The 41,837-nt window shown below is 40.5% G+C and carries 46 protein-coding genes and 2 pseudogenes (1 of these 48 running past the window's edge); 18 read left to right on the top strand and 30 right to left on the bottom strand.

Annotation, left to right across the window (positions count from 1 at the left end):
- Positions 1-124, bottom strand: partial view of a hypothetical protein gene (locus F931_RS10355; RefSeq protein ID WP_016141317.1) — the beginning only. The gene continues 695 nt to the left of window position 1, outside the view; 124 of the gene's 819 nt are visible here — the first part of the coding sequence; the start codon lies at positions 122-124; its stop codon lies off the left edge, out of view.
- A gap of 643 nt (positions 125-767) precedes the next feature.
- On the opposite strand from F931_RS10355, the gene cioA reads away from it, so the two are divergent.
- The 5 genes from cioA to mdcR all read left to right on the top strand — a co-directional run bounded on the left by cioA (position 768) and on the right by mdcR (position 5,897).
- Positions 768-2,213 (top strand): cytochrome ubiquinol oxidase subunit I, encoded by a 1,446-nt coding sequence (cioA, locus tag F931_RS10360; RefSeq protein WP_016141318.1) that lies wholly within the window; start codon positions 768-770, stop codon positions 2,211-2,213.
- On the top strand, positions 2,206-3,213 hold the full coding sequence (cydB, locus tag F931_RS10365; protein WP_016141319.1) for a cytochrome d ubiquinol oxidase subunit II: 1,008 nt from the start codon (positions 2,206-2,208) through the stop codon (positions 3,211-3,213). The genes cioA and cydB overlap by 8 nt, the downstream gene beginning before the upstream one ends.
- A 14-nt stretch (positions 3,214-3,227) precedes the next feature.
- Entirely contained in the window at positions 3,228-3,362 is a 135-nt protein-coding gene (locus F931_RS10370; protein WP_000749813.1) for a hypothetical protein, read from the top strand.
- A gap of 98 nt (positions 3,363-3,460) precedes the next feature.
- On the top strand, positions 3,461-4,879 hold the full coding sequence (locus F931_RS10375; protein WP_016141320.1) for an aminotransferase-like domain-containing protein: 1,419 nt from the start codon (positions 3,461-3,463) through the stop codon (positions 4,877-4,879).
- A 100-nt stretch (positions 4,880-4,979) separates the two neighbouring features.
- Positions 4,980-5,897: a LysR family transcriptional regulator gene (gene mdcR / locus F931_RS10380; RefSeq protein WP_016141321.1), complete on the top strand. Its 918-nt coding sequence runs from the start codon at positions 4,980-4,982 to the stop codon at positions 5,895-5,897.
- Between the two features lie 54 nt (positions 5,898-5,951).
- Here mdcR and madM read toward each other — a convergent pair whose 3' ends face one another.
- The 10 genes from madM to gcvA form a co-directional block, all read right to left on the bottom strand.
- Positions 5,952-6,713 carry a malonate transporter subunit MadM gene (madM, locus tag F931_RS10385; protein WP_031945515.1) on the bottom strand — a complete coding sequence of 254 codons (762 nt, stop codon included), beginning with the start codon at positions 6,711-6,713 and terminating at the stop codon, positions 5,952-5,954.
- Between the two features lie 44 nt (positions 6,714-6,757).
- Positions 6,758-7,159: a malonate transporter subunit MadL gene (gene madL / locus F931_RS10390; RefSeq protein ID WP_005069782.1), complete on the bottom strand. Its 402-nt coding sequence runs from the start codon at positions 7,157-7,159 to the stop codon at positions 6,758-6,760.
- Positions 7,160-7,212: 53 nt separating this feature from the next.
- Entirely contained in the window at positions 7,213-8,145 is a 933-nt protein-coding gene (mdcH, locus tag F931_RS10395; RefSeq protein WP_016141323.1) for a malonate decarboxylase subunit epsilon, read from the bottom strand.
- 13 nt (positions 8,146-8,158) lie between these two features.
- A complete protein-coding gene (mdcG, locus tag F931_RS10400; RefSeq protein WP_080649478.1) occupies positions 8,159-8,767 on the bottom strand; it encodes a malonate decarboxylase holo-ACP synthase in 609 nt (202 codons plus the stop codon).
- Positions 8,758-9,585: a biotin-independent malonate decarboxylase subunit gamma gene (gene mdcE / locus F931_RS10405; RefSeq protein ID WP_016141325.1), complete on the bottom strand. Its 828-nt coding sequence runs from the start codon at positions 9,583-9,585 to the stop codon at positions 8,758-8,760. Before mdcE ends, mdcG begins: the two co-directional genes overlap by 10 nt.
- Positions 9,582-10,433 carry a biotin-independent malonate decarboxylase subunit beta gene (gene mdcD / locus F931_RS10410; protein ID WP_016141326.1) on the bottom strand — a complete coding sequence of 284 codons (852 nt, stop codon included), beginning with the start codon at positions 10,431-10,433 and terminating at the stop codon, positions 9,582-9,584. The genes mdcE and mdcD overlap by 4 nt, the downstream gene beginning before the upstream one ends.
- Positions 10,426-10,725 (bottom strand): malonate decarboxylase subunit delta, encoded by a 300-nt coding sequence (mdcC, locus tag F931_RS10415; RefSeq protein ID WP_025470324.1) that lies wholly within the window; start codon positions 10,723-10,725, stop codon positions 10,426-10,428. The genes mdcD and mdcC overlap by 8 nt, the downstream gene beginning before the upstream one ends.
- A 2-nt stretch (positions 10,726-10,727) precedes the next feature.
- Positions 10,728-11,612, bottom strand: a complete 885-nt coding sequence (gene mdcB, locus F931_RS10420) for a triphosphoribosyl-dephospho-CoA synthase (RefSeq protein WP_016141328.1) — start codon at positions 11,610-11,612, stop codon at positions 10,728-10,730.
- Positions 11,612-13,291, bottom strand: coding sequence for a malonate decarboxylase subunit alpha (mdcA, locus tag F931_RS10425; RefSeq protein WP_016141329.1), 1,680 nt, complete (start codon positions 13,289-13,291; stop codon positions 11,612-11,614). The genes mdcB and mdcA overlap by 1 nt, the downstream gene beginning before the upstream one ends.
- Positions 13,292-13,400: 109 nt before the next feature.
- Positions 13,401-14,315: a transcriptional regulator GcvA gene (gene gcvA / locus F931_RS10430; protein ID WP_016141330.1), complete on the bottom strand. Its 915-nt coding sequence runs from the start codon at positions 14,313-14,315 to the stop codon at positions 13,401-13,403.
- A gap of 184 nt (positions 14,316-14,499) precedes the next feature.
- On the opposite strand from gcvA, the gene F931_RS10435 reads away from it, so the two are divergent.
- Both F931_RS10435 and F931_RS10440 read left to right on the top strand, forming a co-directional pair.
- Positions 14,500-15,174 (top strand): cupin domain-containing protein, encoded by a 675-nt coding sequence (locus F931_RS10435; RefSeq protein WP_016141331.1) that lies wholly within the window; start codon positions 14,500-14,502, stop codon positions 15,172-15,174.
- 9 nt (positions 15,175-15,183) lie between these two features.
- The gene (locus tag F931_RS10440; RefSeq protein WP_016141332.1) at positions 15,184-16,371 is read left to right on the top strand and encodes an MFS transporter; all 1,188 of its coding nucleotides are present in this window, start codon (positions 15,184-15,186) and stop codon (positions 16,369-16,371) included.
- A gap of 7 nt (positions 16,372-16,378) precedes the next feature.
- Here the strand turns inward: F931_RS10440 and F931_RS10445 are convergent, their stop codons facing one another.
- Positions 16,379-16,972 carry a GNAT family N-acetyltransferase gene (locus F931_RS10445; RefSeq protein ID WP_016141333.1) on the bottom strand — a complete coding sequence of 198 codons (594 nt, stop codon included), beginning with the start codon at positions 16,970-16,972 and terminating at the stop codon, positions 16,379-16,381.
- 42 nt (positions 16,973-17,014) lie between these two features.
- Positions 17,015-17,650: an FMN-binding negative transcriptional regulator gene (locus F931_RS10450; protein ID WP_016141334.1), complete on the bottom strand. Its 636-nt coding sequence runs from the start codon at positions 17,648-17,650 to the stop codon at positions 17,015-17,017.
- A 115-nt stretch (positions 17,651-17,765) separates the two neighbouring features.
- On the opposite strand from F931_RS10450, the gene F931_RS10455 reads away from it, so the two are divergent.
- On the top strand, positions 17,766-19,274 hold the full coding sequence (locus tag F931_RS10455) for a MocR-like pyridoxine biosynthesis transcription factor PdxR (RefSeq protein ID WP_016141335.1): 1,509 nt from the start codon (positions 17,766-17,768) through the stop codon (positions 19,272-19,274).
- Here the strand turns inward: F931_RS10455 and ywbG are convergent.
- Together ywbG and F931_RS10465 are read right to left on the bottom strand one after the other, a co-directional pair.
- Complete coding sequence (gene ywbG, locus F931_RS10460; protein WP_016141336.1) at positions 19,263-19,952, bottom strand: LrgB family protein; 690 nt, start codon at positions 19,950-19,952, stop codon at positions 19,263-19,265. The two genes, F931_RS10455 and ywbG, sit on opposite strands and share 12 nt — an antisense overlap.
- A gap of 13 nt (positions 19,953-19,965) precedes the next feature.
- Positions 19,966-20,397, bottom strand: coding sequence for a CidA/LrgA family protein (locus F931_RS10465; protein WP_016141337.1), 432 nt, complete (start codon positions 20,395-20,397; stop codon positions 19,966-19,968).
- 110 nt (positions 20,398-20,507) lie between these two features.
- Between F931_RS10465 and F931_RS10470 the strand changes: the two genes are divergently transcribed.
- The 3 genes from F931_RS10470 (at position 20,508) to yghU (ending at position 23,020) form a co-directional block, all read left to right on the top strand.
- Positions 20,508-21,413, top strand: coding sequence for a LysR family transcriptional regulator (locus F931_RS10470; protein ID WP_016141338.1), 906 nt, complete (start codon positions 20,508-20,510; stop codon positions 21,411-21,413).
- Between the two features lie 98 nt (positions 21,414-21,511).
- Entirely contained in the window at positions 21,512-22,138 is a 627-nt protein-coding gene (gene yfcF, locus F931_RS10475; RefSeq protein WP_016141339.1) for a glutathione transferase, read from the top strand.
- A 33-nt stretch (positions 22,139-22,171) separates the two neighbouring features.
- On the top strand, positions 22,172-23,020 hold the full coding sequence (gene yghU, locus F931_RS10480; protein WP_016141340.1) for a glutathione-dependent disulfide-bond oxidoreductase: 849 nt from the start codon (positions 22,172-22,174) through the stop codon (positions 23,018-23,020).
- Positions 23,021-23,095: 75 nt separating this feature from the next.
- On the opposite strand, the gene F931_RS10485 is transcribed toward yghU, so the two are convergent.
- Positions 23,096-23,503: a DUF2000 domain-containing protein gene (locus F931_RS10485; protein WP_016141341.1), complete on the bottom strand. Its 408-nt coding sequence runs from the start codon at positions 23,501-23,503 to the stop codon at positions 23,096-23,098.
- A 154-nt stretch (positions 23,504-23,657) separates the two neighbouring features.
- Here F931_RS10485 and F931_RS10490 point away from each other — a divergent pair, with 154 nt between their 5' ends.
- Positions 23,658-24,260: a LysE family translocator gene (locus F931_RS10490; protein WP_025470325.1), complete on the top strand. Its 603-nt coding sequence runs from the start codon at positions 23,658-23,660 to the stop codon at positions 24,258-24,260.
- A gap of 49 nt (positions 24,261-24,309) precedes the next feature.
- Here F931_RS10490 and F931_RS22380 read toward each other — a convergent pair.
- Both F931_RS22380 and F931_RS10495 read right to left on the bottom strand, forming a co-directional pair.
- Positions 24,310-24,411: pseudogene (locus F931_RS22380) on the bottom strand (AraC family transcriptional regulator); the annotation flags it as partial.
- Positions 24,412-24,439: 28 nt separating this feature from the next.
- The gene (locus tag F931_RS10495) at positions 24,440-25,342 is read right to left on the bottom strand and encodes a LysR family transcriptional regulator (protein ID WP_016141343.1); all 903 of its coding nucleotides are present in this window, start codon (positions 25,340-25,342) and stop codon (positions 24,440-24,442) included.
- Between the two features lie 126 nt (positions 25,343-25,468).
- Between F931_RS10495 and F931_RS10500 the strand changes: the two genes are divergently transcribed.
- On the top strand, positions 25,469-26,206 hold the full coding sequence (locus tag F931_RS10500; protein WP_016141344.1) for an SDR family oxidoreductase: 738 nt from the start codon (positions 25,469-25,471) through the stop codon (positions 26,204-26,206).
- Between the two features lie 90 nt (positions 26,207-26,296).
- Here F931_RS10500 and F931_RS10505 read toward each other — a convergent pair whose 3' ends face one another.
- Positions 26,297-26,935: a LysE family translocator gene (locus F931_RS10505; protein WP_016141345.1), complete on the bottom strand. Its 639-nt coding sequence runs from the start codon at positions 26,933-26,935 to the stop codon at positions 26,297-26,299.
- Positions 26,936-27,026: 91 nt separating this feature from the next.
- On the opposite strand from F931_RS10505, the gene F931_RS10510 reads away from it, so the two are divergent.
- Positions 27,027-27,956: a LysR family transcriptional regulator gene (locus tag F931_RS10510; protein WP_016141346.1), complete on the top strand. Its 930-nt coding sequence runs from the start codon at positions 27,027-27,029 to the stop codon at positions 27,954-27,956.
- Positions 27,957-28,004: 48 nt separating this feature from the next.
- Here the strand turns inward: F931_RS10510 and F931_RS10515 are convergent, their stop codons facing one another.
- From F931_RS10515 to artM, 5 genes are all read right to left on the bottom strand, one after another.
- Positions 28,005-28,871: a cysteine ABC transporter substrate-binding protein gene (locus F931_RS10515; RefSeq protein ID WP_000209982.1), complete on the bottom strand. Its 867-nt coding sequence runs from the start codon at positions 28,869-28,871 to the stop codon at positions 28,005-28,007.
- 83 nt (positions 28,872-28,954) lie between these two features.
- The gene (locus F931_RS10520; RefSeq protein ID WP_016141347.1) at positions 28,955-29,815 is read right to left on the bottom strand and encodes a transporter substrate-binding domain-containing protein; all 861 of its coding nucleotides are present in this window, start codon (positions 29,813-29,815) and stop codon (positions 28,955-28,957) included.
- A gap of 30 nt (positions 29,816-29,845) precedes the next feature.
- Complete coding sequence (glnQ, locus tag F931_RS10525; protein ID WP_016141348.1) at positions 29,846-30,577, bottom strand: amino acid ABC transporter ATP-binding protein; 732 nt, start codon at positions 30,575-30,577, stop codon at positions 29,846-29,848.
- 2 nt (positions 30,578-30,579) lie between these two features.
- Positions 30,580-31,245 carry an amino acid ABC transporter permease gene (gene yckA / locus F931_RS10530; protein WP_016141349.1) on the bottom strand — a complete coding sequence of 222 codons (666 nt, stop codon included), beginning with the start codon at positions 31,243-31,245 and terminating at the stop codon, positions 30,580-30,582.
- A complete protein-coding gene (gene artM / locus F931_RS10535) occupies positions 31,235-31,894 on the bottom strand; it encodes an amino acid ABC transporter permease (RefSeq protein WP_016141350.1) in 660 nt (219 codons plus the stop codon). Before artM ends, yckA begins: the two co-directional genes overlap by 11 nt.
- Positions 31,895-31,958: 64 nt before the next feature.
- Between artM and F931_RS21990 the strand changes: the two genes are divergently transcribed.
- The gene (locus F931_RS21990; protein ID WP_078225548.1) at positions 31,959-32,072 is read left to right on the top strand and encodes a hypothetical protein; all 114 of its coding nucleotides are present in this window, start codon (positions 31,959-31,961) and stop codon (positions 32,070-32,072) included.
- Positions 32,073-32,179: 107 nt separating this feature from the next.
- On the opposite strand, the gene F931_RS10540 is transcribed toward F931_RS21990, so the two are convergent.
- From F931_RS10540 to F931_RS10550, 3 genes are all read right to left on the bottom strand, one after another.
- Positions 32,180-32,464 carry a GNAT family N-acetyltransferase gene (locus F931_RS10540; protein ID WP_016141351.1) on the bottom strand — a complete coding sequence of 95 codons (285 nt, stop codon included), beginning with the start codon at positions 32,462-32,464 and terminating at the stop codon, positions 32,180-32,182.
- A 143-nt stretch (positions 32,465-32,607) separates the two neighbouring features.
- The gene (locus tag F931_RS10545; protein WP_016141352.1) at positions 32,608-33,567 is read right to left on the bottom strand and encodes a response regulator transcription factor; all 960 of its coding nucleotides are present in this window, start codon (positions 33,565-33,567) and stop codon (positions 32,608-32,610) included.
- Positions 33,564-37,028: a hybrid sensor histidine kinase/response regulator gene (locus F931_RS10550; protein WP_016141353.1), complete on the bottom strand. Its 3,465-nt coding sequence runs from the start codon at positions 37,026-37,028 to the stop codon at positions 33,564-33,566. Before F931_RS10550 ends, F931_RS10545 begins: the two co-directional genes overlap by 4 nt.
- 195 nt (positions 37,029-37,223) lie before the next feature.
- On the opposite strand from F931_RS10550, the gene F931_RS10555 reads away from it, so the two are divergent.
- Positions 37,224-38,840, top strand: a complete 1,617-nt coding sequence (locus tag F931_RS10555; protein WP_016141354.1) for a purine-cytosine permease family protein — start codon at positions 37,224-37,226, stop codon at positions 38,838-38,840.
- 57 nt (positions 38,841-38,897) lie between these two features.
- On the opposite strand, the gene putR is transcribed toward F931_RS10555, so the two are convergent.
- Positions 38,898-39,353 (bottom strand): Lrp/AsnC family transcriptional regulator, encoded by a 456-nt coding sequence (gene putR / locus F931_RS10560; protein ID WP_000376211.1) that lies wholly within the window; start codon positions 39,351-39,353, stop codon positions 38,898-38,900.
- Positions 39,354-39,510: 157 nt separating this feature from the next.
- On the opposite strand from putR, the gene F931_RS10565 reads away from it, so the two are divergent.
- On the top strand, positions 39,511-40,122 hold the full coding sequence (locus F931_RS10565; RefSeq protein ID WP_016141355.1) for a LysE family translocator: 612 nt from the start codon (positions 39,511-39,513) through the stop codon (positions 40,120-40,122).
- A gap of 71 nt (positions 40,123-40,193) precedes the next feature.
- Here F931_RS10565 and umuD read toward each other — a convergent pair whose 3' ends face one another.
- Positions 40,194-40,805: a LexA family protein gene (umuD, locus tag F931_RS10570; protein WP_016141356.1), complete on the bottom strand. Its 612-nt coding sequence runs from the start codon at positions 40,803-40,805 to the stop codon at positions 40,194-40,196.
- Positions 40,806-41,091: 286 nt separating this feature from the next.
- On the opposite strand from umuD, the gene F931_RS10575 reads away from it, so the two are divergent.
- On the top strand, positions 41,092-41,325 hold the full coding sequence (locus F931_RS10575) for a hypothetical protein (RefSeq protein ID WP_002114518.1): 234 nt from the start codon (positions 41,092-41,094) through the stop codon (positions 41,323-41,325).
- Positions 41,326-41,387: 62 nt separating this feature from the next.
- On the opposite strand, the pseudogene F931_RS10580 reads toward F931_RS10575, so the two are convergent.
- Positions 41,388-41,837: pseudogene (locus tag F931_RS10580) on the bottom strand (stress-induced protein); the annotation flags it as partial.

A 41,837-nucleotide genomic window follows, 5' to 3' on the forward strand; every position in this document is an offset into this window, starting at 1 on the left:
TCGCTCTTAATAAAGTAGCTTCAAAATTAACGTAAGTTTGCTCTAACTGAGCCAATATAGATGCAGGAATAGGCTGATTTTTAATAATTTTATGCAGGACATTGAGTTGAGAAGTAATAAACATTTTTTAACATCCAAGCTATTTTAGAAGAGCTACACTTAAATCAGGTCTTTAATAACCTACGTAACAACCAGACCTCACGCAAAACAACAAAGGAATAAAAGAGAAGAAACTATTCTGCGCCTATTACCCAAAGTCGCATTCACTTTGTTTTGGAAAGTGATTTTGGCCATTCGTAAATCTTGTTCATTTATTTTGAACTTTTGAAGAATGGATACATAGCTACAGATAATTGAAAAAAAACTATAGCACACCTCATGACAGCTCCAGACTGTTATAGTTTTATAAAAAATTTCTGTATCTACATATACAAAGATAGTAAGTGCATGATTAAGGAAACTTCTTAAGGTAGGTAGTTTTCATGAGACGATCTATTGCATATCGCCAGATATTTCATCAATGTTTCAATGCAACATGCTTTTTTACAAATGCAACATCAAGCATAAACTTTGTTAACAGATTGAGAACAATCAATCAGTCTATTCTCTTGAAATATCAAGCAATTATATTGCTTTACCCTGTTGGCATTTTACTTGCTAAGAACATTTATCACAGATGCAAGTTTAATCGTCAAAATACTTTGTTGCCTGAAAATAAGTATTTAACTCATTCAACCATCATCAGCTAGTTCACAGGGGGAAAGTTTATGAGCCTCGGTCTAACCGCTTTAGAATTAGCACGAATACAATTTGCTTTTACAGTATCGTTCCATATTATTTTTCCGGCCACCTCTATCGGTCTTGCCTGCTTTTTAGCAGTGTTAGAGTGGAAGTGGTTAAGAACCCAAAACCCGATTTATAAAGATCTATTTAAATACTGGATTAAGATCTTTGCCGTTGCCTTTGGTATGGGTGTGGTCTCGGGCGTGGTCATGAGTTACCAGTTTGGTACCAACTGGAGTGAATTTTCACGCGTCGCCGGAAGTATTACTGGTCCTTTACTTACCTATGAAGTCTTGAGTGCCTTCTTCTTAGAAGCAGGTTTCTTAGGCATTATGTTATTTGGTTGGGGACGTGTTGGTCCTCGGGCCCATTTCTTTGCAACACTTATGGTTGCCATCGGAACATGTATTTCCATGTTCTGGATTTTATCTTCCAATAGTTGGATGCAGACACCTCAAGGCTTTGCCATTGAAAATGGCATTATTGTGCCAAAAGACTGGTTTGCTATTGTCTTTAACCCATCCTTCCCTTACCGCTTTGCCCACATGGGTGCTGCCGCTTTCTTGGTTTCATCATTATTGGTGGTCGGAACATCTGCATGGCATTTAGTAAAAGGCCGTCGTGATGAATTAGTAAAAAAATCGTTCTCGATGGGTCTTTGGATGGTACTTGTGACTTCATGTTTACAAGTGGTGATTGGCGATAACCACGGTTTAAATACTCGTGAACATCAACCTGCCAAACTTGCTGCAATGGAAGGTCACTGGGAAACCAATCACAATGAGCCGATGCCATTATTGTTATTTGCCATTCCGGATATGAAAGAAGAGCGTAACCACTTTGAAGTGGGCGTTCCATATTTGGGTAGTTTAATTTTAACGCACAGTTTAGATGGTCAAGTGACTGGTTTAAAAGAGTTTGCACCTGAAGATCGTCCAAACTCAACCATTATTTTCTGGAGCTTCCGTGTGATGGTGGGTCTTGGTGTACTCATGGTCACCCTGTCACTCATTGCGCTTTGGTTACGTAAGCGTGGAAAACTCTATGAAACTTCATGGTTCCATAAATTCGCTTTGTTAATGGGGCCTGCGGGCTATGTGGCAATGCTTGCAGGTTGGATTACCACTGAGGTCGGCCGTCAACCGTGGGTTGTATACGGCATTATGCGAACCAAAGATGGGCTTTCACATACAGTTTCTGCCGATCAGGTGGGTCTAAGTCTCTTTATTTTTGTGGTGGTATACACCATCGTTTTTGGTAGCGGTATTTACTACACCTTAAAACTCATTAATAAAGGCCCTGTATTTATCGATACACCAACTATTGAATCTGGTGGCGTTGGACACTTTAAAACACCAATGCGTCCACTCAGTGCTGTCGATGAAAACATTGACGATAATCAAAAATCTGGGGAGAAACATCATGATTGATCTTTCTTTAATATGGGTCGGTATTATTGGTTTAGGTGTTTTGATTTACGTGGTCATGGATGGTTTTGACTTAGGAATCGGGATTATGTTCCCTTTCATTAAGAATAGCCAAGAACGTGACGTGATGATGAATACAGTCGCCCCTGTCTGGGATGGTAACGAAACGTGGATGGTACTCGGTGGTGCTGGGCTATATGCAGCATTTCCACTGGTTTATTCAACAGTTTTATCGGCACTCTACCTGCCTATTATTTTCATGGTCATTGCCCTGATTTTCCGTGGCGTTGCGTTTGAATTCCGTTTTAAAGCTCACCGTACCAAGCATCTGTGGGACTTAGCCTTTATTTGGGGTTCAGTTTTAACCAGCTTCCTACAAGGGATTATTTTAGGTGCCTATATCCAAGGGATTAAAACCGAAAATGGTATTTATGCTGGTGGCCCATTTGATTGGTTATCTCCATTTACAGTCTTCACAGGTATTGGCGTAGTTGCGATGTATGCCACTTTGGGTTGTGGCTGGCTTATTTTAAAAACTGAAAAAGGCTTACAGCAACGCATGTATGAGCTTATGCCAAAACTGATTATTGCACTGCTGATCATTTTTGGTGGCGTAAGTTTATATACGCCGTTGACTCATCCTGAAATTGCAGATCGCTGGTTCTCTTTACCAAATCTGTTCTATTTTAGCCCTGTACCTATTTTGGTCTTATTATTTGTTGGTCTGATTTTATCAGCATGTAAAAAGCAGGATCATGACCTTAAACCATTTGCATATACATTGGCACTGGTTTTCCTCGCATTTACTGGTTTTGTGATTAGTTTATGGCCCTATATTATTCCGCCATCCGTCACCATTTGGCAGGCAGCAGCGCCTCATTCAAGCCAGATGTTTGCTTTGGTCGGTGCGTTAATTCTGATTCCAATTATTATTGCTTACACCATTGTCTCTTATTGGGTATTCCGTGACAAAGTGCGTGTAGGTGACGAAGGTTATCATTAAGTATGGAGGATTTTATGAAAAAGTCATCCGTTAAACTCAATCAAACTCAATGGTTTATTCTGTTATGGCTGGGTGGTTTTTTAGCCTTAGCTGTGATTGCTGGTTTGTTTAAAGTTATATTGATTTATGCTGCCCCTTACTTAAAGTAAATCTATTGTTCTAAACAAATGCCGTTTGTAGATTCTGCAAACGGCATTTATTATTGATTAAGTGCATCTTTCATTTTGTTATTTCGTGCAGCTCATACATGTATAAATCAGAACAACTCGCTCATAGCATTCGCCAACTCATTGAGAGTGGCACTTTAAATGCACATGAAAAATTACCTTCATTAAGAGATCAGGTACAACGCTCTGGCTTTAGTTTAATGACCGTAATGAATGCTTATCAGGAGCTTGAATCACAAGGTCTGATCTATTCAAAAGAAAAATCTGGATACTTTGTTGCCGAGCAAATTGCACTTAAACCTTTAGAGCAATATTCAGTTGTTTCACTGAATTCTAAAATTGAAATTAACTCATTAGTTTTTAAATATCTTAAATCGATTCAACATGAGTCTGTCGTACCTTTTGGCTCAGCTTTTCCTGATAGTCAACTTCTAACAGCCCCCAAACTTATTCAAATTATGGGACAGCTTGCCCGTCAAAGACAAAGTTATGACCAGACCACCAGTTTGCCTCCCGGTAATTTAGCCTTAAGAAAATTAATTGCTCAGCGCTACTGTATGCAAGGCATACAGACCGATCCAAATGACATTGTCATTACATCAGGTGGTTTGGATGCACTAAACCTTTCGCTGCAAGCAGTTGCTCAACCCGGTGATTATATTTTATTACAGCAAACTGTGTTTTATGGCGCTTGGCAAGCTGCCGAGCGTTTAGGGCTTAAAGTGATTACCATTCCTGAACATCCTCAACATGGCTTTGATCTAGAGGCTTTTGAACAGGTTATTCAAACATATCCTATCAAGGTCTGTTGGCTCATGCTGAATGCCCATAACCCGATTGGTTTTACAGTTAGTGATGACATTAAATATAAAATTGCCAAGCTGCTTCACGAACACCAAATTTATTTGATTGAAGATGATGTCTATGAAGAGCTTTTTTATGGTGGCAAAAAACCACTTTCAATGAAGTATTTTGATCAACAAAATCTGGTGCTTCACTGCTCTTCTTTTTCTAAAACATTAGGGGCTGGTTTTCGGGTTGGTTGGGTCTATGCGGGTAAATTTTCAGACCATATTCAACACTTACAGCTCATGAGTACCATTTCAGTGAATGCACTCATTCAAAATGCATTGGTTGAGTTCTTATCTCATCATCATTATGAAAAGCACTTGCGTACACTTAGACTTTCACTTGAGCGTTATAAAAAGCAATTTTATCATTATTTAAAGCAACATCTACCTACGTCTTGCGAAGTATATTACTACCCAAGTGGCTATTTTCTATGGGTCAAACTTCCTAGTACGTTAGACAGTATGCAAGTTTATGAAGAGTTGATTCAGCAAGATATTGGCGTTGCGCCAAGCCCTCTATTTAGTGTTTTACCTGCACAACAGCATTATTTGAGAATCAATTGCTCTTTTGAATGGAACACTAAAATTCAAAGCGCATTAGATCAAGTGATTAAAACCATTCAACAAAGGGTCGAAGCAAGTATCTAAAGAAATACTTCGACCTAAGCGCAATTTTATAGTCTTTATTTTGTGGTAACTTTATAGCTCAAATCTATCGTTTTAAGGGAAACAGGTTCAAGGAATTAATATGGAAATTGATGAAGAACTTACCCTTAAAAAAATACAGATTTTTTTAGCTTTTATGCGCTGTGGAAATTTGTCTAAAACAGCCACAGAAATGCAGCTGAGTAATGTCAGTGTTCATAAAGCCTTACACTCTTTAGAAAGTGCTTTACGTTGTCCTCTTTTTAAAAATGAAGGCCGTAACCTCATTCCTTTAAAAAGTGCTTATGTCTTTGAAGAACGCGCACAAAAAATCGTACAAGACATCTTTATCACCGTAAATAAAACCAGAGAAGCCGCTGGTTTTGCAGCCAAAGTTTTACATTTAGGTTCGCTTTATTCTCTGACTGTAAACACAATTCCAAATGTGATTAGCGGTCTTAAGCTCAGACGTAGTGAGCTTGATATTCAACTGTTGCTGAGTTCAAATCAGGATTTGGTGAAAAAGCTTAAAGCAACTGAGCTTGATGCGATTATCGTGGCTTTAAATGAAACCATCCAAGATGATGACTTTGAAATTTTGCCAATGTTTTCAGACGACATTTTTTTGGCAGTCAATAAAGATTCTAAATATGCCGATTTTAACGATATTGATTTAAGCCTTTTAAAAGAAGAAACTTTTTTAACTTTAACTAAGGGTTTTGCTACTCATAACGACAGCGACATCATTTTTAAAAAAGCTGGTTTTTCACCTAAAGTTGCTTTACAGGTCAATGATATTTTTACCCTCATTAGTATGGTCAGCTCAGGTGTCGGTTTTGCTCTACTACCCGGCCGTATTTCTGCTGTTTATGAAAGTTCAGTAAAACTTATTCCTTTAAAACAGCAATATCATATGCAACAAGAAATCGGTCTGGTCTTTTTAAAAAGTAAAGAGCGCGACCCTAACTTACTTGCGCTGATTGCTGAATGTCGAATGTTTGCCACTAATTTTAAAAGATAAATATCGGCAACTTATTAAAGAATAATGAGTTGCCGTTGTGCGATTTTCAAAAATTTATCCAAAAATTGCATTAACCGTTAAGAAAAATACAGAAGGTCCAAGTAGACAGCCAAGTCCTGTATAGAAGGTTGCAACCAAAGCTCCATAAGGTACCAATCGTACATCAGTGCCAGCTAGGCCTGCAGCAGTGCCACTAGTTGTTCCTGCTAAACCACCAAATACCATGGCAGAGCGTGGACTTTTTAGATACATAAATTTCGCAAGCAGTGGAGTCCCTACCATAAAGAAAACTGACTTGATTAACCCAATTGCAATAGAAAGTGCGATCACATCAGAGCTCGCGCCGATGGCAGTTCCTGTAATTGGACCGACAATATAAGTCATTGCGCCTGCACCAATCGTTGTCATCGAAATTGGATCTCTATAGCCCATGCCCCATGCGACCAAAACCCCAATTGCAAAAGGCACAACGCAACCAAGCATTAATGCGATTAGACCAATTTTGCCTGCTTTCTTCACTTCTTTCACATCAACTTCAAATGCAGTTGAAGCAATCGCTAAATCACGAATCATGGCTCCACCCAATAACGCAAAGCCAGAAAAAATAGCGATGTCCGAAACACCTTTGGTTCCCTGCGTATAAACTCCGGCAAAGTAAGCAACAATCAAACCTAAAGTAATCGCGATTGCAGAACTTTGTAGTTTTCCTTTCGTCAAATATTTTGAAAGTAAATGGGAAACGAACATCATTAAACCCGTTACTGCAAGAGCAGTAACTAATGCATTTTTTGATAACACAGCAATTATAGCGTCCATCATTTAATTCCTTTTTGATTGAACTTTTTGTAGTTTATGTTTGCTTAGGCTATTTTTTCTTTGGTTTCTATTGTCCATTCATAAGTTTCATAGTCGCCACTAATTCTATTTAAATAACGGATGACTAAAACCGTACCAATTAACGATGCAATAGAGACAATTAGCCCTAACATGCCACCTGATAAAGCTGCAACCACATTTTGACCCGCTGACATCGCAACCACGATCGGAATATACATACCTGACCAATACAAAACGCCAAATTGTGTGACTTGAGGTAAGTAACCTTTTTTTGCCAATAATTCTTTAGATAAAATCAACAGAATCATCGAAATAGCGACTCCACCGACATTCGCTTTAACGCCTAATAGCATTCCTAGGGTATTACCAAGATAGTCACCTAATAAATGACAGATCGCTAATATTGCTGTTCCATAAATAATCATTGTAAGTCCCTCATATCCTTGGGTTATTAATCAATTTTTAATTTGTATTGTAATTACAAAGAAGCATTATTTTCGTTTTGCATTGCTAATTGAATGCTGTCTAAACGTGTTCCCTGAAATGACAATACAGTTCCTTCTTTAAACGTTCGACGTGCAAGTGTAGTAAGTACCGTTCCCGGTAAAGCTTCAATCTGCAACCTTACACCTCGCTCCCATGCAGCTTGGATGGTACTTTCCCAATCTACAGTTCGACTCATATTAAAAGCCAAGTCATCACCAATCTGTTCTGGTCTGCTCAGCGTACGAGCCGTTGTACCACTTAAATAACGTATTTTAGGCTGCTTTAAAGTGACTCCCTCCATAGATGCTGCAAGTTGCTTTGCTTGCTGACTTAATAATTCACAGTGCGATGGCACCGATACATCTAATTTTTTTGCTACCACGCCTTGTTGCTTTGCCAAAACTGCAACTTGGTTCATGGCTTCAAAGCTTCCTGAAATAACGATCTGGTTATATGCATTAATATTTGCGACAAAAACCTCTGGCGTTATTTCATAAATTTGTTTGACCCATGCTTCGACAGCTGAACGATCTGTACCAATTAGTGCCGTCATGCCATATCCAGTGGGGTATGCGTTTTGCATGAGTTCACCTCGATAGGCAACCAAACGAACGGCATCTTCAAAGGCCAAAACTCCTGCTACAACCGCAGCCGACCATGCACCAATTGATAAACCCGCTACATAATCAGGTGTTAAGTTTTCCGCTGTTAATAAAGCGGAACTCACCACACCTGAAATCAGTAAACAAAGCTGTACTGCACGTGTCGATTGCAATGCAGCCGGACTATCTAACATCAAGACATCTTCTTTGAGTGCATCCGATGCACGCTCAAGGTATTCTTTAACCAGTGCGGTTTGAGGTAAGTCGTGCAACATATTGCTTCGTTGCACACCTTGTCCCGGATATACCCAAATTGAAGCCATGATATCTATTTCCCTAATTCCATGGGTTTTCTACTAAAACAGCACCCTCAGGACGTTTTAATAGAACTTTTCCACTGTTCCCAGCCCATTCTTTTAAAGCCAAACCACCTTGTGGAAGTTGAAGCTGTATATCCACATTGAGTCCTGCTTGCTGAAAATTTTCGAGTAGCTCAATCGCCTGCTTTTTGGCAAAAGGTTGTTCAGCTCGAATCAACAAATCTATGTCACTTTGAGGAGTTACTGTTTTAATGCCTGTTGCCAGCTCATACCCGAAACTCCCTGTATATCCCCAACATCCCGAAAAGTTTTTCATAATGCTGGAAATGCTCTGTAAACGCTCTGCCAAGTGTGCAAATTGCTGCGTATCTACATAAGTCAGTGCTTCGGGTTTAAGCTGTCTGCTAATAGCAGATCTTGGCATTTGAGCTGCACATCGTTGATAGCGAAATTGCCCCCTTACACCCACAGCTACTTGATCTACAGGAGTAGTTGCCCGTCGAACCACAACAGGATCACCGCGTAGTAACACCTCTTTCACCCAATGCGGAGCATCATCGGCTAAGCAGTCGACCGTCATGCCCCACAGTAAATCATGGGCTTCAAGCTTAAGTTTCATGACCATTGCTCACGCAATAATTCACGGACCCTTTTAGACATCTGACGGTTTTGGCCGTGAAGTCTCTGTTCCAGTCCTCTCGATTGCTCAGCATTAATTTCTTTAAACGCTTGTGCAATTGCCTGCTTCGCTAACGAAAGATCATGGTCTGTCGGTTGTTCAGGGTTTTCAACAGATAACAGTTCAGATAACAAACCAAGCGTGGCATAACTTTCAATGTCATAGGCCATTGGAGGAATGCTTGAGGCCAATTGCTCTAACTCATCAACCGAGCGTTGGGTTACACGTGCAGCAGATTCCTTACCCATTGCATGCACCATAACACCTGAATCTTTTAAGGCAATAATACGATTGGCTTGGTATCCATGCGCCAAGAAAGCCCCCGACATTGACTTACCAACCAATAAACTCACAATAGGATGGCCTGCCAATCTGGCTCTGGCATAACTATCTACTGCACCCGCTAAAGCTTGATGAATACCTAATAATTCTTCGCGGCGCCCATAGGCCTGACTTGGCACATCAACCAAACATAAAATAGCGCGTTTAGTTTCAGCCCGTGCATCGGCTTGAATCACTTCATCAACCGCTTTTGCTAAGCTCCAGCCTTCTAATAATCCAACTTCTCCTTGTTTTGCCCGTGGGAACAGATTATTGGTATCTTGCACAACTGCAATCACGCGCACCGCTTGCTGGTCAATCTGACCATCAGCTACCCAAACCGAAGCTGGAAAACCTTCAACTGCCTTAAAGCCTTGCGTGAGCGCTTTAAACCAATGTGCACCACGAGTAGATGCTTTTAATGTATCAACGGCGATATTCATGCTTGCTCTCCTTGGTACAAAGCGTGAACTTGTGCTGGGGTAATCTGCTCAGCAGTATCAACTTGTTGTAGCTTTTCTAAATAAAATGAGTAATTTGAACTACGATGCTGATGAGGCACGCCTTGAGTTAAATAATCGATGACTTGCTGCCGAATTTTCTGGCGATCATCGTCTACATAAGCATCTGCCAAACCACTAGCGAAACGCTGGTTACCACCAGTAATACTCCATATAAATGGACGATCTTTGGCGTTATATTCTTGTACACCAGCTTCTTGTTCTATCACTTGTGGACCATTTAGACATAAACGTCCTTCTTGTGTCATTACAATATAGCTACATAGTCCAGCTGCAATTGACATTCCACCGAAGCACCCTACACTACCTGCAACCACTGCAATCACAGGTTGATACTGACGTAAGTTCACTATTGCAGCCTGAATTTCAGCAATTGCTGCCAAGCCCAGATTTGCTTCTTGTAAGCGAACGCCGCCCGTTTCTAGTAGTAAAATTGCAGCTGTTGGAATACCTTTTAGATTATCTTCAACCGCAAGTTCTAAGGCACTCGCAATTTTGGCACCGCCCACCTCGCCTAAACTGCCACCTTGAAATAAGCCTTCAATTGAAATTAAAACTACTGGCTGTTCTTGAATCGTTCCCTTTGCAATCACGACACCATCATCGGCTTGCGGCACAATATTCTGTTTAACGAGCCAAGGTGACATAACACGTGCAAATGGGTCGAGTAACTCTCGAAACGTCCCTTCATCCAATAATTCTTTAGCACGCTCTCTAGCACTCAGCTCAATAAAATCTTGTTTATTTAACAAGCTCTCGATATCAGTCATGAGTAATCTCCTCTAAAGCTTGTTCCAGACGTAAACGAACAACACCGGGGGTTGCACCAAAGTCATGAATATCAATATTGACGGCAGGTGGTATTTGCGCAGTAAAAATTCGTTCAAAAAGATTGTGCCAACGTGCTGCACTGCCATCTACGGAGGTGACAACATGAATAGAGGCTTTTCCCTTTTCACCAGGTTCCATCAAAATTTCTAAATCGCCCGAGCCGACACATCCTACCAATGCTTTTTTTATAGGTGGCTCTGTCGCCACAAATTCAAAATGAAGTGTTTCCATCATTAAAATCCCTCTTTATTTTTTAAAGATGACTGCTGAGCACGATCTATAAACAATGTTGCTGCCAACAAATCTGCGGCACCACCAGCGGAGGCTTTCATGCGAAGTAGATCAATCTCTAAAAGATGCAAAGCGCGGCGACCTTCTAAGCTTGAACTACCGCCCAAATCCAGTACCTGTTGAGCACCTTGTTGCATACGCTTTAAACCCGATGTTCCCGAGCGATAAAGCACACAGGTATCGGTCAAATCAGTCATCATGGCAAGTAAGGTATCTAAACGAGCGAACTCTTCTTTCATGGGTTTACTACGGCTTTGATAAAGCTGCTTTAAACCAAAGTTCACAATCGTTGGAAAACCTTGCTGAGCTTGTTCTTTTGCACCTAAGACGCCCAACTTTTTCTGTACCTGCTGACCATGACTTAAAGCCTGCTTTGGAATAAAACGATCTTCAAGCTGGGCAATCTGACCAGCTAACTGACATAGCTCAACAGCCGATAAATATTGTTGATTGCTACGTGCCAATGCCGCCGCCGTCACCATTAAGCCCAAGGCCCAAATTGCACCGCGGTGTGTGTTAACACCATCTGTCGCCAACATCATGACTTTTTCACCTTGGCGACCAATTTCACCAATATCTTCACGCAGGGCTAAACAAACTTCACCATGGTGCATGGCTGCTTGAGCCATTTCCTCAAACATAGGCCCTAAACTTTTCGCAGAACGCTCCATTAATTCCAAAGTCAGATCATCGTGTGCACCACTACCACGACGGTCGACTAAGGCTGGTTTAGGAGTCAGATTCACTTCATCAATTAAAGCCTCGACCGCTAAACTTGCCAAAAGCTGACTATCGCTGAGCGTTTGATATTGAACTTGTGCCATCATTACCAACTCCTAAATTTTGCAGGGGGTTGATATAAACCATCTGACCATGTCACCAAGTCGGCAATATTTTTCGCAGCTAAAAGCTCACGTGTTGCATCGGTACGGCGAATACCTAAATCTTCAGGGAAGACCACCAAACCCTCACGTCTTAAACGTGCTGTTGTTTTCGGGTCTTGAGTTAAACCAATACTAGTCACACCTGCCACCGCAGCAATCATGGCTTGGCGCTCTTCTTGGCTGCTTGCTTTATATAGATAAGCAATGCCTTCTTCGGTCAGTAAATGAGTCACATCATCGCCATAAATCATAATCGGCGCTAAAGGTAGGCCTGCGGTTTTAGCCACATCAATTGCATCGAGACGATCTACAAAAGTTGGCTTACCACCCTCTTGGAAGGTTTCCACCATTTGTACAACTAACTTTTTACCACGTGCCAAATAGGTTTCTGTTTCATTGGCACCTTGCAAACGCATATCTAACCATGCTGGCGTATCGTGACGACGACCGCGTGGATCATGCCCCATGTTTGGTGCACCACCAAAACCAGCCAAACGACCTTTGGTTACCGTCGAAGAATGTCCCATTCCATCGACTTGCAAAGTTGCACCAATAAATAGATCAACAGCATATTGTCCTGCGAGCTGACACATCATGCGGTTGGAGCGTAACGCGCCATCACGACCTGTAAAAAAAACGTCTGGTCGAGCTGCAACATATTTTTCCATACCGAGTTCAGTACCAAAACAATGCACGCTTTCAACCCAACCTGTCTCAATCGCTGGAATTAAGGTTGGATGCGGATTTAGTGTCCAATTTCGGCAAATTTTTCCTTTTAAACCTAAAGATTCACCATAGGTCGGTAAAATCAGTTCAATTGCCGCCGTGTTAAAACCAATACCATGATTTAACGATTGCACATTATGCTTCTCATAAATTCCGCGAATTGCCATCATCGCCATGAGTATGTGCACAGGCTTGATATGTTTCGGGTCACGGGTAAATAACGGTTCGATATAAAATGGCTGGTCTGCCACAACCACATAATCCACCCAAGAAGCAGGAATATCGACACGGGGTAACTCTGAGACGTCATCGACCAGTTCATTCACCTGTACAATCACAATACCGTCGCTAAAAGCCGCAGGTTCAATAAGTGCAGGAGAATCTTCGGTACTTGGGCCTGTATAGATATTTCCTTGACGGTCTGCCATAAAACCCGCCGAAAGCACTACATTTGGAATAAGGTCAACCACCAAACGTGAATACAACTCAATATAGGTATGAATCGCACCAATCTCTAGCAGCCCATCTTCAACTAACTGGCTAATACGCAAACTTTGTGGGCCAGCAAAAGAAAAATCGAGTTTACGTGCAATACCTTTTTCAAATAGATCAAGATGTTCCGAACGCCCAACGCTTGGCATAATCATATGTAAATCATGCAAAATATCTGGATTGGTTTGAGCTAAAGAGCGCGATAAAAAATCTGCCTGCTTTTGGTTATTCCCTTCGAGTACAACTCTGTCGCCCGGAGTAATCAGGGTTTCTAAAACTTTAATAATGTCTTGAGTTGGAATCACCACACCATCGGTATATTGGTTTGCCATCTCTAGTTTTAGTTGTTTGGCATGACGCCGCTTTGTCCATAACCGTTCTTTATTCTGAACTGAGCCTTCCATGTGTTTACCTATAGATCGCAGTTTTGTTCTGAATCTATAAAAACGCTTTATGGACTTTCAATCAATCAACCTAGATGAGTCGTTATTAACCTCAGGTTAACGATTAATTTTATATTCGATGAATTTCTTCAAAAAACCAATCTAGACAGATTTTGACTTTAGGCAAATTTGCGTATTCCGGTCGGTACACCAAATAATAAGAAAAGGGCGATGAGAAGTGAATTTGAGGAAATAATCGTACCAAACGCCCGGTTTGTATATCTTTTTGCACCATAACACTACGTGCTAATGCAACACCATGTCCTTCCATTGCAGCCTGTAAAACTGCAGATGAACTGTTGATTTGCATACCACGACTGATATTGATGTCATTCAAACCTACACTTTTTAGCCAAGATTGCCACCCCGGAAATTGTTGATGTTTTTCCATAGAAAGATCATGAATTAAAGTGATATTTCTCAGATCATTTGGGGTTAAGAGAGATGAATGTTCATTTAAAAATGCAGGTGAACATACAGGATAAACCTCTTCATCCATAAGTTTAACTGCTTCTAGACCTTGCCATTGGCCTTGACCATATCTCACCCCTACATCAACTTTTTGTTCTAAAAAATCTACGGTTTTCAAGTTAATGTCTAAACGAATATCAATATCTGGATATTGTTTTTGAAAATGATCAATTCTTGGTAATAGCCATTTTTCAGCAAATGCTGGACTTACCGCAATATTAAGCACACCTGATAGAGAATCTTGCTTTAATTTTTCCAAAGCCAAAGTCAGCTTATCAAAACCCGCCCGTATATCCGGTAAAACCGATTCAGCCAGTTCAGTGGCGACCAATCTATTTTTACCGTTAGTTTGCCGATGAAACAATGGAAAGCCTAGCCAATCTTCGAGTGTACGTACCAATTGCCCAACCGCAGCCGGAGTAACATTTAACTCTTTTGCCGCTGCAGAAAAACTTTTGTGGCGTGCGCTGGCTTCAAAAGCGCGGAGCGCATTCAAATAAATTGGTGAATTCATAACGCTAAAGATTTTCTTTACTGTAGAAATAGATTATCTCATTTGTACTTATAAATCTTTATTTCTAAAATGTTCTGTAATCTATTCATAATGATTAAATTTTTACATCTTAAGTGGGCTTGCTAATTCATTCTATTTATTTTGTTATTGAATAAAGAGAATTTAATTTACGAGGAGAGTATTCATGTTGATCCATGCCGATTTTTCACAGGCTGTGATTGTCAAACCTGAAGACTATCATTGGGTGAAATCTCCCCGTGGGGAAGTTGATCGTGTCATGCTTGATCGTGTTGGCGATGAAATAGCTCGTGCGACCAGTTTAGTGAAATATGCGCCCCACACTATCTTTCCTGAACATCGACATCATCATGGTGAAGAAATCCTCGTACTTTCAGGCATATTTACTGAAAATCAAAATCAGCACTACCCCGTTGGATGGTATTTACGGAGTCCCCATCAGTCGGTACATCAACCGTCGAGCGAAGAAGGTGCATTGATTTTTGTCAAACTTATGCAAATTCCTACGTCAGAAACGCAAACCTTACGGATCAATACCAACGATCCAACACAATGGCAAGAAATAGGTTCGCGTTTAATTTGCACATTGGTGGATGCAAGTTATGAGCACACCTATTTAGAAAAACTCAAGCCGCAGCAACTTTTTATGGAAGATGCTGAGGGTGGAATCGAAATTTTGATTACCCAAGGTCAGTTGGCCGATAAAGAAATGGTTTATGACGCTGGAACATGGATACGCCTACCACCGAAAACACATGCCCATTTTCAAGCGGGTTTGTCTGGCGCTTTTATTTATGTAAAAACCGGACACCTAGCCTCAGCTATTGCTGAATATAATTAAAGGCTCGATATGCTTCAAAATACCATGCACCGCCAAGTATTAATTCTGGTGAGTTCTCAATCACTTTTCCAAACCGTTTCCGTCATGGTCATGACCATTGGTGGCTTGGCTGGCGCTAATATTGCAAACACGCCAACACTTGCAACGTTACCCATCGCATCTATGTTTTTGGGTACAGCCTTAATGATGTTCCCTGCATCAATGCTCATGGCACGTGTAGGACGACGTAATGGTTTTCTATTCGGCGCTTTCTTAGGTGTACTCGGCGGCATTATTGCATCAATCGGTATTTTTTATAGTTCACTCATGCTTCTGGCTTTGGGTACGCTATGTGTCGGGGCCTATCAATCCTTTGCTCAGTTTTATCGTTTTGCTGCCAGTGAAGTGGCAACTGACGCGTTTCGCTCACGTGCTATTTCTTGGGTGATGGCAGGTGGAATTGTTGCAGCACTGATTGGTCCGACTTTAGCACGTTTTGGTGGCCCATTATTTCAACATTTAGAATATATCGGTTCATTTTTAATTATTAGTATTATCTCATTTGTGGCAATGGGAATTTTATCTAGCCTACATATTGCCGATACAGTTGAGCAAAAGTCTGACTTTACTGCTGGTCGCCCATGGCAACAGATTGTCTTTCAACCGACCTATTTGGTTGCGTTATTTGGCGCAGTAACAGGCTACGGCATCATGATTTTAGGTATGACCGCAACCCCCATTGCTATGCGACATTCACACCATGAACTTGGATCAATTACCACCGTCATTCAGCTACATGTGCTTGGTATGTTCCTACCTTCATTCTTTACTGGAAATTTAATTGCACGTTTTGGGGTAATTACAATCATGTTTGCAGGTCTTTTATTATTTGCCTGCTACATTGGGTTTGCTCTCTCAGGTATTCAGTTCGCATCTTTTGCTATTTCTTTAATTCTATTAGGCGTGGGTTGGAATTTTTTATTTATTGGCAGTACTTCTTTACTCACAGGAACCTATACCGTGGCTGAAAAAGCCAAGGCTCAAGCCATTAACGATATGACCGTTTTTGTTGTGGGGTTGATTTGTTCGTTTAGTGCAGGTGCTTTACTGGATTTATTTGGCTGGAAAGCAATGAATATGGCGTTAATACCATGGTTGGTGATTGCCGCAGCTTCTCTCTTCTGGCTAAGCCAAAAAAGAGAAAAGCAGTTTGTTTAAATTCTTTTTAACGCGGTTTGCTCAATAGCCATTCTAGATTTTGACGGACCGCAGGCCACTCATGTTTCAAAATGCTATAAACATGAGTGTCCCTCAAAATATCATCTTTCACAATTTGATGGCTTCTTAGCACACCATCGAGCTTTGCACCTAAACGTACAATCGCGGCTTGACTTTGAACATTTAAAGAAGAAGTACGTAATTCAACCGCAATACAGTTTAAAGTCTCAAATGCATGAGCCAACAATAACTTTTTACATTCAGTATTTACAGGCGTACGCTGTGCAGATTTTCGGTACCACGTCGAACCAATTTCTACACGGCGATGTGCTTCTTCAATATGCATGAGAGTTGTCATGCCAAGCGCTCGTCCCGTTTTTCGGTCTTCAATATAAAATGGCAGCATAGAACCAGATTTTTGCAAATCAAGACGTCTTTCAATTTCACCAGTCATCTGTTCAGGTCTTGGCACACGGGTATACCAAAGATTATAGAGTTCCCCATCACAAACGGCCTCTTTGAGCGCTTCAGCCTGAGTTACATCTAGCGGCTTTAAAATAACGTGTTCACCCACTAACTCAACAGATGTAGTCAAAGACATCTTTATCTCCTCAATTGATATTAAAATTTTATGTTTTCAAAATTATTTATTTAACTCAGCCACACTGTACATGGCATTCGCTATAGTTTGATGACCAGACGTCAATAGACCATCTGCCGCGCCTAAAATATCTCGGCGTTCTTTGTTTTGCCCAAGTTTTGATTTTCCTTGCAGCTTAGTAATTTCAATTTCTATTCCCACAATCGCCTTTAACATTGGTTCAAGATAGTCCTTTGGTGCATCTGACATTTTCCATGGTGCAGGTTGAGATGCTTCATGAGTACGGGTTAAACGAGCCACTACACCACGAACATAGCGTTCATCATCTCGAATCGTCACTTTGCCATAAGCATGCACAACCCTATAGTTCCACGTCGGGACTTGTCTGTGCTGTTCATGTTTGGATGGGTACCAGTTTGGTGAAATATAAGCATTTCCTGCCTGAAATACGACGAGTACCTCACCTCCATTTTTAATGTCCTGCCAAATAGAATTATTTCGAGACACATGGGCATGTAGCATGCCAAATTCCCCATCATTTGCTTGTAACTCGAATGGGAGATGATTTGCATCTAAACCACTATTCCCATGAGTAAAAAGCACCCCAAATGGATATTCTGCAATAAGAGAATGCAATACATCCAAGCGGTTTTCTGCAAAATCATCAGGGATATACATGGCTAAAAACCTCGCTGTAAATATCAGAGTTATTTATATTTTGTGTTGTAAATTTTCTGGTTTCTGTGGTTTATTAAAAAGAACCACTTTGTATTTTTTTAAGTAGACCAGAATTATGGCAAGAATGGCAAAAGTTGTTGAACTTCCGTCTATTGCAAAGATTGATAAAAGCCAAGGGAAGATTAGTGCTCAACTGACCCAAGCTTTACGCGAAGCTGTACAAAGTGGTGATTTACAACCCGGTGATCCATTGCCTTCTTCACGAGAATTGGCTTTAACCCTAGGTGTCGCTCGCGGAACCATTATTGAAGCTTATGATCAGCTTTTAGCTGAAGGTGTGTTTGACTCTCAACCACGAACGGGCACTTATGTGTCTCATGCTTTAACTAAAAAAACTACACCGCAACATTCTCAAAAAGAAAATAAACCTAACTCGATAACTGTGACCAAATCGGCACGTTCTTATGCCGAGGTACTCAAAGAATTTAAACCACTTCCTCATGTTCCTTTTGCAGTATCTGTCCCCGTCGGTCGTACTCAACCAAGTGATATCTGGCGTAAGTTTGGTAATAAATTTAGATCACGAGGTGCAGGAATTCCTTCAGGATATGGCGAACCGCAAGGTGTGTTATCACTCAGAGTTGCTATAGCAGATTATGTACGCCGATCCCGCTCTGTCCACTGCGAACCTGAACAAATTGTGATTACACCCGGTATTCAGCAATCACTTTATATTTGCAGCCAGATTTTATTTGAAGCAAAAGATGAAGTTTGGGTTGAAGATCCAGCTTATCGGGGGACCACAGCTATTTTTGAGCATGCCGTACAACACATTCGTATGGTTCGTGTTCCTGTCGATGAAGAAGGCATTCAGGTTGAAACTGGCATTAAGCTTGCAAAATATGCACGTGCTGCTTTTGTGACGCCATCTCATCAATACCCACTTGGTATGCCAATGAGCCTAGCAAGACGTACTGCTTTATTGGCTTGGGCAAAACAGCAAAATGCATGGATTATTGAAGATGACTACGACAGCGAACTTCGTTATAACGGCCAACCTTTCCCATCTTTACAAGGCATGGCACCCGACCAAGTGATTTATTTGGGTACTTTCAGCAAAGTGTTATTTCCATCCCTTAGACTTGGCTATGCAGTGTTGCCTAAAGAATTGGTAGCTCCTTTTTGTGGGCTTAGAGTCTTAATTGATCGGCACCCGCCTGCTGCCGACCAACATGTTTTAGCTGCTTTTATTCAAGAAGGTTATTTAGAGCGACATATTCGACGTACTCGAAATGTTTACGCAGAAGTCCGAGAATATATTATTGGTTTGATTGAACAATACATCCCTCAAGAACTGGCTTGGTTACAGCCGGGCGATCAAGGCATGCACATGGTGTTATGGCTTGCTCAGTATATTAATGATATTGACGTTGCAAGCTCGGCAGTCGATGCAGGCATTGCCATTAAAGCAATTTCACCGACATTTTCAAAAGAACAGCAACGTTCGGGTTTAATTGTTGGCTTAGGCGATTTTGAACCTGAGCTGATGAAACAAGCCATTAAAAAACTATCAAACATTATTCAACAACATGCCAAGTCCACATCGGAAAACCTACAACACTAACCATAGATGAATCGCAAATGGCCCAATTAATACCATTAAAATACCGGCAATAACCATAGTCAAACTAGCAATTACCCCTTCTTCACTATTGCGCTGCTGTGCTCTAACTGTACCAAAACCATGGGCTGCATTACCGAAGGCTGCTCCATTGGCTACATTAGAACGGATTTTAGTAATTGCTAAAATTGCATCACCACAAATCATACCGACCAAACCCGTAATGACCGTAAATAGAGAAACCAAAGCTGCCGAACCGTGAATATCTTCCGCTAAAATCATGGCAAATGGCGTGGAAATAGAACGAGCCATTAAACTGTTGGTCACTTCAGGGCTAAAATGGAACCACTGTGCCATTTCATAGGCAGACATTACACCTACACTCATACCTACAATAATTGCAATCGAAAGAACCCCAAGATTTTTACGAATCGTTTCCCGATAGCGATAAATCGGTACAGCAAAAGCAACCGTTGCAGGCCCTAATAAATTAACAATCCACTGGGTATCTTCTGCATAGGTTTGATATGAAATTCCAAAAATCGTCATCAAAATAATAGTGAGTACAGGCACACTAATCGCTGGCGACAACCAAAGTTTTGGATTTTTCTGATAGATCCGCTTTGCCACAACATAGGCTGCCAAAGTCCAGATCAGACAAAGAATTGACCAAATATTCATGTCATTTTGCCCTTTAGATATGCTTATGTTGAAGACGTTTTCGAGCCTGTAAATAAGCTTTCAAACGATTGTAATAGTGAATCGTCAGGCACGTACTGAGCATGACCGAAATGGTCCCAACTGCAATGCTCAAGACAATTTGCCACCCTTCGGTCATAAACAAGGTTTTATACTGAACTACAGCAACCACCACTGGCACGAAAAACAGCAACAGCTCACCTAAAACTACAGTTGCTCCCATTGCCACCTGATCCATTTTGATAATTTTAAAGAACAGGCATAAAAGCAATAAAAACATCCCTAAAATGCCTGCCGACACAGGTATGCCAAGTTTTTGATGTAAAAGATATCCTACCCACCAAAATCCAGCCAAAATCAAAATTTGTTTAACTAAAATTAAAAATGAAGGTTGTGTGGGTGTTCCCGAAGCAGATTCAGTACTCATTTTACGAAATTAAATGGTTAACTACACCATTATGCTATCTTGGTTAAAGCTGCTAAATATGAATTATTCATGTTAATATTATTCAAAAATGGAATAATTTATTCTTTATTATGCTTTCTCTAAAATCATTACAATGCTTCGTTACACTGGTAAAAACTAAAAGCTTTACCCGTGCTGCTGACGAGTTATATCTGACTCAGCCCACCATTAGTAAAATAATACAACAGCTTGAAGAACAGCTTCAGGTCCAACTTTTGGTCAAACCCGATCACGGCCGAAAAAGGCAAATTGAATTAACTGAAATTGGAGAGCGCATATATCAACATGCACTCGAGCTTCTTCAGACAGAACAAAACATCTTTCTTGAGATAGAAAACTATCAACAATTAAAAACAGGGACTTTAAAACTTGGCGTTCCGCCTTTAGGTTCGCAGCTTCTAACGACTGCCTTGTTTGATTATCACCAACAGTGGCCTGATATTGAATTGGCTTTTATGGAAGTGGGTTCACGCGGTATTGAACAAGCTTTGCTTAACAATGAGTTAGACGTTGGTGTTTTATTGCAGCCTTTTGATACGCAAATTTTCAATAGCATTGAGCTATGTAACTACCCTTTAATGGTCCTTTTACGTCGGGATGCCACTTGGGCAACTCGTAAAAAAATAAATCTAGAAGAGCTACAACACCAATCATTTTTGATGTTTCCAGAGAACTTCTCTTTAAACAGTATTATTCTCGATGCATGTAAGCAGCATGGTTTCTATCCGACCATTGCCTGTCGTACTAGCCAATGGCATCTTCTGGCAGACATGGTGTTACAACGTATGGGGATCGCACTTCTTCCTCAATATTATACCGATATGCTTGACCCTAGTTTATTTGCAGCAGTACCACTCGAAAAACCAAATATTCAATGGCACTTAGTCATGGCTTGGAAAAAGAATCTTCCTGCCTCACCAGCAGTTCAAGCTTGGCTGAGCATTGTTCGCCAACATTTTCAGCACATTAAACCTTAATTCAAAAACCGATAAAGCTTTTCCACAAAAAAGCTACCCAATCTTGGCTTAGCTCACTTAGACTAGATCGCATCTGTTTTATGACATGGACAATAACAATGAATAATGAACGTTTTAAGCTCTACACAGATTCACAATTTCTAAGTCCCTATGCGTTTACAGTTTTTGTAGGGCTACATGAAAAACAAATTCCATTTGAAATAGCAACCATCAACTTAGGTCAGCAAGGCCAGTTTGAAAAATCTTATGTCGAAAAGTCATTAACAGCCAAAGTGCCTGTACTTGAGCATAACGATTTTGCCTTATCAGAATCATCTGCCATTTTGGAATATCTTGAAGATCTCTATCCAGACACAACTATCTATCCAAAAGATATCCAAGCGCGTGCAAGAGCACGACAAATTCAAGCATGGCTCCGATCAGACTTAGTGGCACTAAGAACTGAACGTCCAACCGATGTTATTTTTATTCAGCCCACATCTACACCACTGTCTGAACAAGGTTTAAAAGCAGCAGAAAAATTGTTCTTTGTTGCAGAAAAACTTCTTGCGTCTGATGCTGAATTTCTTTTTGGTTCATGGAGCATTGTGGATGCTGAACTTGCCCTGATGTTGCAACGTCTTATTCAAAACGGCGATGCTGTACCAGAGCGATTAAAAGATTATGCACTGCAACAATGGCAACGGCCGAGCATACAAAAATGGCTTGCATTGCGACATAACTAAACCCTTATATTTCAACCAAACATGAGATAAAAAATGAGTGATTCAAACTATATTCCTCCACAAGTTTGGCAATGGACTGGAGAAAAAACCGATTTAAACCAACCTACTTCAGGTTCGCGTTATGAACATACACTTCCGGTAGGGAAACATCCGCTCCAGCTCTACTCTTTAGCAACGCCTAATGGTCAAAAAGTCACGATTTTGCTAGAAGAGCTTTTAGCATTAGGACATCAAGATGCCGAATATGATGCTTGGCTGATTAAAATTGGTGAAGGACAGCAATTTGGTAGCGGTTTTGTAGAAATTAATCCAAACTCTAAAATTCCAGCATTGATTGACCATAGCCAGAACCCGCCATTAAGAGTGTTTGAGTCTGGTTCAATTTTGCTTTACTTGGCTGAAAAGTTTAAAGCTTTCATTCCAACAGATATTGCTGCACGTACTGAATGTCTCAATTGGCTATTTTGGCAAATGGGTAGCGCACCATATTTAGGCGGTGGTTTTGGGCATTTTTATGCCTATGCCCCTGTTAAAATTGAATATGCGATTAATCGCTTTGCCATGGAAACAAAACGCTTACTTGATGTGTTAGATCAACATCTAGCAAAGCATGAATACTTGGCAGGTTCTGAATATACCATCGCGGATATTGCTGCATTCCCTTGGTATGGTGGGCTTGTTAAAAACTGGGTCTATAACGGCGCGGAGTTTTTAGGTGTCGATCAATATAAAAATGTTCAACGTTGGGCAGATGCGATTTTAGCGCGCCCTGCGGTTCAACGTGGTCGTATGGTCAACCGTACTTTTGGCGATTTAGCTACACAGTTACATGAACGCCATGATGCTAGCGACTTTGAAACCAAAACCCAAGATAAAGTTTAATTTTCATTGTTAAAATAAAACCCACTTTTGCTCAAACAGTGGGTTTTATAGTTCTTCCAATAAAAATCTTATTTCTTATTGATGCAAAGAAAGCCCCTTAAGTGCTTTATCGACCACTTTTTTAGGCCCTCTTAACGCCACCCCGACCAAATTTAATTGATTCGCATCTTCGGCCAAAAAGACGGCTCGATTGTCCTCATCATTGTCTGTAGAAAACATGGCGTGTACATAGGGAATAATCGTTAAATCTTGCTCAATTGCTTTCTTATGCGCTTTTTGTAGACCCGATAAGTCTCCCTCAAAAACTAACATTGGCTGACCTAGCATATTGCCATATTCATACCCATTGGCATCGATATAAGGTTTACCCAACATTTCTGGAACAGCCGAGGCAACCCCTGTTGCTAAAAAAGCTACCACATTTAATCTCTGCCACGTCGCAAGATCATTACGGACAATCAACGCAATTTTTGTGTCAAACATAAACCCCTATCCTGAGTCATAACTTTAGGTCGCTCATCATGACTCATTCAGATTTTTCTCGTCTTGTACGTTTGTGCAGGAGCCATCACAAACGTACAAGACTCTAAATTTGCGAGTCACTATGCTGGGTTGTTTTGTTTTAGTAGATGCGTTTATGGAAATCTTTTTTTATACCTTGAGTGTGATGTATAGCCCCGGTCCAGTAAATTTTATGGGTCTAAATGCTGGGCTAACAGGACAATTCAAAAAAACGATTTATTTTTTTATAGGTGTCGGTTGTGCAATGCTGATGTTATTCATGATTTTTGGATATATCGGCGCCGCGATCATTCCACAAAATGCCTTGCACTATATTGCTTTGTTCGGTGCACTTTATACGTTTTATCTTGCATATCAAATGTTAAAGACAGATATCGATATTCGTGATGAAAACACTGGAGTTCAGACTTTGTCTTTCTGGAATGGCCTTTGGATACAAGCTTTAAACCCAAAAGGGATATTAGTGATTTTGCCTGTTACAACAATTATGTACCCAACAGCACATATTACTGGCGTTCAAATCTTTTTAGTGTCATTGCTTATTTCAATGGGAGCAGCAGGTGCGCCCTGTCTTTACTCTTGGGCAGGTGCAGTGTTAGGTAAAAAAATTAAAAATAAAATCTGGTTTAATCGTATAAACAAGGCCATGGGAACAATGTTGATCATTTCTGGCATATTTATGCTTTATGATTTTTTAAAAGGCATACATTTAATTTAAAACAAAGTTGAGGTCAGTCTATACACAGGCTGGCTTTTAAATAACTTGTTTAACAAGAGAGCTTATTGATCATCCGCCATATGGCTGGAGTCAAACCAAACGCTTTTAGAAAATAACGAGTCATGTGGCTTTGGTCAAAAAAACCTGCAATTCGCTCCAGATTATTAGAGTCGGTATCGTTATTTTGAGAAATAGCCTGTATATAAGTCACTCAGCCAAGCCACAAATGCCCGCACCCGTGGCGAAAGTTGTCGATGTTGCGGGTACAATGCAGAAACCGACATGGCGGGGCTTTTCCAGTCAGACAAAACCTCAACCAATTGCCCATCTTTTAAATGTTCGGCCACATGGTAGCGTGGCACCTGAATTAAACCTGCCCCACGTAAAGCACCTAATACATAGTTTTCGGCATCATTTACCGCTATCCAGCTTTTCAAAAAATAATCTTGTTTTTTGCCATTAACCATCAATTCAAATGGATAGTTTCGTCCACCTGTAGTTGAGAAGAAATTAACACAATAATGTAATAACAACTCTTCTGGTTGCAAAGGTGTTCCATGTTTATTTAGATAGTCAGGACTCGCACAAATGACTTGCGGCATATCGACCAAATGTCTAGCAATTAAAGATGAATCATCTAAACGCCCCGCTCTTACAACGCAATCTATCCCCTCTCTAATAAGATCAACCAAACGGTCTCCTGTACTAATTACCAGTTCAATGTCGGGATATAACTCGTGAAATTGATCAATACTGGGTAAAACAATTTTAGTCGCATGTGCACCAGATAAATCAATACGTAATAAGCCGCGTGGCTGTGCCACAACATTGCGCAAAGACGATTCGGCATCATCGAGTTCCGATAATATTTGTGTGCAGCGCTCATAAAATGCCTGCCCATCGAGTGATGGTCTAACATGCCGCGTAGTTCGCTCTAGTAAACGGCACTGTAAATTATTTTCTAACTCTTTAATGGCATTACTTGCTGTAGCGCGTGGGATATTCAATTGGTCGGCTGCCTGACTAAAGCTACCCAACTCTACGATGCGGGTAAAAAGCTGTAAGGTATCAAATTTATCCATAATGCTCTCTTTTTAGCCAACCACATTATTAATGTATTTGGAATTATCTTATCCAATTATGATACTTTATCCCATATTTCTACATTATTAAAATAAACCATACTTACTCGAACAGGCTAGTTAACAATGAATATTTCGAAAAAAACAGCTCTTGTCACTGGTGCATCTCGTGGTATTGGCCGTGCTATTGCCGAACGTCTAGCTCAAGATGGTTTTTATGTTGTGATTAATTATGCTGGCAATGCAAATCATGCCCAAGCAGCTGTAGATCACATTATTGAGCAAGGTGGTCAAGCCTCTGCCATTCAAGCCGATGTTGCAAATGAACATGATGTCAGCCGTTTATTTCAGCAGGCAAAAGCCATTAATGGTCAATTAGATGTCGTGGTTCATAGCGCAGGCATTATGCCTATGGCAAAAATTACACCTGAAGCTCTGCCTGATTTCGATAAAGTGATTCATACCAATTTACGGGGTGCATTTTTAATATTGGCTCATGCGGCCGAAACAGTACCAGATGGTGGCCGAATTATTACGCTTTCAACCAGTGTAATTGCTAAATCTTTTCCGGCATATGGTCCCTATATTGCATCCAAAGCAGGTGTAGAAGGTTTGGTACATGTGTTAGCAAATGAGTTACGCGGCCGAAATATTATTGTAAATGCAGTTGCGCCCGGCCCGACAGGTACTGACCTTTTTTATAATGGAAAAACTGATGAGCAAGTGGCCACGATTGCAAAACTTGCCCCATTGGAAAGAATTGGAACACCTGAAGAAATTGCCAGTGTAGTTGCCATGCTAGCAGGCCCAGATGGGCGTTGGGTAAATTCACAAGTCATTCGAGTAAATGGTGGATTCGCTTAATTTTTAAATTAAATTTAATCTAAGTTTGGAATATGTAAAGTATATTCCAAACTTATAAATGGCTATGCTGTGAAACGTAACAAGTCTAAATTAAAGAAATAATTCCCAAATCAATCTCAATGCAATCCCAATTAATAAAACTCCCATCACCCGCTCAAAATAAACCCCAAATTCTAAAAACCGTTTACGGACAATAGGCTGTGCAAACAGCACACTCACCACCATAAACCAAATAGCATTAACCATACACATCCATACCCCATAAAAAACCTGAACTTTCATCGGTGTGGTGGTACTTACAATCGTCGTAAAAATTGCCAGAAAAAAGATGGTGGCTTTCGGGTTTAATGCATTGGTGAGAAAACCCATCGTAAAAGCTTTAAACAAACTTGGCGTGTCAATGTCTGTTTGACCATTAATCTCAAGATTTGTATTCGGTTGGCTACGTAAACACTGCCATCCCAAATAAATCAAATAAGCTGCTCCCGCTGTTCTGATCAGTGACATGAGCCATTCGCTTTGTTGAATCAAAAAGCCAATACCAACAAGTGTATAAAACACATGCACTGAAATTCCTACACCAATCCCAATTGCGGTCAGACATCCAATTAAGTAGCCATAACGCACACTTTGTCTTACGGTAATCACAAAATCTGGTCCCGGTAAAATCACCGCCAGAAAGTGAATGAGCGCTAGCGTTAAAAACTCATGTCCATACAACTGCCACATAACAATTTAATTTCCTGAAAATCACCTAAAAGATTGTATTGCGATTTTTTAGACGCGATAATCCAATCAAAATCCAAATAACTTTTGCCTCATGAGCACAAATCAAAGTCTGGTTCTTTTAAATGAAATGGCGACTTTCGTTAAGGTTGTCGAGTCGGAAAGTTTTTCTGAAACTGCAAGGCAACTTGGTACAACACCTTCTGCTGTTAGTCGTGCGATTGCCCGTTTAGAACGCGCTTTAGGCACCCGCTTACTCTATCGGACCACCCGGAAACTTCGTTTAAGTGAAAGTGGACAGCAGGTTTATCAACGTTGCCTAGATATGGTGAATGCGGCACAAGCAGTGATGGAAAGTTCAGGCCAATTTCATGTCGAACCAGAAGGTATTATTCGCATGAGTGTTCCGAAAGCTGTGGGACATTTTATGATTCATCCGCATTTACCCGAATTTTTAGAACGCTATCCGAAAATTGATATTCAAATGCTTTTAGAAGATCGCTATGTAGACTTGATAGATGATGGAGTCGATTTAGCGCTTCGGATTACAGAGCAACCACCGGGTGGACTGATGGGTCGAAAACTTATTGATATTGACCATTTAGTTTGTGCCACACCTGAGTATTTGGCAAAGCATGGCACACCGAGTCATCCTCATGATTTAAAGCAGCATGAATGTATTTACTTGGGTGAACAAGCCAGTGACTCAAAATGGAAATTTCAACAAGGAAATAAATCGATCAGTGTTGCTGTGCGTGGGCGTTATGCTGCAAACCATACGGGTGTGCGTTTGAGTGCCGCATTACAGCACTTAGGTATTGCAAGCTTGCCCTACTTCGTTGCGCGCCATGCTCTACAGCAAAGTACCTTAGTTCAGGTTTTACCCGACTGGTATTTTAAGACTTATTATAGCGGTGGGCTGTGGTTACTCTACCCACCGACAAGGCATGTCCCGCCTAAATTGAGTGTATTGATTCAATATTTGGCTGATAAATTAGCAGCAGAGCCGACTTTAAAAATTTAGACGGCTCTTAGCTCAAGCAAATACTATCTAGAGTCCTCTTTATTAGAATTACTCAACCAATAGATCTTTTGGATTAATCGTATCACCATACACTGGTTTTAAAGTCTTTTCATAGGCCTGATGAATTACCCCTTCTTTAGCCAGTTTCTCTAAATCTTGATTCAACCAGTCCAATAACTCTTTATCACCTTTTTTCACTGCTGGAGCAATTAAGTCCTGCTCACCTAAATTGGTAATGCCAACAGTGTAATTTGGATTTTCTTTAGCCCACGCTAAAACCAGCAAGTTATCATGAGCAAGCGCAGCACCACGTCCATCTTTTAAAGCATCAAAAGTTTCAGTGTTTTGCTCATATTTTTGTAGCTTAATTTCAGGATGAGTCTTGGTGAAGAATGAATCAGCCGTTGTACCTTTGTTTACCAACAAAGTTTTGTCTTTCAGTTGAGCCACATCAGTAATCGGATGACTTTTAGGAGAAACCACGCCTAGTGCCACTTTTAGGTAAGGCTTAGCAAAATCGACAACTTCTTTACGTTCTGGTGTAACAGTAAAGTTGGCAAAAATAATATCCACTTTATTGGCTTTTAAATATTCGACACGGTTAGCCGCTTCAGTTAAAACAAACTCAACTTTGTTTTCATCACCGAGCAGATCTTTCGCGACATGCTTAGCAATCTCTACGTCAAAGCCTTGGTTTTTACCTTGAGCATCTAAATATCCAAACGGCGGTTTATCACTAAATACGCCAATTCGTACCACACCATTCTTTTTAATCTGTTCAATACTTGACGTAGTTTGTGTGGTATCTGCCGTTTTTTCAGTAGACTGAGTTCCTTTGTCACATGCAACTAAACCTAAACTCAGTAAAGACGCAGCTAAAATATGCTTCACGTTTTGAAATGTTAATGTTGTCATTATTTCACCCTATCGTTTTTGTAAAAGTCTTATTTAAAAATAGCAGCGCCTACTTTTAGACACTGCTCTAGCGATATCGAAAATTATTGGCCTACATCTAAGAACACATTCGGATTGACCGAGTCACCGTAAATTGGCTTCAAGGTTTCATCATAAATTTTATTAATTTCACCACTTGTTCTGAGCTGCTTAATTTCAGTATTGAGCCAATTCAATAATTGGGTATTGCCCTTTTTAACTGCTGGTGCAATAAATTCTTGATCACCAATGGACTGAATACCTGCTACATAACTTGGGTTCTTCGCGGCCCATGCCAGAGCATAGGTACTATCTTGTGAAATCGCGTCGCCACGACCATCAGTTAAGGCTTTAAAGGCATCCGAGTTTCTTTCAAACTTGAGTAAATTCACTTTTGGATAATGCTTGGTAAAGTAGGTATCTGAACTTGTGCCTTTATTGACAATTAAAGTTTTACCTTCTAATTGGGCAATGTCGGTAATCGGCTTGGCTTTAGGAGAGACTATGCCGAAAGCACCTTTTAAATAAGGTTCAGCAAAATCGACAACCTCCTTACGTTCTGGCGTTACTGTAAATGTCGCGAATACAACATCGGCACGATTTGATTTTAGAAACTCCACCCGATTTGAAGCTTCAGTCACAATAAACTCAACTTTCTTTTCATCACCAAACAAGTCTTTGGTCACTCGTTTTGCTAGAGCCACATCAAAGCCCTGATTATTACCTGCACTATCAACGTAACCAAACGGCGGATCATCGGCAAAAACGGCAACTCGTAGCACCCCATTTTTTTTGACTTGTTCTAAAGAATGGTCTGCTTGAGCATTATTTGCCTGTTCAGTTGATGGCGTTTTACTACATGCAGTTAACAACACTCCAGCAACGGCAAGACTGCTTAATATTTTTATTGAATTACGTTTAAACATTCACTTCCTCATGATTCAAATAATAAAAATTTAGTACGACAAAATATTTAAAAAGGTTTTCGCTCGTTCTGTTTTTGGCTGTTCAAAAAATTCTTCTGGTGAAGCCTGTTCAATAATCTTGCCCTTATCCATAAAAATAATGCGATCGGCAACCTTACGGGCAAAGGACATCTCATGTGTCACAATCAGCATGGTCATTCCTTCATTCGCCAATTTAAGGACTACATCAAGCACTTCTCTGACCATTTCTGGGTCAAGCGCAGCGGTAATTTCATCAAGTAAAATGACTTTAGGTTGCATGACCAGTGAACGCACAATAGCAATACGTTGTTTTTGTCCACCTGAAAGCTGTCGTGGATAATCAAGTTTTCGCTCAAACAGTCCAACTCGCTTTAACAACTCATCTGCTACTTGTTCAGCTTCATCACGGTGGCGTTTTTGTACTTTGAGTGGCCCAAGCAAAATGTTGTCAATGACGTTCATATGCCCAAATAGCTCATAGTTCTGAAAAACCATGCCAATTTTTTGACGAGCATTAGTCCAGTCCACATCTTGACCCAAAACACCTGAGCCTGTTAAACGAATCTCGCCACCCTGAATCGGTTCTAAGCCGTTAATACAGCGCAATAAGGTACTTTTACCGCAGCCTGATGGGCCTAAAATAACAACCACTTCTCCTTGTTCTACATCCAGATCAATGCCCTGTAAAATATGACTTTGTGCAAATGATTTCTGTAATTGTTGTATCGATAACAAAGGCATAATTACTCCCAGACCTTTTCTAAATGTGCCGACAAACGCGATAAGGGATAGCAAATCAGAAAATACAAAATAAAAATAAAGCCATAAATCCAAAGAGAAGCGCTCGGCACGGTCAACAGCGAATTTTCAATAATTTGCTGACCAACTTTAATGACCTCAACCACACCAATAAGCACTGCCAAAGAGCTGGTTTTCACCATTCGGGTAAATAAGTTAATCGCGCCTGGTGTTACTCGTTTTAGGCTTTGCGGAAAAATGACGTAGATCAAAGTTTGAACATGATTAAGCCCGAGCGCATAAGCTGAATCTCGTTGATGCTGATCAATTGAAGTAATGGCTGCACGCACCAAATCGCCCATTTCAGCCGTACCCCATAAAACAAATACAACAACGCAGACCCACATTGCGGAAAACTGCCAGTTAAACCATGTCGCAAAGCCGAAATAAAACACAAACAGCAAAACTAAAATTGGAATGATTCGAATGGCTTCTAAGTACAGGCGGCACAGCGCTTTAACGACTATATTTTTAGAGGTCATAATGACGCCGAAAACTGTGCCGAAAATTGCAGAGAAAAACACCGAAATAAATGCAATTTTTGCAGTTGCCCAAAGTCCCCACATTAAACGTTCGAGGTGACTCGCTTGAAATAGATAATCAAGTTCCATGGCTCACCTTCCGACTTCTGTGCTCCAGATAGCTGGTTAAAATAGACACGGGCAATAAAATAATGAGATAAGCCATGATGAGTAAGAACAACGCTTCTGTGGTTTTATAGTCCATGCCAATTAAGTCTTTGGTGACAAAAAGCAGCTCAACCACAGCAATGGCACTGACCACAGAACTTTCTTTAATCAGAAATAGACAATTTGCCCCGATTGCCGGGATTGAAATAGCCAGTGCTTGAGGAAAAATGACATATCTAAAAATTTGACTCGGTTGTAGACCAATACTTTTTGCAGAATCAATCTGCCCTTTTGCAACAGACTGCAAACCTGCTCGGAAGGCTTCTGCCATATAGCTTCCGCCTAAAAAGGTCAGTCCGATCACACCACAAGCGAAACCATCGATTTTGATACCGAGTTTTGGCAAACCGTAATACAAAAAGAACAATTGAATTAATAAAGGGGTATTTCGAGATAACTCAATATAGAACTGGGCAATTCTATTTAGCACCCGCACGCGATATGTGATTAAAATGCTGCAAATCAGCCCTACAATAATCGCCAAAATAATACTGATAATTGAGATTTTCAGCGTGGTCAAAGTTGCAGAGAAAAATTGCGGCAACACACTATGGATATACTGCCAGTTCAAGGAAAATTCCAAAAAATAATATTAAAACGTTATAAATATTTAGCTTGATTCAGCCATTAAATATTTGTGTAACGAGTTTATTTTTTTCCCAATTGGTCTAAAACTATTTTTATTAGATAAGCTTTTCTATAAGTTTGATAAATTCGACCTGGCAATCGAAAACCTTCGAATCAGTTGAATACAACCGTTCAAAACATATTCACTAAAACAAAGATGTCTGATAAAACCAATAAAAAATCGGACACTAAGGCCCGATTTTTTATTTAATTATTTTTAATCTATTGCTTACTTTCTAAGAACATCACCAATACTTGGGTCTTTATCAAAAACCGATTTAGCATATGGGCAAAGTGGAATTACTTTTACTTCTTTTTCACGGACAAAGGCAACTAACGCATCAAGTAATTGGCGACCTACACCTTGTCCGCGATAATTTTCATTTACATCTGTGGCATCAATAATCAGCATGCCTTCGCCTGCCCATGTATAAGTCATTTCACCCGCAACGATTTCACCATCAAGTAAGCTAAAGCTGCCGTGTTTTGTATCATCTTTTTGTTGAATATTCACAATGAATTCCTCGTATTACGACTCATATTTATTTAGAAATGACTTTGTATAATCTTTATCTATAAGAACAAATTTATGTGTAAAAAAATAGCCTGTTTTTAGCAGCGAGTCTGTATGCTTTTTAAATACAATCTTCAATTAACTTAATGAAATTCTTGCACCAAACTATTAATGTGCGCCACGGCAGCAGTTCGATTTTCAACGCAAATTTTTTCAAAAACATGCTCTAAATGTTTGTTCACAGTTCTTGGGCTCAGCTCCAAAATTTCTGCAATATCTTTGTTGGTTTTCCCTAACAACAACCAATGCATGACTTCTGCCTCACGTTGAGTCAACAGCGGACAGTATTTCAAAATATCAGCCATTTCTAAGGCAGGCGTAGAAGTCTTGATCTGGATCAGATAATTTTTTGCTATGCTCGTTTCAGATTGCCACGGCGTAAGCAATAAAAGCTGTAATTGCTGAGATGGTGTCGAATAAGAACAGCTGGTTAATTTTTTGGGGTCTTTTTCATGCTCTAAGTCTGAAAACCAAGCTTTTAAGCCTGCTTCAAAACCGTCTAATTCAGGTAAATATTGATTCAGTAAATCACTGGCTTTTTGAGTTTTCCACACAATTTTACCGTGAACATCTAGCGCGAGAATAGCTGTTTCCGTTGCATCAATCACTTGTTTTTGTTGTTGCAATAGTTTGGCATGTGCCAAATGTGTTTTTACCCTCGCTAATACTTCTTCAATATTCAAAGGTTTGGTTACATAGTCCACCCCACCGACCTGAAAACCACGCACAATATGCTCTGTCTCAGACAAACCTGTCATAAAAATAACGGGAATAAACTGCGTAATTGGGCTCGCTTTAAGCTGTATACAACTTTCAAAACCGTCCATATGTGGCATATTGCCATCAAGTAAAATCATATCCGGTAAGCATCGGTGGGCTATTTCAATAGCACTTAACCCATCGGTTGTGACAAGCACGCGATAACCAGCTTGATCCAGACTTTCATGTAACAAGCCCAGATTTTCCGGCACATCATCCACAATCAGAATAACAGCCTGTTCATTTGGCGAAGCTTGCTGAAAAGAAACATGTTGCGTACTCATTGTTTATCCTGAATTAATCGTTGCGCGTGTTTTAAATCAAATTTTTGGATAGCCTGTTCAAGCTGTTCCCATAACTCACTATGCTCCGGAAAATTTTGACGACATTGCGTTAAAGTCTGTTGAATTCCACGAATGTAACCCTGTCCAATCAAATCATTTAATTGCTGCAAGCTTTGCGGTAAATCAAGCAGATCATTATTTTCTTGTTGTTGGATTGGTATATGAACAGTGAATTGCTCCTGCTTAAACACGTTTATATCAAATGCTTGAACTTTATTATTTTCAAGGAGTGTTTCTGTCTTGGAATCAATCCACACCAAGCCTAACTTGTCTCCAATTTTACTCAGCAATAAATTGAGATCGATTGGTTTTAGCATAAAGTCTTCACTTAAGACGGCATCTTGTGGATTGACCTCACGTTCGCCTGCATTCGCTGAAATAATTAAAATCGGCACATTGGTAATATTATTCTGACGCAATAATCGTGCTGTTTCCCAGCCGCCCATCAAAGGCATATTCAAATCCATCAAAATCAGGTTAGGCTGAAAAATAGGTACTCGTCTTAAACAGTCAATGCCCGACTCGGCTTCTTCAATCATAAATCCCAAAGGTTTTAGAAAATTAGCGACTAAGCCTCGGTCCACCGCTTCATTATCGACGACCAAAATTCGTTTTCGCTCGCCTTGATAACCCGTAATTTGGTTGGAGTAAACATTTGAAATTGGATGAACTACTTCTTTTGAAGGTAAATAAAACTTAATCTTAAACTGTGAACCCTGATTGAGCTGACTAGTCACAGATAGCTGTCCGCCGAGTAAATCGACTAATAATTTTACAATGGGTAGGCCTAGCCCTGTTCCGGTAAATCCGCCTTGTACTACATTGCTGCCCCGTTCAAACGGATTAAAGATTCGCTCTAAATCTGCCTCGGCAATACCACAGCCCGTATCTCTAATTTCAAAGTAAGCCGTTTGAAAACGGTACTCGACTTTCAAAGTAATTGTGCCGCTCGTCGTAAACTTTAAAGCATTGCCTAGTAAATTGATGAGTACTTGTTCTAAGCGTTTTTTATCAGTACGAACATAGTGAGGCAGGTTCTCTCCAATTTCATAAACAAACTGCAAATTCTTCTGTTCAAACTGTGGCTGAAACATTTGAATAATTTGTTCTATAAAATTTGGGAAATGAACATCCACTACATTTAAAGAAATCTTGCCTGTTTCAATGCGTGCTAAATCTAATAAACCATCAATCAGTGAAGTCAAATGCTGCCCACTACGGCTAATTACACCGAGCGCCATTTTGCCTTGTTCTGAAAGCTGCTCTTGTTTTTGAAGTAATTGGCTATAACCCAAAATACTATTTAGAGGTGTTCGTAATTCGTGACTAATACCAATCACATAACGGCTTTTTGCATCATTTGCCCGTTCTGCTGAAATTCTTGCATCTTGCAGGTCCTTTGAAGTGACTTCATGGGCAGCAATTTCATCAACCAATAATGCTGTTTGTTGATGTGTCTCAATTTCGGCATTACGACGACTTTCATCGTTTAACACTAACCACCATGCAGCAACACTCATCAATAAAAATAAAATCGTGTAAATTTTGACAAATAGCGTAAATAGCTGAGGAACGGCTGCCGCATTAATGGTTTCTAAGTAGGTCTTTTCTTGGATATAAACCAGACTTAAACTCACTGCCAAAACAATCGACAACCCTAAAGTCAGCAATAAATATAAACTGACCCTGCTATTTAAACGACTAGCCCAACGTTCTGGTAAATAGTGCCAAATGGCTTTTTTGAGTTGTACCGACCAACGTGCATCAGGTTTACATAAATCGTGGCAGCGTGCTTCAAGTGAACAGCATAATGAACAAATCGTACCGTTATAGGCTGGGCATCCCGCCATATCAGCAAGTTCATAGTCCCGTTCACATACCACACAGTTTGCAACCGAAGTCGCCTGAATTTTTTCAGGCTGACGTGCAATGTAATATTTGCCTTTAGTTAGGTAAGCAATAACAGGAACACATAACACCGCACTCCCCAAAGCAATAAAGCTCGCCAAGCCTTTTGCCATGAGTCCCAAAAAGCCCAAATAGCTCAGCATCGATAACACTGAAGCAATCAGTAAAGCACCCACACCTACGGGGTTAATGTCATATAAATAAGCACGGCGGAATTCAATTCCTTTTGGGCTTAGACCTAAAGGCTTACAGATAATTAAATCGGCAACAACGGCACCAATCCATGCCAAACCAATGTTGCTATATAGCCCCAAAATGCGTTCAACCGCGTGGCTAATGCCCATTTCCATCAAAACAATGGCGATAAAAACGTTAAAAAGAAGCCAGACAATTCGCCCCGGATGGCTATGAGTCAAGCGGGCAAAAAAGTTGGACCATGCCAATGAGCCAGCGTAGGCATTGGTCATATTAATTTTAATTTGCGCCACGCAAACTAGTGCTAATGTGAGAATTAAAGCAAGTTGAGGATTTGGAATAAATTGTTGATAGGCAACCCAATACAAATAAGTCGGATTGTCTAATTCAGAGACAGGAATAAACAGCTGAAAAGCCAACACCATCAGCAGCATGCCCATCAAAACTTTTAGAAATCCGAAAATAATCCAAGATGGGCCACCTAAAAAAACGGCAAAACGCCATGCAGTTCTATTCTTTTCTTTTTGCGGTAAAAAACGTAAATAGTCAGCCTGCTCACCAATTTGGATCACAAATGAAAAAATAAGAGTGCACGCCGCACCAAAGTAATACAGATTAAAATCGGTTGAGTTGGAAACTGCCCCAACAAAATGCAAGCTACTGCTTAAAATTTGCGGCTGTTTCCAAAGTACAAAAAACCACGGTAATAACAGCAATAATAGCCAGATTGGCTGAGTGATTGCCTGAACTTTATTAATAAAACCAATGCCTTTGACCACCAAAGGTAAAATGACTAAGGCAGAAATTAAGTACCCGATAACTTGCGGGATACCTAAAGCAAGCTCAAGTGCCATCGCCATAATGGCAGCTTCAAACGCAAGCAAAATAAAGGTAAAGCTGGCATAAATTAGAGATGTAATGGTCGAGCCAATGTAGCCAAAACCTGCACCACGAGTAAGCAAATCGACATCTACATTATATTTTGCGGCGTAGTAACTAATCGGCCAACTGGTTAAGAATATGATGGTACAGACGACAATTGCTGCCCATACTGCATTGCTAAAGCCATACTGCCAAAGCATGGTCGCCCCAATGGCTTCCATAGCCAAAAAGCTAACGGTCGAAATTGCGGTGTTGGTCACCGTCCAAGGTGACCATTTTCTTACTGAGGTAGGTGCATAGCGGAGCGCATAATCTTCGATACTTTCATCTGCCACCCAAATATTATATTCACGGCGTGTTTTGATCACACGTTGTGGCGCTTGTTGGGGGCGTGAAGAATCTGGCATAACACTCATGTTTTGGATGGGGCTGCATTAAACCCAGCAATCCTTATGCCAAAAGTTATTTATCATGGCGATTTTCTCGAATACGCACATATACGCAAAATAACGTATTTTCAATTTTTCCCAAAAATCACACACTCAAAACCATCGAAAAACAATGATCAATATTTGTGTTGATTGACCGAAAATGATTGGGAGATTGATGTTATGAGTGTATCTGAACATCCAAATCTGGACACTGTGCAAGGTACAGATTCACAAAAAGCAGTGAATGAAACCTTAGAAGATTATACTTTACGTTATGCTCCACACAGCTTTCGACGCTGGAGTCCCAAAGTTGTTGCTATTACTGCACTTGGTGGTATTGCCTATCTTGCTGACTTTTCTATTGGCGCCAGTATTGGTATGTCTTATGGAACAACCAATGCTGTTTTCTCCATTTTATTTGCAGCGATTATTATCTTCTTAACCGGTATTCCTTTAGCCTACTACGCAGCGCGCTATAACATCGACCTTGACTTGATTACCCGCGGTGCAGGTTTCGGTTATATCGGATCAGTCCTCACTAGCATCATTTTCGCCAGTTTCACATTTATTTTCTTTGCGCTTGAAGGTTCAATCATGGCGCAAGGGTTATTACTCGGTTTAGGCATTCCGCTTTGGGCAGGTTATCTCATCTCAACCGTTATGGTCATTCCACTCGTCATTTACGGCATGAAAGCTTTAAGTAAATTACAAGTTTGGACTACCCCACTTTGGCTCGTTCTCATGATTGGTCCTGTGGCCTATCTGATTTACCAAGAACCTACCTTAGTCAGCCAATTTGCTACTTTTACAGGTAAAGAAGGTTTTGCAACTGTAGACATGGCGGCCATCATGTTAGGTGCCGGTATTTGTTTATCTTTGATTATGCAAATCGGTGAGCAAATTGACTACTTACGTTTCATGCCTGCGAAAACAAAAGAAAATAGCAAAGCATGGTGGGCAGCCGTTATTTCAGCAGGTCCGGGCTGGGTGATTTTAGGGGCAATCAAACAAATTATTGGGGCATTTTTAGGGTTCTATTTACTTACTAAAATACCGGGCGTAAACAGCACTGAGCCTGTTCAACAGTTTAATGCAGCGTTTCATGACATGCTTCCGGGCTGGGCTGCTTTAACACTGGCAGTGATTTTGGTGGTTATTTCTCAAATTAAAATTAATGTGACCAATGCTTACTCGGGTTCTCTTGCTTGGACAAGTGCCTACACCCGTATTAGCAAACATTATCCGGGTCGTATTGTCTTTGTGATGGTGAACTTGGCAATTGCGCTTGCTTTAATGGAAGGCAACATGTTTGCGGTACTGGGTAAAATCTTAGGTTTCTATTCAAACTTTGCGATTGCTTGGGTTGTGGTTGTTGCAACAGATATTTCCATCAACAAATATGTTTTAAAACTTTCACCGAAAGAGCCAGAATACCGCCGTGATATGCTCTACAACGTAAATCCTGTTGGTATGGTGGCGTTCCTTGTATCAGCAGGCTTATCAATTGCAGCATTCTTCGGCTTACTAGGCAGCTTCCTGGCGCCTTACTCACCGCTTATCGCGCTTGTACTTGCCTTTGTATTAACACCAATCATGGGTTTATTAACCAAAGGAAAATACTACATTAAGTCACATGATGACGGCATTAAAGAATCACGTTACGATGTTGAAGGTACACCAGTTGCAACTGTTTACCACTGCCGCGTATGTGAGCAAGGCTATGAGCGCCCCGATATTATGTTCTCTCACAAACATAACGGTACGATCTGTTCTTTGTGTAAAACACTCGACGCTTAAATACTCTCGAAACTAAAAAAGAAGCTTTTAAGCTTCTTTTTTCATATCTGATGATTCTTAGCCAATCGGAAATAAACGTTCAGGCACTACATCTTTCATCACAATGGTTGAGATGAGCCGTTGCACACTTGGAATAGCAGATAGCTTTTCATCATATAGCCGTTGAAAAGCAGGTAAATCCTTAGCGACCACATGTAATAAATAATCTGGCTCACCAAACAAGCGCTGTGCCTGAATAATTTGCGGGATATCAATTACGGCATTTTCAAACTTCTCGACTGCCTGTTTATCACCTTCTTTAAGCGTAATAAAAACAATCGCTGAAAATTCAAATCCAACTAAGTTTGGGTCGAGCTCTGCCCGATAGCCTTTAATCGCTCCCGACTCTTCTAAAGCCTTCACCCGTCTGTGACAAGGTGAAATGCTCAAACCGACTTTTTCTGCCAACTCAGTAATAGATAATCGGCCATTTAATTGCAATTCAGCAAGAATCTTTTTATCTGTGCGATCCATTTAGAAAAATTTACCCCAAATGCGTGTGATATGAGCAAACATTTAAAAGCACATTCTAAATACATGAGCATATTATTTTCAACAAGTTCGAATGAATAGGAATTTTTTCTAAACCGCGAGCGAAACCTTTGGAAAAATAATTTGCCGAGATAAGCATATGGCTTTTAATATTTTTATTGCATTTTGGAGCGTCTCTATTCTTTTTATTATTACGCCAGGGGCAGACTGGGCCTATGCCATTTCAGCAGGAATTAAAGGCAAAGTCGTCGTACCCGCCGTTGCAGGTATGCTATTTGGGCACTTTATTACGATTTTATTGGTAGCGGCTGGTGTTGGTTTGCTTATAGCAAATCATCCAACTGCCCTCATGATTCTGACGGTGGCGGGTTCTGCTTATTTATTATGGATGGGAATAAATTTACTCATTACCCCTCCTACCCCGAATCAGTCCGATTCTGAAAAAGCGCAGTCATGGTTAAGTTGGGCAACTAAAGGCGTTTATGTGAGTGGCTTAAACCCGAAAGTTTTTTTGCTCTTTTTAGCCCTGCTTCCTCAATTTATTGACACCACTGCTTCATGGTCAGTGACGACACAAATTCTTGCCTTTGGTGTTGTACACATGATTAGCTGCGCGATTATTTACTTAATGGTGGGTTATGGTTCAGAGGCCATTTTAAAAACCAGACCGCAGGCAGCACAGTTAGTGGGCCGTTTTTCGGGCGGTTTGATGGTTGCTATCGCTACATGTTTATTGATTGGGCAAATTTAAGAAGTTATTTAGCAAAAAGTTACTGATCACCTTTTTAGATCAGTAACTTAAGTAAAAAATACAAGAAAAATTTATCTCATTCGTTTGAGGTTATACGTCACAACTCCCCAAATCACCAGTTCTTGCCCCTCTTCAATATAAATATTTTGATAATCAGGATTTTCTGCTTTTAGCCAAACTTTAGGTGGCTGAAATTGTGTATCAATCATTAAGCGCTTAACGGTGAAGTCATTGTCGATGAGTGCAATCACAATATCACCCGATTTAGCGGGAATACTACGATCCACAATAAGCGGATCATTAATATCAATTCCAGCATCTAACATTGATAAAGAATTAGCTTTGACAATAAACGTGGCATTTTCATTTCTAATTAAATATTCATTTAAATCGAGTGCTTGCTCAATATCATCTTGTGCAGGTGAAGGAAAACCTGCTGCAACACGTTCTGTTGCCAAAGGAATGTGATAAATTTTATCGTTATTCGGATGCACTGGTTGAACGTTAAGTTTTGAGTTAAAGTCGGTCAAGTTATTGGTTTTGACATTATTCAGTAACCAATTTTTGATAAAGTTAACTTGGGACTCGGGAACACGAATAACTTTGGTGGGTTCATTGAACTGTGCTTTACGTCCGGCATTTTCTCGTGCACCACCATGCTCGAACTCTTTTTTCTTGGGCATATCGCCTCCCTTATCACCGTTCAAATCCTACACAAATAATGTAACTTGAAAAAGTTACATTTTCAAGTTGACGAAATATTCTTTTTGCATAACAATAAATCTCATGATCAGATTTTAATCCATTTTGTTTTTAACAGGGATGTTTTGAGCGAAATGGCAATTTGAAGAAAATCAAAACCTATTTTGAAATAGTCTTTATCGCTGACTGTTTTTGATTTTTATCAAATGAGATTCTGAACACTTAACATTCTGGTTAAATTCAGTTTTTGGTATGGAGACATGCGAAATGAAAAATCAACGTGATGCGGTTTTAGGTTATGCAAATGAGCAACATGCTTATTATATCCGCCTCATTGAAAATGATGCGGTTTTAGGTGAAAGCTATGGATTATTTTGTGAAAATCCAGATAGCGAAGCAGCCGAAAGTATTATGACGACACTATTCTTAAAAAAATCTTTTTGGTTAAACGGGTCTGAATATCTTGATATTGTAAAAGGCCTACAACCTCTCCCTCAGTAAATACAGTAAGTAAGCTAAAAACAAAGGAGGCAAAAGCCTCCTTTGTTGTTAAAACCTTTTGCTTAAGACGTAAAACGTCCGTAGGCATCACGTTTTTGATTACGAGAGTTTTGACCACGGCCATCATAATCATCGTCGTCATCACGGCTGCGGCCACGACCTCGTCCGCCTGAGCGGCCACCGCGATCGTCATCATCATCGTCATCACGGCTGCGGCCACGACCTCGGCCACCTGAGCGACCACCGCGATCATCATCATCGTCGTCATCACGACTGCGGCCACGACCTCGTCCACCTGAGCGGCCACCGCGATCATCATCATCGTCATCACGACTGCGACCACGACCTCGTCCGCCTGAGCGGCCACCGCGATCATCATCATCGTCGTCATCACGGCTACGGCCACGACCTCGTCCGCCTGAGCGGCCACCGCGATCGTCATCATCATCGTCATCACGGCTGCGGCCACGACCTCGTCCACCTGAGCGACCACCGCGATCATCATCGTCGTC

This window comes from Acinetobacter pittii ANC 4050 (genome assembly GCF_000399685.1).
GTDB lineage: Bacteria > Pseudomonadota > Gammaproteobacteria > Pseudomonadales > Moraxellaceae > Acinetobacter > Acinetobacter pittii_E.

Excerpts from the sequence above, each read along its gene's own strand:
- cioA (WP_016141318.1), top strand. The coding sequence starts at position 768 with ATGAGCCTCGGTCTAACCGCTTTAGAATTAGCACGAATACAATTTGCT.
- cydB (WP_016141319.1), top strand. The coding sequence starts at position 2,206 with ATGATTGATCTTTCTTTAATATGGGTCGGTATTATTGGTTTAGGTGTT.
- F931_RS10370 (WP_000749813.1), top strand. The coding sequence starts at position 3,228 with ATGAAAAAGTCATCCGTTAAACTCAATCAAACTCAATGGTTTATTCTG.
- F931_RS10375 (WP_016141320.1), top strand. The coding sequence starts at position 3,461 with ATGTATAAATCAGAACAACTCGCTCATAGCATTCGCCAACTCATTGAG.
- mdcR (WP_016141321.1), top strand. The coding sequence starts at position 4,980 with ATGGAAATTGATGAAGAACTTACCCTTAAAAAAATACAGATTTTTTTA.
- madM (WP_031945515.1), bottom strand. The coding sequence starts at position 6,713 with ATGGACGCTATAATTGCTGTGTTATCAAAAAATGCATTAGTTACTGCT.
- madL (WP_005069782.1), bottom strand. The coding sequence starts at position 7,159 with ATGATTATTTATGGAACAGCAATATTAGCGATCTGTCATTTATTAGGT.
- mdcH (WP_016141323.1), bottom strand. The coding sequence starts at position 8,145 with ATGGCTTCAATTTGGGTATATCCGGGACAAGGTGTGCAACGAAGCAAT.
- mdcG (WP_080649478.1), bottom strand. The coding sequence starts at position 8,767 with ATGGTCATGAAACTTAAGCTTGAAGCCCATGATTTACTGTGGGGCATG.
- mdcE (WP_016141325.1), bottom strand. The coding sequence starts at position 9,585 with ATGAATATCGCCGTTGATACATTAAAAGCATCTACTCGTGGTGCACAT.
- mdcD (WP_016141326.1), bottom strand. The coding sequence starts at position 10,433 with ATGACTGATATCGAGAGCTTGTTAAATAAACAAGATTTTATTGAGCTG.
- mdcC (WP_025470324.1), bottom strand. The coding sequence starts at position 10,725 with ATGGAAACACTTCATTTTGAATTTGTGGCGACAGAGCCACCTATAAAA.
- mdcB (WP_016141328.1), bottom strand. The coding sequence starts at position 11,612 with ATGATGGCACAAGTTCAATATCAAACGCTCAGCGATAGTCAGCTTTTG.
- mdcA (WP_016141329.1), bottom strand. The coding sequence starts at position 13,291 with ATGGAAGGCTCAGTTCAGAATAAAGAACGGTTATGGACAAAGCGGCGT.
- gcvA (WP_016141330.1), bottom strand. The coding sequence starts at position 14,315 with ATGAATTCACCAATTTATTTGAATGCGCTCCGCGCTTTTGAAGCCAGC.
- F931_RS10435 (WP_016141331.1), top strand. The coding sequence starts at position 14,500 with ATGTTGATCCATGCCGATTTTTCACAGGCTGTGATTGTCAAACCTGAA.
- F931_RS10440 (WP_016141332.1), top strand. The coding sequence starts at position 15,184 with ATGCTTCAAAATACCATGCACCGCCAAGTATTAATTCTGGTGAGTTCT.
- F931_RS10445 (WP_016141333.1), bottom strand. The coding sequence starts at position 16,972 with ATGTCTTTGACTACATCTGTTGAGTTAGTGGGTGAACACGTTATTTTA.
- F931_RS10450 (WP_016141334.1), bottom strand. The coding sequence starts at position 17,650 with ATGTATATCCCTGATGATTTTGCAGAAAACCGCTTGGATGTATTGCAT.
- F931_RS10455 (WP_016141335.1), top strand. The coding sequence starts at position 17,766 with ATGGCAAGAATGGCAAAAGTTGTTGAACTTCCGTCTATTGCAAAGATT.
- ywbG (WP_016141336.1), bottom strand. The coding sequence starts at position 19,952 with ATGAATATTTGGTCAATTCTTTGTCTGATCTGGACTTTGGCAGCCTAT.
- F931_RS10465 (WP_016141337.1), bottom strand. The coding sequence starts at position 20,397 with ATGAGTACTGAATCTGCTTCGGGAACACCCACACAACCTTCATTTTTA.
- F931_RS10470 (WP_016141338.1), top strand. The coding sequence starts at position 20,508 with ATGCTTTCTCTAAAATCATTACAATGCTTCGTTACACTGGTAAAAACT.
- yfcF (WP_016141339.1), top strand. The coding sequence starts at position 21,512 with ATGAATAATGAACGTTTTAAGCTCTACACAGATTCACAATTTCTAAGT.
- yghU (WP_016141340.1), top strand. The coding sequence starts at position 22,172 with ATGAGTGATTCAAACTATATTCCTCCACAAGTTTGGCAATGGACTGGA.
- F931_RS10485 (WP_016141341.1), bottom strand. The coding sequence starts at position 23,503 with ATGTTTGACACAAAAATTGCGTTGATTGTCCGTAATGATCTTGCGACG.
- F931_RS10490 (WP_025470325.1), top strand. The coding sequence starts at position 23,658 with ATGGAAATCTTTTTTTATACCTTGAGTGTGATGTATAGCCCCGGTCCA.
- F931_RS10495 (WP_016141343.1), bottom strand. The coding sequence starts at position 25,342 with ATGGATAAATTTGATACCTTACAGCTTTTTACCCGCATCGTAGAGTTG.
- F931_RS10500 (WP_016141344.1), top strand. The coding sequence starts at position 25,469 with ATGAATATTTCGAAAAAAACAGCTCTTGTCACTGGTGCATCTCGTGGT.
- F931_RS10505 (WP_016141345.1), bottom strand. The coding sequence starts at position 26,935 with ATGTGGCAGTTGTATGGACATGAGTTTTTAACGCTAGCGCTCATTCAC.
- F931_RS10510 (WP_016141346.1), top strand. The coding sequence starts at position 27,027 with ATGAGCACAAATCAAAGTCTGGTTCTTTTAAATGAAATGGCGACTTTC.
- F931_RS10515 (WP_000209982.1), bottom strand. The coding sequence starts at position 28,871 with ATGACAACATTAACATTTCAAAACGTGAAGCATATTTTAGCTGCGTCT.
- F931_RS10520 (WP_016141347.1), bottom strand. The coding sequence starts at position 29,815 with ATGTTTAAACGTAATTCAATAAAAATATTAAGCAGTCTTGCCGTTGCT.
- glnQ (WP_016141348.1), bottom strand. The coding sequence starts at position 30,577 with ATGCCTTTGTTATCGATACAACAATTACAGAAATCATTTGCACAAAGT.
- yckA (WP_016141349.1), bottom strand. The coding sequence starts at position 31,245 with ATGGAACTTGATTATCTATTTCAAGCGAGTCACCTCGAACGTTTAATG.
- F931_RS10545 (WP_016141352.1), bottom strand. The coding sequence starts at position 33,567 with ATGAGTACGCAACATGTTTCTTTTCAGCAAGCTTCGCCAAATGAACAG.
- F931_RS10550 (WP_016141353.1), bottom strand. The coding sequence starts at position 37,028 with ATGAGTGTTATGCCAGATTCTTCACGCCCCCAACAAGCGCCACAACGT.
- F931_RS10555 (WP_016141354.1), top strand. The coding sequence starts at position 37,224 with ATGAGTGTATCTGAACATCCAAATCTGGACACTGTGCAAGGTACAGAT.
- putR (WP_000376211.1), bottom strand. The coding sequence starts at position 39,353 with ATGGATCGCACAGATAAAAAGATTCTTGCTGAATTGCAATTAAATGGC.
- F931_RS10565 (WP_016141355.1), top strand. The coding sequence starts at position 39,511 with ATGGCTTTTAATATTTTTATTGCATTTTGGAGCGTCTCTATTCTTTTT.
- umuD (WP_016141356.1), bottom strand. The coding sequence starts at position 40,805 with ATGCCCAAGAAAAAAGAGTTCGAGCATGGTGGTGCACGAGAAAATGCC.
- F931_RS10575 (WP_002114518.1), top strand. The coding sequence starts at position 41,092 with ATGAAAAATCAACGTGATGCGGTTTTAGGTTATGCAAATGAGCAACAT.